Annotated in this window: 59 protein-coding genes and 1 CRISPR repeat array (2 of these 60 cut by a window edge); of the genes, 32 read left to right on the top strand and 27 right to left on the bottom strand. The window is 54.7% G+C overall.

Annotation, left to right across the window (positions count from 1 at the left end; translation table 11 throughout):
* Positions 1-481 carry the 5' portion of a nucleotide-binding protein gene (locus tag CL1_RS09250; protein WP_014789617.1) on the bottom strand. It extends 389 nt beyond the left edge of the window, so only the first 481 of its 870 coding nucleotides appear in the window; the start codon lies at positions 479-481; its stop codon lies off the left edge, out of view.
* Between the two features lie 72 nt (positions 482-553).
* Between CL1_RS09250 and CL1_RS09245 the strand changes: the two genes are divergently transcribed.
* From CL1_RS09245 to CL1_RS09235, 3 genes are read left to right on the top strand one after another with little or no spacing between them, the layout of a single operon-like run.
* Positions 554-964 carry a NifB/NifX family molybdenum-iron cluster-binding protein gene (locus tag CL1_RS09245; RefSeq protein WP_014789616.1) on the top strand — a complete coding sequence of 137 codons (411 nt, stop codon included), beginning with the start codon at positions 554-556 and terminating at the stop codon, positions 962-964.
* A gap of 3 nt (positions 965-967) precedes the next feature.
* Complete coding sequence (locus CL1_RS09240; RefSeq protein ID WP_014789615.1) at positions 968-1,399, top strand: methyltransferase family protein; 432 nt, start codon at positions 968-970, stop codon at positions 1,397-1,399.
* Positions 1,400-1,403: 4 nt separating this feature from the next.
* Entirely contained in the window at positions 1,404-1,880 is a 477-nt protein-coding gene (locus CL1_RS09235) for a DUF2250 domain-containing protein (RefSeq protein ID WP_014789614.1), read from the top strand.
* 757 nt (positions 1,881-2,637) lie between these two features.
* A CRISPR array of direct repeats spans positions 2,638-3,184; the repeat unit is 28 nt; unit sequence GTTTCAGAACCACATAATGTTTGGAAAC.
* Positions 3,185-3,283: 99 nt separating this feature from the next.
* Here the strand turns inward: CL1_RS09235 and CL1_RS09230 are convergent.
* A complete protein-coding gene (locus CL1_RS09230; protein ID WP_014789613.1) occupies positions 3,284-4,030 on the bottom strand; it encodes a Rossmann-like domain-containing protein in 747 nt (248 codons plus the stop codon).
* A gap of 105 nt (positions 4,031-4,135) precedes the next feature.
* Here CL1_RS09230 and CL1_RS09225 point away from each other — a divergent pair, with 105 nt between their 5' ends.
* The 3 genes from CL1_RS09225 to CL1_RS09215 are packed head-to-tail and all read left to right on the top strand — an operon-like array spanning position 4,136 to position 5,538.
* On the top strand, positions 4,136-4,750 hold the full coding sequence (locus CL1_RS09225) for a NifB/NifX family molybdenum-iron cluster-binding protein (RefSeq protein ID WP_014789612.1): 615 nt from the start codon (positions 4,136-4,138) through the stop codon (positions 4,748-4,750).
* Between the two features lie 31 nt (positions 4,751-4,781).
* Positions 4,782-5,015 (top strand): hypothetical protein, encoded by a 234-nt coding sequence (locus CL1_RS09220; protein ID WP_014789611.1) that lies wholly within the window; start codon positions 4,782-4,784, stop codon positions 5,013-5,015.
* Positions 5,016-5,070: 55 nt separating this feature from the next.
* A complete protein-coding gene (locus CL1_RS09215; RefSeq protein ID WP_014789610.1) occupies positions 5,071-5,538 on the top strand; it encodes a NifB/NifX family molybdenum-iron cluster-binding protein in 468 nt (155 codons plus the stop codon).
* A 211-nt stretch (positions 5,539-5,749) separates the two neighbouring features.
* On the opposite strand, the gene CL1_RS09210 is transcribed toward CL1_RS09215, so the two are convergent.
* A complete protein-coding gene (locus CL1_RS09210) occupies positions 5,750-6,172 on the bottom strand; it encodes a PPC domain-containing DNA-binding protein (protein ID WP_014789609.1) in 423 nt (140 codons plus the stop codon).
* A gap of 55 nt (positions 6,173-6,227) precedes the next feature.
* Here CL1_RS09210 and CL1_RS09205 point away from each other — a divergent pair, with 55 nt between their 5' ends.
* The gene (locus CL1_RS09205) at positions 6,228-6,800 is read left to right on the top strand and encodes a hypothetical protein (protein WP_014789608.1); all 573 of its coding nucleotides are present in this window, start codon (positions 6,228-6,230) and stop codon (positions 6,798-6,800) included.
* A gap of 19 nt (positions 6,801-6,819) precedes the next feature.
* Here the strand turns inward: CL1_RS09205 and CL1_RS09200 are convergent, their stop codons facing one another.
* A complete protein-coding gene (locus CL1_RS09200; RefSeq protein ID WP_014789607.1) occupies positions 6,820-7,278 on the bottom strand; it encodes a 6-pyruvoyl trahydropterin synthase family protein in 459 nt (152 codons plus the stop codon).
* A gap of 101 nt (positions 7,279-7,379) precedes the next feature.
* Between CL1_RS09200 and CL1_RS09195 the strand changes: the two genes are divergently transcribed.
* On the top strand, positions 7,380-7,736 hold the full coding sequence (locus CL1_RS09195) for a DUF134 domain-containing protein (RefSeq protein ID WP_014789606.1): 357 nt from the start codon (positions 7,380-7,382) through the stop codon (positions 7,734-7,736).
* Between the two features lie 1,321 nt (positions 7,737-9,057).
* Here the strand turns inward: CL1_RS09195 and purB are convergent.
* Positions 9,058-10,413 carry an adenylosuccinate lyase gene (gene purB / locus CL1_RS09190; protein WP_014789604.1) on the bottom strand — a complete coding sequence of 452 codons (1,356 nt, stop codon included), beginning with the start codon at positions 10,411-10,413 and terminating at the stop codon, positions 9,058-9,060.
* Between the two features lie 192 nt (positions 10,414-10,605).
* On the opposite strand from purB, the gene albA reads away from it, so the two are divergent.
* The 3 genes from albA (at position 10,606) to CL1_RS09175 (ending at position 12,213) form a co-directional block, all read left to right on the top strand.
* Positions 10,606-10,881 carry a DNA-binding protein Alba gene (gene albA, locus CL1_RS09185; protein WP_014789603.1) on the top strand — a complete coding sequence of 92 codons (276 nt, stop codon included), beginning with the start codon at positions 10,606-10,608 and terminating at the stop codon, positions 10,879-10,881.
* Positions 10,882-10,990: 109 nt separating this feature from the next.
* The gene (locus CL1_RS09180; protein ID WP_014789602.1) at positions 10,991-11,629 is read left to right on the top strand and encodes an ArsR/SmtB family transcription factor; all 639 of its coding nucleotides are present in this window, start codon (positions 10,991-10,993) and stop codon (positions 11,627-11,629) included.
* 50 nt (positions 11,630-11,679) lie between these two features.
* Complete coding sequence (locus tag CL1_RS09175) at positions 11,680-12,213, top strand: CBS domain-containing protein (protein WP_014789601.1); 534 nt, start codon at positions 11,680-11,682, stop codon at positions 12,211-12,213.
* Here CL1_RS09175 and CL1_RS09170 read toward each other — a convergent pair.
* Positions 12,203-12,745, bottom strand: coding sequence for an NTPase (locus tag CL1_RS09170; RefSeq protein ID WP_014789600.1), 543 nt, complete (start codon positions 12,743-12,745; stop codon positions 12,203-12,205). The two genes, CL1_RS09175 and CL1_RS09170, sit on opposite strands and share 11 nt — an antisense overlap.
* 55 nt (positions 12,746-12,800) lie before the next feature.
* Here CL1_RS09170 and mtnA point away from each other — a divergent pair, with 55 nt between their 5' ends.
* On the top strand, positions 12,801-13,871 hold the full coding sequence (gene mtnA / locus CL1_RS09165) for an S-methyl-5-thioribose-1-phosphate isomerase (protein WP_014789599.1): 1,071 nt from the start codon (positions 12,801-12,803) through the stop codon (positions 13,869-13,871).
* Here mtnA and CL1_RS09160 read toward each other — a convergent pair.
* A complete protein-coding gene (locus tag CL1_RS09160; RefSeq protein WP_048152225.1) occupies positions 13,823-14,116 on the bottom strand; it encodes a hypothetical protein in 294 nt (97 codons plus the stop codon). The two genes, mtnA and CL1_RS09160, sit on opposite strands and share 49 nt — an antisense overlap.
* 115 nt (positions 14,117-14,231) lie before the next feature.
* Here CL1_RS09160 and CL1_RS09155 point away from each other — a divergent pair, with 115 nt between their 5' ends.
* Positions 14,232-15,368: an iron-containing alcohol dehydrogenase gene (locus tag CL1_RS09155; protein WP_048152222.1), complete on the top strand. Its 1,137-nt coding sequence runs from the start codon at positions 14,232-14,234 to the stop codon at positions 15,366-15,368.
* Between the two features lie 977 nt (positions 15,369-16,345).
* Here CL1_RS09155 and CL1_RS09150 read toward each other — a convergent pair.
* Positions 16,346-17,815, bottom strand: coding sequence for an MFS transporter (locus CL1_RS09150; RefSeq protein WP_014789596.1), 1,470 nt, complete (start codon positions 17,813-17,815; stop codon positions 16,346-16,348).
* 92 nt (positions 17,816-17,907) lie between these two features.
* On the opposite strand from CL1_RS09150, the gene CL1_RS09145 reads away from it, so the two are divergent.
* Genes CL1_RS09145 through CL1_RS09135 form a run of 3 tightly spaced genes read left to right on the top strand, consistent with a single transcriptional unit; the run spans position 17,908 to position 21,325 of the window.
* Positions 17,908-18,111, top strand: coding sequence for an antitoxin family protein (locus CL1_RS09145; RefSeq protein WP_014789595.1), 204 nt, complete (start codon positions 17,908-17,910; stop codon positions 18,109-18,111).
* On the top strand, positions 18,095-18,544 hold the full coding sequence (locus CL1_RS09140) for a PIN domain-containing protein (RefSeq protein ID WP_014789594.1): 450 nt from the start codon (positions 18,095-18,097) through the stop codon (positions 18,542-18,544). Before CL1_RS09145 ends, CL1_RS09140 begins: the two co-directional genes overlap by 17 nt.
* Before the next feature lie 3 nt (positions 18,545-18,547).
* Complete coding sequence (locus CL1_RS09135; RefSeq protein WP_014789593.1) at positions 18,548-21,325, top strand: DEAD/DEAH box helicase; 2,778 nt, start codon at positions 18,548-18,550, stop codon at positions 21,323-21,325.
* 33 nt (positions 21,326-21,358) lie between these two features.
* Here the strand turns inward: CL1_RS09135 and CL1_RS10780 are convergent, their stop codons facing one another.
* From CL1_RS10780 to CL1_RS09115, 5 genes are all read right to left on the bottom strand, one after another.
* Positions 21,359-21,505, bottom strand: a complete 147-nt coding sequence (locus CL1_RS10780) for a hypothetical protein (protein ID WP_187287165.1) — start codon at positions 21,503-21,505, stop codon at positions 21,359-21,361.
* Between the two features lie 74 nt (positions 21,506-21,579).
* The gene (locus CL1_RS09130) at positions 21,580-22,059 is read right to left on the bottom strand and encodes a hypothetical protein (protein ID WP_148267305.1); all 480 of its coding nucleotides are present in this window, start codon (positions 22,057-22,059) and stop codon (positions 21,580-21,582) included.
* Entirely contained in the window at positions 21,996-22,388 is a 393-nt protein-coding gene (locus CL1_RS09125) for a hypothetical protein (RefSeq protein ID WP_048152220.1), read from the bottom strand. The genes CL1_RS09130 and CL1_RS09125 overlap by 64 nt, the downstream gene beginning before the upstream one ends.
* Before the next feature lie 150 nt (positions 22,389-22,538).
* Positions 22,539-23,603, bottom strand: a complete 1,065-nt coding sequence (locus tag CL1_RS09120; protein WP_014789590.1) for an AAA family ATPase — start codon at positions 23,601-23,603, stop codon at positions 22,539-22,541.
* Positions 23,604-23,661: 58 nt separating this feature from the next.
* Complete coding sequence (locus CL1_RS09115) at positions 23,662-24,717, bottom strand: M20/M25/M40 family metallo-hydrolase (protein WP_014789589.1); 1,056 nt, start codon at positions 24,715-24,717, stop codon at positions 23,662-23,664.
* A 132-nt stretch (positions 24,718-24,849) separates the two neighbouring features.
* On the opposite strand from CL1_RS09115, the gene CL1_RS09110 reads away from it, so the two are divergent.
* Both CL1_RS09110 and CL1_RS09105 read left to right on the top strand, forming a co-directional pair.
* Positions 24,850-25,569 (top strand): MBL fold metallo-hydrolase, encoded by a 720-nt coding sequence (locus CL1_RS09110; RefSeq protein WP_014789588.1) that lies wholly within the window; start codon positions 24,850-24,852, stop codon positions 25,567-25,569.
* On the top strand, positions 25,569-25,814 hold the full coding sequence (locus CL1_RS09105) for a DUF504 domain-containing protein (protein ID WP_014789587.1): 246 nt from the start codon (positions 25,569-25,571) through the stop codon (positions 25,812-25,814). The genes CL1_RS09110 and CL1_RS09105 overlap by 1 nt, the downstream gene beginning before the upstream one ends.
* 6 nt (positions 25,815-25,820) lie before the next feature.
* Here CL1_RS09105 and CL1_RS09100 read toward each other — a convergent pair whose 3' ends face one another.
* Positions 25,821-26,792: a DUF835 domain-containing protein gene (locus CL1_RS09100; RefSeq protein ID WP_014789586.1), complete on the bottom strand. Its 972-nt coding sequence runs from the start codon at positions 26,790-26,792 to the stop codon at positions 25,821-25,823.
* A 74-nt stretch (positions 26,793-26,866) separates the two neighbouring features.
* Between CL1_RS09100 and CL1_RS09095 the strand changes: the two genes are divergently transcribed.
* Both CL1_RS09095 and CL1_RS09090 read left to right on the top strand, forming a co-directional pair.
* Complete coding sequence (locus tag CL1_RS09095; protein WP_014789585.1) at positions 26,867-27,631, top strand: YchF/TatD family DNA exonuclease; 765 nt, start codon at positions 26,867-26,869, stop codon at positions 27,629-27,631.
* Positions 27,628-27,918: a DUF3216 domain-containing protein gene (locus tag CL1_RS09090; RefSeq protein ID WP_014789584.1), complete on the top strand. Its 291-nt coding sequence runs from the start codon at positions 27,628-27,630 to the stop codon at positions 27,916-27,918. The genes CL1_RS09095 and CL1_RS09090 overlap by 4 nt, the downstream gene beginning before the upstream one ends.
* Here CL1_RS09090 and CL1_RS09085 read toward each other — a convergent pair.
* Positions 27,912-29,432 carry a dihydropteroate synthase-like protein gene (locus tag CL1_RS09085; RefSeq protein ID WP_014789583.1) on the bottom strand — a complete coding sequence of 507 codons (1,521 nt, stop codon included), beginning with the start codon at positions 29,430-29,432 and terminating at the stop codon, positions 27,912-27,914. The two genes, CL1_RS09090 and CL1_RS09085, sit on opposite strands and share 7 nt — an antisense overlap.
* Positions 29,433-29,527: 95 nt before the next feature.
* Here CL1_RS09085 and CL1_RS09080 point away from each other — a divergent pair, with 95 nt between their 5' ends.
* The 6 genes from CL1_RS09080 (at position 29,528) to CL1_RS09055 (ending at position 37,483) form a co-directional block, all read left to right on the top strand.
* A complete protein-coding gene (locus CL1_RS09080; RefSeq protein WP_014789582.1) occupies positions 29,528-31,195 on the top strand; it encodes an ATP-binding protein in 1,668 nt (555 codons plus the stop codon).
* A gap of 9 nt (positions 31,196-31,204) precedes the next feature.
* The gene (locus CL1_RS09075) at positions 31,205-32,602 is read left to right on the top strand and encodes a metallophosphoesterase family protein (protein ID WP_014789581.1); all 1,398 of its coding nucleotides are present in this window, start codon (positions 31,205-31,207) and stop codon (positions 32,600-32,602) included.
* Positions 32,599-35,259 (top strand): DNA double-strand break repair ATPase Rad50, encoded by a 2,661-nt coding sequence (rad50, locus tag CL1_RS09070; protein WP_014789580.1) that lies wholly within the window; start codon positions 32,599-32,601, stop codon positions 35,257-35,259. The genes CL1_RS09075 and rad50 overlap by 4 nt, the downstream gene beginning before the upstream one ends.
* A complete protein-coding gene (locus CL1_RS09065) occupies positions 35,246-36,487 on the top strand; it encodes a DNA double-strand break repair nuclease NurA (protein WP_014789579.1) in 1,242 nt (413 codons plus the stop codon). The genes rad50 and CL1_RS09065 overlap by 14 nt, the downstream gene beginning before the upstream one ends.
* Before the next feature lie 326 nt (positions 36,488-36,813).
* Positions 36,814-37,083, top strand: coding sequence for a type II toxin-antitoxin system VapB family antitoxin (gene vapB, locus CL1_RS09060; RefSeq protein ID WP_014789578.1), 270 nt, complete (start codon positions 36,814-36,816; stop codon positions 37,081-37,083).
* Positions 37,070-37,483, top strand: coding sequence for a type II toxin-antitoxin system VapC family toxin (locus CL1_RS09055; RefSeq protein WP_014789577.1), 414 nt, complete (start codon positions 37,070-37,072; stop codon positions 37,481-37,483). The genes vapB and CL1_RS09055 overlap by 14 nt, the downstream gene beginning before the upstream one ends.
* Here the strand turns inward: CL1_RS09055 and gyaR are convergent.
* Positions 37,480-38,484 carry a glyoxylate reductase gene (gyaR, locus tag CL1_RS09050; RefSeq protein WP_014789576.1) on the bottom strand — a complete coding sequence of 335 codons (1,005 nt, stop codon included), beginning with the start codon at positions 38,482-38,484 and terminating at the stop codon, positions 37,480-37,482. The two genes, CL1_RS09055 and gyaR, sit on opposite strands and share 4 nt — an antisense overlap.
* 60 nt (positions 38,485-38,544) lie before the next feature.
* Between gyaR and rlmD the strand changes: the two genes are divergently transcribed.
* Together rlmD and CL1_RS09040 are read left to right on the top strand one after the other, a co-directional pair.
* Positions 38,545-39,807: a 23S rRNA (uracil(1939)-C(5))-methyltransferase RlmD gene (gene rlmD / locus CL1_RS09045; protein ID WP_014789575.1), complete on the top strand. Its 1,263-nt coding sequence runs from the start codon at positions 38,545-38,547 to the stop codon at positions 39,805-39,807.
* A 59-nt stretch (positions 39,808-39,866) separates the two neighbouring features.
* Positions 39,867-41,261: an ATP-binding protein gene (locus CL1_RS09040; protein ID WP_014789574.1), complete on the top strand. Its 1,395-nt coding sequence runs from the start codon at positions 39,867-39,869 to the stop codon at positions 41,259-41,261.
* A gap of 12 nt (positions 41,262-41,273) precedes the next feature.
* Here CL1_RS09040 and infB read toward each other — a convergent pair whose 3' ends face one another.
* The gene (infB, locus tag CL1_RS09035) at positions 41,274-43,067 is read right to left on the bottom strand and encodes a translation initiation factor IF-2 (RefSeq protein ID WP_014789573.1); all 1,794 of its coding nucleotides are present in this window, start codon (positions 43,065-43,067) and stop codon (positions 41,274-41,276) included.
* A gap of 94 nt (positions 43,068-43,161) precedes the next feature.
* Between infB and CL1_RS09030 the strand changes: the two genes are divergently transcribed.
* The gene (locus CL1_RS09030; RefSeq protein WP_014789572.1) at positions 43,162-43,977 is read left to right on the top strand and encodes a hypothetical protein; all 816 of its coding nucleotides are present in this window, start codon (positions 43,162-43,164) and stop codon (positions 43,975-43,977) included.
* Here CL1_RS09030 and ndk read toward each other — a convergent pair.
* From ndk to CL1_RS08980, 10 genes are all read right to left on the bottom strand, one after another.
* Positions 43,974-44,498 carry a nucleoside-diphosphate kinase gene (gene ndk, locus CL1_RS09025; RefSeq protein WP_014789571.1) on the bottom strand — a complete coding sequence of 175 codons (525 nt, stop codon included), beginning with the start codon at positions 44,496-44,498 and terminating at the stop codon, positions 43,974-43,976. The two genes, CL1_RS09030 and ndk, sit on opposite strands and share 4 nt — an antisense overlap.
* Before the next feature lie 89 nt (positions 44,499-44,587).
* Positions 44,588-44,791: a 50S ribosomal protein L24e gene (locus CL1_RS09020; protein WP_014789570.1), complete on the bottom strand. Its 204-nt coding sequence runs from the start codon at positions 44,789-44,791 to the stop codon at positions 44,588-44,590.
* Between the two features lie 2 nt (positions 44,792-44,793).
* Positions 44,794-45,006 carry a 30S ribosomal protein S28e gene (locus CL1_RS09015; RefSeq protein ID WP_014789569.1) on the bottom strand — a complete coding sequence of 71 codons (213 nt, stop codon included), beginning with the start codon at positions 45,004-45,006 and terminating at the stop codon, positions 44,794-44,796.
* Between the two features lie 77 nt (positions 45,007-45,083).
* Entirely contained in the window at positions 45,084-45,455 is a 372-nt protein-coding gene (gene rpl7ae, locus CL1_RS09010) for a 50S ribosomal protein L7Ae (protein WP_014789568.1), read from the bottom strand.
* A gap of 151 nt (positions 45,456-45,606) precedes the next feature.
* A complete protein-coding gene (locus CL1_RS09005; RefSeq protein ID WP_014789567.1) occupies positions 45,607-46,221 on the bottom strand; it encodes an HVO_0476 family zinc finger protein in 615 nt (204 codons plus the stop codon).
* Between the two features lie 89 nt (positions 46,222-46,310).
* On the bottom strand, positions 46,311-48,128 hold the full coding sequence (locus tag CL1_RS09000) for a prenyltransferase/squalene oxidase repeat-containing protein (RefSeq protein ID WP_014789566.1): 1,818 nt from the start codon (positions 48,126-48,128) through the stop codon (positions 46,311-46,313).
* Positions 48,125-48,895 carry a hypothetical protein gene (locus tag CL1_RS08995; protein WP_014789565.1) on the bottom strand — a complete coding sequence of 257 codons (771 nt, stop codon included), beginning with the start codon at positions 48,893-48,895 and terminating at the stop codon, positions 48,125-48,127. Before CL1_RS08995 ends, CL1_RS09000 begins: the two co-directional genes overlap by 4 nt.
* Before the next feature lie 594 nt (positions 48,896-49,489).
* Positions 49,490-50,443 (bottom strand): helix-turn-helix transcriptional regulator, encoded by a 954-nt coding sequence (locus CL1_RS08990; RefSeq protein WP_014789564.1) that lies wholly within the window; start codon positions 50,441-50,443, stop codon positions 49,490-49,492.
* Positions 50,395-52,290: a phosphoadenosine phosphosulfate reductase domain-containing protein gene (locus CL1_RS08985; protein WP_014789563.1), complete on the bottom strand. Its 1,896-nt coding sequence runs from the start codon at positions 52,288-52,290 to the stop codon at positions 50,395-50,397. Before CL1_RS08985 ends, CL1_RS08990 begins: the two co-directional genes overlap by 49 nt.
* Before the next feature lie 85 nt (positions 52,291-52,375).
* On the bottom strand, positions 52,376-53,584 hold the full coding sequence (locus tag CL1_RS08980; protein WP_014789562.1) for an ATP-binding protein: 1,209 nt from the start codon (positions 53,582-53,584) through the stop codon (positions 52,376-52,378).
* Positions 53,585-53,850: 266 nt separating this feature from the next.
* On the opposite strand from CL1_RS08980, the gene CL1_RS08975 reads away from it, so the two are divergent.
* The 3 genes from CL1_RS08975 to CL1_RS10855 all read left to right on the top strand — a co-directional run.
* Positions 53,851-54,336 (top strand): hypothetical protein, encoded by a 486-nt coding sequence (locus CL1_RS08975; RefSeq protein WP_052304120.1) that lies wholly within the window; start codon positions 53,851-53,853, stop codon positions 54,334-54,336.
* The gene (locus CL1_RS08970) at positions 54,320-54,634 is read left to right on the top strand and encodes a hypothetical protein (protein WP_048152213.1); all 315 of its coding nucleotides are present in this window, start codon (positions 54,320-54,322) and stop codon (positions 54,632-54,634) included. The genes CL1_RS08975 and CL1_RS08970 overlap by 17 nt, the downstream gene beginning before the upstream one ends.
* Positions 54,635-54,925: 291 nt before the next feature.
* Positions 54,926-55,157, top strand: partial view of a hypothetical protein gene (locus tag CL1_RS10855; protein WP_048152211.1) — the 5' end (the start) only. The gene runs 368 nt beyond the window's last position; 232 of the gene's 600 nt are visible here — the first part of the coding sequence; it begins with the start codon at positions 54,926-54,928; the stop codon falls past the right edge of the window.

The following is a 55,157-nucleotide window of genomic DNA, read 5'->3' as shown; positions in this document are numbered from 1 at the left end:
CCTGGGCGCGCTTCTTCGCCCTCGAAACTATCGGCATGGCCCTCTCCTCTCCTTCGAGGAGCTTGCCCGTGACGAGCGGAAAGCCGTAGGGCGTCTCGGTAAGGTAAGTGTGCCCCATCAGCTTTTTACCCGGCAGAATCGCTCCTGGAACCGGGCAGACTATCTCACAGGCAGCGCAGCCGGAGCAGAGGTTCGGCATCAGGAAAGGTGTCCCGTCGCGCATGGTGATTATCGCGTGCTCCTCACAGACCTCAGCGCACTTCCTGCACCGGGTGCACTTCGAGTAGTCAAACCTGGGCATGAACAGCTCCACCGGCTCCTCGTTGGACAGCTCCACGCCCAGGAGAAGGTGGTCGTTGGGGGCCTCAACGTCGAGATCGGCCAGGGCCAGATCGTAGTGCTCTCCAAGTGCTATCGCGAGGTTTATCGCGACCGTTGACTTTCCGGTTCCTCCCTTCCCACCGCTCACCGCTATCTGCAAGCTCTCACCTCCAGAATTAGGCCAGCCTAAAAGCTTTTAAGCTTTGTGCATACGCTCAAAACGGTGATGCTCATGAGGTGCCTGAAGGTTGCCTTTGGAATGGAGAACGACGAGAAGCTCATAGACGCCCACTACGGCGACTCCGAGTTCTTCGCGATCTACGAGGTCTGCGAGGACGGAAGTGTTAAGTTGCTTGAAAAGAGGCGCAACAGGGCCAAGGACCTTGAAGAGGAGCACGACGAGGGGCACGGGGACCCGAGGAAGTTCAAGGCAGTTGTCAGCCAGCTCCTGGACGTTGACGTTCTGGCAGCGTTCAGGATGGGCCCGAACTTCTTGCGCATCAGAGACAAGACCAACAAGGTGGCCTTCTTCACGAGGACGAGGGATTTAAAGGTGGCCCTTCAGAGGCTCATCGAGAACTTCGACGAACTGTGGGAGCAGGTTCAGGCGAAGAAGGCCGAGAAACCGCCGATAGAGGAGTGAGCAATGCGCTTTTGGGGGATCGAGCCGAGGGTCTTCCTAATTACAGCCCCTTACGCCCTCTTCGCTTTTTGCCTCGACTCAAGGCTCCCCCAGTCCTTTCTCCAGCTCCCAGGTGTGGGAGTTGTCCTTTTGAGCGTTGGGATAGTCCTCTGGCTCCTCTGCTACCTCCAGGTCTCAAGGGCCTACTCCGAGGGGCGGCTCCTCACGGGAGGCTGCTACTCCAGGGTCAGGCACCCGATATACTCCATATGGGGCTTCCTTATCCTCCCGGGCTTCTCGCTCGTCATCGGCGGCTTCATGCTTGGCCTGCCCGTACTCTACTGGCTCGCGGTGGTGGGGCTTATAGGCGAGGAGGAGAAAGTCCTGGAGGAGAGGTTCGGAGATGAGTGGAGACAGTACGCCGAGAGAACGCCCAGGTTCATACCGAGGCTTTGAGCTCTTGCCAGTTCACCTCTACGTCCTGACCCACCTGAAGAGGGCGGGCGTTGACTACGCGAAGATGATGGCCAAGGTTAGCGGCCTCCCCCTGGAGCTAATCAACGACGCCGTCGGCGACCTCCTCGAAATCGGCCTGATAGAGCGCGACCCCGGAAGCGCGATAAAGCGGAGCAAGGCGCGCTTCAAGAAGGCCTTCGAGGTTCACAAGCACCACACCTACTACCGGCTTTCGAGGGAGGGAGAACTCTTCGTCCGCTCGATTGACGGGAGGTGGCTGAAGGAGTACTTCAACTCCCTCCTCCCCGACGGCTGGAGGATTGTTAGAGCGCTCGCGGAGTCCAAGAACATACGGGAGGCCAACCGGAGGGCTGGGATAGACGACGAAACCGCCGAGGAGCTGAAGGTTCTCCACTTCATCACGGAAAAGGGGAGGAAGACCGAGTTCTTCAAGAGACTGTGGGAGTTCCTGAGGGTATAACCCCGCACCCCCCCACTTGGTTGAACATTTTTGTCCATCGTTACACGGGGTCTTTTGAGTTTTTCCCCTCTTTTTTGAATTCAGGACTTTACTTTTTTGTTTCAAGCGAATGAACGCCGAGAAAACTTTAAAAACCCAAATGAAACCATCAAATAGCTTCCCTAACTTTGAAAACACTGACAAAGCAAGCATACTCTCAGCTTATTCAGGCGTTTTGAGAATTCTCCTCGGAGATGGGTGGAGTGATTTCTTCCCTGAACGCTTTTCTCGGCCAGAAAAACGCTAAAGCAGATTTTCCCATTTTTACATTACATAGAAGTAAAACCGTGCACACGTTTGAAAACGGGGCGTTATGACTTCTATATAACCATAGAAAGGCCTTGGGAATTCCCCTTTAGCCGAGGGGAGCATTTTCTACCGTTTTCCAGACTGACCTCAAACGGGGCTCTCTGCCGTCTCAGTTGGGCTTTCGGAGGCTTTTCGCGGGAGTCTGGTGGAGTGATTTCCGCTGGTTGGTCTTTGTTCTCCCTGTGAACCGTTTAATCCGCCTCGATGGCCCTCTCCATGGTGCTGTCTTTCTCGTTAACTTTTTGGGGCTTTTTCTTTCTTTTTCGGTTTTCTTACTATTTTGGATGGTTTGTGTTTGGAGTGTTTAGGGTTTTTGTTCTGGTGCTGTTTTCTGAACTTCTGGTAACCGCAAAATTTATATGGGGGTTCGGCGTTACTCTATTTGCTCAATAGGGCAAAAAAGTTAACCGTTTCAGAACCACATAATGTTTGGAAACGAGCAGTTATCAACTCTAACTTGGTTGGTGACATTTCGCTTGGAATGATGTTTCAGAACCACATAATGTTTGGAAACCCGAGGCGCTCTCCGTTGAAGAATCCTACATTACCATCAACTTTCACGAGTTTCAGAACCACATAATGTTTGGAAACCCACCAATACTGAACCCCTTAATTTTACCCTCTTTAATAGCCTTCCAAACTTCATCCGCGTTTCAGAACCACATAATGTTTGGAAACCTCCTTAGCAAAACTGAGGAAGCTTATCGCACTCCCCGGTTTCAGAACCACATAATGTTTGGAAACAGTTTGAGCGTTACCGAACGCTTCATTTTAAGTTATGGTGTTTCAGAACCACATAATGTTTGGAAACATGTCGGGGAGCTCGTCGAAATCGTCTATTGTATTCCTGATTTCTTCGAGTTTCAGAACCACATAATGTTTGGAAACCTACGTCACTTTTCGTGTGTGCTTTGTTGCTTACAAGGATGTTTCAGAACCACATAATGTTTGGAAGTTCCTATTTGTTTTTCTTGCCCAATCTCTGGGCTCTTCCTCTGCCCTGAAGGAAGGGGCTTTCAAAAAATGTGGTTCCCACTATTATAAAAACGGAGAGCTCACCCCACTTCCACGACGTACTTCCTGTTCCCCTCCTCAAAGCCCCTGAATGAGCCGAGTTTGAGCCCCAGGAGAGCCTTCTCGACCTCAACGACCTTCATCGAGGCCAGGTGTGTAACGCCGCTCCCCCTTAAGAACTCCGGGAGGAGCTGGCCGGTGGGGCCCGTCAGGACGAAGAGCCTGGCCTTCTTCGCCCTGTCCAGGAGCATGTCTATTGTTCCGTTCACGAGACAGCTCGCGCTCGCTATCACCGCGTCCATCTCGGGGAGGAGGTGGTATTCAAGGGCGTCGCTGTAGGTGTCCCTGTCCCAGAGCTTGGCGTTCCTCTCGAAGACGTACACCCTGTGCCCCTTTTCGCGGAGCTCCCTTACCAGGGGAGGCATGTTCCCAATCATCGCTATCTTTATCTTACCCGCCTTCTCGGGGAGGAGGTCGAGCACGTCGACCCACTCCGCACCGCTGAGGTCTATGTAATACTGCGAAACCGCGTTTATCGCGGCTAAACCGAGGGTCCGCTCGACCACGTTAAGGCTGTCGGCCCTTTCTATGAAAGCCTCAAGCGACGGCTCGCTTATTGAGCTGGTGTAGCGCTGGACCTCCTCGGGCAGGGTCATCGCAACCCCCAATGCTTTTCCCTCCGACCCCCGGGCGAGAACCCACGTGTAGGGTAGGGCGAAGCCAAAATCGACCAGCTCAAGGTCCCCGGCGAGCTTGAGCGCCTCCCTTTTTACCCTCCTCAGGAGCATATCACCACCACCCTCCCCTGCACTCAACCCCTTATTAACGGCACCGTTAGGGAAACCGAAAACTTTAAATGCTGTGCATATGCACAAAATACCGGAGGTGGTGATATGAGGATCGCGATACCCACCAACGGTGGAGGGCTTGAAGACACCGTTGCCCCGGTATTTGCTAGGGCGCCGGCTTTCCTCATAGCGGACGTTGACGAAAACGGCAACGTCACCAACAGCAAGGTCATTCAGAACGGCGCCGCCATGGCAGGTGGTGGGGCTGGCCCAATGGCCGTTCAGACCCTGATCAACGAGGGCGTTGAAGCGATAATAGCACCGCAGGTCGGCCCGAACGCACTCGGAGCGCTTCAGGCTGCAGGCATAAAGCTCTACCAGGTCGCCCCGGGAACACCAGTTGAGGAGGCCATAAAGGCTGTCACCAGCGGAAGCACCCCGACAACGACGGTACCTGTCCAGAACGCGCCGGGAACTGTGCCTACTCTGACTTACGGGCCCTACCCGGCGGCTACCGCAACCCCCCCTTATCCGGCCTACGGATACGGCTTCGGCCCAGGCTGGGGAAGGGGCTGGGGCCGCGGTGGCGGCTGGGGTAGAGGCAGAGGAAAAGGCTGGGGCAGAGGTGGAAGAGGCTGGGGAGCGAGGTTAGGCTACTGCCCCTGGACCGGCCAGCCAAGCAGGAGAGCATGGCTTTCCAGGTTCTTTGGCTGGTGGTGAACCTTTAACTTTTCTTTTCGGAGGGTAGAGAATGCCACGCGGAATGGGAAGGGGCTACGGCAGATTTGGAGGAGGCATCCGATACCGGTTCTCTCCATTTGGCGGGGCCTACGGTCTAATCGACCTGCTCTCCCTCATCGGAATTCTGTACTTTCTGGTCAAGCTCTTCATAGTTGCCGCCCCGTACGCTCTCGGCCTCGTGGCCCTTTTAATCCTGCGGTCGCTCCTGAGGCCCCGTTTCCCGGGCTGGGGAAGGCCATTTTGAGCTTATGCAAACTTTTTTAAGTTCGGGTTACCTAAAGCCATCGGAGGTGATGTGAATGAGGATTATAGTTTCGACCATAAACGGCGGTCTCAACGACAGGGTTAACCAGGCCTTCGGAAGAACCCCCACTTTCACAATAGTTGACGTCGAGAACGGCGAGATAACCAGCATTCAGGTCGTTCCGAACCCCGGTTACAGCCAGCCGAGGGGAGCGGGCGTTACCGCGGCCCAGTTCGCCATAGATCAGGGGGCCGAGGCGGTTATAGCAGGCCAGTTCGGCCCCAACTCCTACGGGGTTCTTCAGGCGGCGGGGATAAGAATGTACTCTGCCCCAGCGACCATGACGGTCAGGGAGGCCATTGCGGCTCTCCTCAGAGGCGAACTCCAGCCTGGGATTCAAGGCGGAACCGGAGGAATGGACGGTTACGGCGGTGGAATGGGCAGAGGTATGAGACGCGGAAGAGGCATGGGTCGTGGAATGGGAAGAGGTAGAGGCGGAGGATACGGTCGCGGCGGCTGGTGAGCTTTTCCTCCTTTTCAGCCTTCTACGCACTTTCAAAATTTGAGCCTTCAAATGGCTAATTCTGACTCACGGGGCGGAACCCTCTCCGGGTTTGCCACCCAGGTTCCAATGTCGCACTTGATATCCTGAGTTCATCGGGATTTTTGCGATACTGACCTGCCACTACCTGCTGATGTGAACGAAGTTTTTTAGGGATAAATAAGGACAAAAATCAAAGTTCCACCGCGTCCCATAGGCTCAGGCCGTTTTCCCGGGGCTTTCTCTCAAGGAGCTCACCCAGGAGTTCCTGCATGAACACCTCGGCCACGAAGACCTCAGCCTCAATGAGATGCCCTCCGTACAGCATACCGTCGGAGTCTCCCAGGGCAACGTGGATATGGGCGAAAGGCTCGCCGTCCTTTACGCTTATGTTGCCTGTGAGGGACACCAGTTCGTATGTGCCGGTCAGCTCGATGACCTTGTACCCGCCAGCGTCCTCGTCAAAGTAACCGATTTTCGGGTTCTTCAAACTTCCAATGGCACTGACAGTTCCGATCAGAACGTTGTTTTTTCTCGCGAACTCGTTTATGAATCCCAGAAGCTCCTTCCCTTCGGGGACCCTGAGCAGAAAATTCCTGCCCCTCGAAAACCTCATTCCATTCACCTCAAAGCTAATAAGCCTCTTCCGATTTAACGGTTTGGGTGAGAAAATGAACACAAAAAGAGCAATAATGCGTATCTTCCCGGAGATTCCGGAATTCAAAGAGGTTGACTTCTCCCAGTACTCAACCCCCTACGGGGCTCTGCTGATAGCCTTCCTCGATAGTGGAAAAACCGGCCTGAGAGAGTTTGAGGAGTTCGTTGAGGAAAACGGCGGGACGAAGGCGGACGTTGGAAGGTTCCTGATCTCAATATTCCAGTACCTCCTCATCAGATACCGTCGCTATGGAGACGAAAGCGTAGAGGTACCCGCGTTCAAGATTTTCCTGACCCTTAAGGGCTGGCTCAACGAGCATGGCTTTGAGAACGACTACAGAAGGCTCCTTCACTCGTTCGTCGGCTATCTCGTGGGCATAGCGGGGAGGATTGCAGAAAGGTTCGACTGCGAGATAGGTCCAGCATACATGAAAACCGCCTACCTGCTAACGATTGAATCGGAGGAAACCTTTGGAGGGGAGTATTTCAGCGAGCTTAAGGAGAAGGCCAGAGAAATGCTTGAGGAGGTTTACAGAAAATGCAAAATCGATAGAACGCTTTTCGAAAAACGAAAGAAGGACTGCTAAGCTGCCTCCATAGCTCGAATCATCTCTCAAGGGTTACCTCCGCGTAGCTCCGGGGGTCTTCCCAGATTCTAACCTTTATGCGCTTCACGTTGTCTCCCGCCTTCTCCGCTATCCTTTCGGCGAACCACTCCGCTATGTACTCAGCGGTGACGTTGGGCTTGTCGAGGATTACCGCCTCGTCCACGGGCAGTTCCAGCCGCTTACCGTTCTTCTCAATGATAACAACGTCCCCCCCTCTCTTGACGACCCAGCTCTCGCTTACCAAGATTCGATGATCAAGGAGCTTTATAAGCTTGCTCAGATGGTTGAAGTCAAATATCATTCCGTTCTCGTTGAGTTCGCCCCATATTTCGACGTCGACATTGTACGTGTGCCCGTGTATCCGGAGACATTTGCTCTCGTAGGGAAGAACCAAGAAGTGCGAGCTGTCGAAATCCTTGTGCCAGCCAATCTTTCTCTCAACCATGCGGAACGTCATTTCTCTCACCAGGCTACGTTTGGGGAACACAGGTTATAACAGTTACTGGGTCGGAAGGGAGAAAGTCTATAAAGCAAACCACCGTACCGGTTTTGATAGCCATGCCGATGGGAATGGGACCTGGATGGGGCCGGGGCAGGGGCAGAAAAAGGAAGATGCGCATGATCGGGTTTATCCCCCAAGTTAGGCATTTCTATCCTGCCCTACCCCCTGTAGGACAGCCAAAACCGCCGATTTTCATGACGTATGAGGAATTTGAGGCCCTTCGGTTGGTGGACTATGAGGGGCTAACCCAGGAAGAGGCAGGGAAGAAGATGGGTGTCTCAAGGGGGACAGTCTGGAGGGCTTTGAGCTCGGCCAGAAAGAAGGTTGCACAAATGCTGGTTGAAGGAAGGGAACTGATAATCCTGCCTCAGGGAAACGAGATCCCAAAAAATGCTGGCGAAGAAGAGCTGTAAGGGTTAAATTTTTGGAAAAATCTGTTATCTGTTGATTATTGGGTCATTTGACTGGTCTCTTGGTCGTTTTGTTTTTTAGGTAAGCCTAATTCTCGTTGGGAGGTTCTCTCAAAATTTTCAGTTGGATTTTACGTGATAAAAGAGACATATTCTTAAAATATTTTGAAATGTAACTTAAACTTGTTAAAATTTTAAAATTTTGATTTAATGTACAAGTTCAGTATATACACTAAAAATTATTGCCAAATAAATACGATTTAGAAATGTAAAAATCCCAAAAAATTTACTATTGTGGAAAAGAATTATTGGCCAAAAGTGCACATTAAGACATGTCAGCCAGATGCCACAAGCCCGACACTAGCTACTCAAGAACCTAGAATAATGGTCAAAAGATCGGTATTTTAACACCAATATCCGATTACAATTAAAGATGGTGCAATTTGAGATAAGTGTGTTCAGCCCATAAAGGATAGAAACGGAAGGCGTGGTAGGGGTAGCCTTTTGATAGAGGTACTCACTCAGAGCGCAGAGATGGCACATTCGGCACCCAAACACCCACTCACGTGATGAATGCTCTGATGCGGAGCGACTCAACCAGAAAACTGCAACGCCCTGCGCGCCATTATCTTACCTATTCTAATATACAGTTATGTACACAAGTTTTGGATATAATGTACCTTATATCCAAAATTCATGGACACTTATGAACATTTAAACTCCCACAGGAGGCAACCTAAATGTTCCACTTGGGCACACGGGGACGCCACGAGACTCAGCTCCCGTACTCATCGCAGGGCCTAACAGGACTCTGCACCACCGTCCCTCAAGTCAATGTCTCTGATGCGGCTACCCGGAGGAATCCGGAGCCCGGTTAGTTCCACACTACCTTCAATTGTAACCAATTTTTGGTTCCTGAAAGCCCGATCTCACAGAAAACTTTTGGGGGTCAGGAGTACTTTTGAACAACAAACTTCACGCAGGTTGTTCTCAGGGGTTGTGAGGGGAACAAATGCATGTAGCTAGAAATGACGGCTGTTCTCACCACGCACTCATGCACAGTGATGAACATTTTGTTGAGAATTACTTTATATCGATGGTAATAAATAAGCAGAATTTAACATTATTATTAGTAGTTTTTAGATCCATTATATTAAACAAACTTAATAAAAAAGGCAATGTTAAATTTAACTTCTAAATTTTTGGACACATATATTCCTGTTTATCAAAGTAAATCTTCACCCAAAAATCTGAGGATCAACTTGCACCACAAGACGGGGAGTATGAAAAAAGAATACGGGCCCCGGATAAGGAAAAAGAGGGCTCAAAGGCCCTCTTTTTTCTCTTTCTCCTCTATCCACGCGATTACGTTGTCGACTATCTGTGGGGCCATTCCCACGTAGTTCTCCGGCTTCAGGCTTTCGAAATCATTCTCACTTAGGAACTTTTTGACGTCTTTACTCTCCTTAGCCACCTCTATCAGGTCCCTGTTCTCTTCAAACGCTTTCATGGCAAGCCTTCTAACGAGTTCATGTGCCTCCTGCCTCCCCATGCCCCTCTCAGTCAGCTTCAACATCAGCGGCTCGGCCATGATAAGGTTGTTGGTCAGGTGCAGGTTCCTCCTTATGTTCTCCGGAAAGAACTCAAGGCCTGCAAGGACTTTCTTCATGCTCTTCAGCATCTCATCGAGCAGAACAAAGCTCTCCGGAAGGATAACACGCTCAACAGAGGAGTTGGTGAGGTCTCTCTCATGCCAGAGGGGGTTGTTGAGCAGGGCAGGGAAAACGTTTGAGTAGAGAACCCTTGCGAGCCCGCTCACCTTCTCGCTCCTTATCGGGTTCCTCTTGTGGGGCATGGTCGAAGAGCCAACCTGCTTTTTTCCAAAGGGCTCGCTGATTTCGAGTATCTCGGTCCTCTGGAGGTTCCTTATTTCGAGAGCCATCTTGTCGAGTGTTGAGGCAATGAGCGCCAGAACCATCATAAGTTCGGCGTAGACGTCGCGCTGGATTATCTGATTGCTTATCCTGGCGGGCTTTAGGCCGAGGTCTTCCATAACGAGGCGCTGTATTTCGGGGCCTTTCTCTCCAAAACTCGCCATCGTTCCAACGGCACCGCTCATCTGGCCGACTAAAACCCTTTCCTTCAGCTCCCCTAGCCTGTCTATGTGCCTCTGTATCTCATCGAGCCATATGGCAAACTTCATGCCGTAGGTGGTTGGAACCGCGTGCTGGCCGTGCGTCCTGCCGATGCAGACGGTATACCTGTGCTCCCGGGCTAGGCGTTTGAGTATGGAGCGAAGCTCCTTCAAGTCCTTCTCCACTATCTCAAGGCTCTCCTTTATGAGGAGCGCGTTGGCCGTGTCGATTATATCGTTGGAAGTGGCACCCAGGTGGACGTACTTTCCGTGTTCACCGCAGACCTCGCTTAGGGCCTTGACGACGGCCATTATGTCGTGGTGTATTTCGGCCTCTATCTCCTTGACACGCCCCACTTTGACCCACTTCGTGTTAGCCCTTTCTGAGATAACCCGTGCACTTTCTTCCGGAATATTGCCCACCTTCGCGTGGGCCCTCGCGAGTGCGGCCTCAACGTCCAGAAGTTTTTGCAGCTTGTTCTCCTCGTCCCAGATGCGCCTCATTTCCTCGCTCCCATAGCGGTAATCGATCGGGTGAACGGCCATCTTATCACCAAGTCTATGGCAATTTTTGAATCTTAAAATCTTTCGCTTGACATTAATTTGAAGGAGCAAGATTGGCTATTCGATTCGAGCATCGGAGGCACAGGAGTGTCCAATAACGCTATCTAACGACCGAAAAGTATTTAACTGAAACGCCACGATAGCCTAACGACAAAACTTCCGGAGGTGCCAGAAATGGCTGAGGAGCACGTCGTCTACATTGGAAAGAAGCCGGTTATGAACTACGTCCTCGCCGTGATAACCCAGTTCAACGAGGGCGCCAAGGAGGTCAGCGTTAAGGCTCGCGGTAGGGCCATCAGCAGGGCCGTCGACGTCGCTGAGATCGTCAGGAACAGGTTCCTCCCAGAGGTCAGGGTCAAGGAGATCAGGATCGGCACCGAGGAGCTCCCGACCGCCGACGGCAGGACCGCCAACACCTCAACCATCGAGATCGTTCTCGAGAAGCCGTGAATTTGAGTTCCCTTTCCTTTTCCTTCGGGTTCTTCTGCACGCTTCAAATGCGGTTGAAGTTGTGAAAACCTTTAATACGGCCCCACCGTATTTCTTCCAGGTGGCGCCCTTGGACTACGAGACGATAGACATTCACGACGAAAGAGCCAAGGAGCTGGCCCAGATTCTGATGAACGATAAGGCCATAGCCATTCTCCACCTCGTTGAAGACCGGGCGCTGTCGATAAGCGAGATAGCGCGCGAGCTTAACCTTCCAATTTCTACCGTGTCGTACCACGTAGATAAGATGCTCAAGGTTGGCCTGATTGAGGTGGCTGGAAAAAAGTACGGGAAGAGACTCCAGGAGGTCAAGCTTTACCGAGCCTCCAACAGGCCGATTCTCCTCGTTCCGCGGAAGAGCGTCGCAAAGGTTAAGAAAAAGCCGGTCATGGGATTTGAAAGGCTCCACGTCATCAGCCTTGGAATAGCAGGACTGGTTTCTGTGGGGGTTTACGCGGCTTCAACCAGGTTGCTGGCTCCCATGGGAGCATCTGGAAAGGATTCGGCGTACGAGATTGGAAACATCAGCATGATGTCCGCACCCGGAAAATCGCTCGTATCGGTGGTGTCAAACACCAGCACCACCCAGGCCACAGCGCTTCCTTCAGCACCCACAGCCCACACATCTGCGATTTCGGCCCTTCTGGCCATTGTAACCTTCATCTTAACGTTCCTTCTAGTTTCGTACATTTTGAAGCGTCGGGCATGAAGAAAGCTTTTTAAGTTTCTCTCCCAACCCCCGGTTGGCGAGGTGGTAAAATGGCACCTAGGATAGCCGTGGGACAAGTGGTTAAGAGAAAGGCAGTCATCGTCAAGCCGGACGACACCGTCCACAGGGTCGCCAGGATTCTCTCAAAGAACAAGGTGGGAAGCGCGGTTGTTGTTAAAGACGACGAAATCGTTGGAATAATAACCGACCGCGACATACTCGACAAGGTCGTTGCGAAGGGGAGAGATCCCAAGACCGTCAAGGTCGAGGAGGTTATGACGAAGAACCCGATAACCATCGAGGACGACTATGAGGTTCAGGACGCGATCGACAAGATGATGGACAAGGGTATAAGAAGACTCCTCGTTACCAGGCTCGGAAGGCCGATAGGCTTCGTCACCGCCGCGGACCTTCTCGCTGCTCTCAACGCGTACAATAGTGAGAGTGAGGAGGAAGCCAGCGAGGAGACGGAGGTCTACGGCATCTGCGAGCTCTGCGGCCAGTACGGTCCCCTCTACAAGGTCTACATCGAGGGCGGCGAGAAGTGGATCTGTGAGAGCTGCAAGGACAGCCTCAACCTCTGACTCCCTTCAGTTCTTTCATAACTTCATCGAGCACCTCAGCGAAGGCCCTGTTCCTGTTCTCAACGCTCAGCGTGTAGAGCTTTCCAAGGGGACGGAATTTATCGACCATCTTCCTGTGGACGACCGCCAGCAGCGGTTTCTCGGACTTCAGAACCTCGCCGATGACCCTGACGAACTCGTCGCTCTTGTACTCCATCGGGCCTATCTCGTCTATGACTATCAGATCCGCTTCAACAAGGGCGCGCCTTATCGCCGAAACGCCGACCCGCTCAAGCTCGTCAACGTGGACGACGTACTTCCCGAAGGGAACGCCCGGGAGGTGCGAGGTCCCTCTAACGCTGGCCAGGGTTCCCTCCTCTCCGGTGTCGAGGGCAGTGATCCTGAAGCCCACACGCCTTCCACCCCTCCGCACCTCTCTTGTGATCATTCCACCGACGAGGTAGCCCCAGCGGTCGGCTTCCCTCGCGACCCTTTCCACCAGCGTCGTTTTCCCGACTCCCGCCGGGCCGGTAACGAATATCCTTAGCACCATTTCAACCACCGAAGGAGATTTAAGCTCCTCCCTTAAACCCTTTGGGGTGGTGGCTGTGGAGATGAGGTACAAGCCCGAGGAACTCACGAGGCTCCCGAGGAGTGTGCGCTATGAGCGCGGGAAGGTCATCATGATAGACCAGGCCCTTCTGCCAAGGGAGTTTCGCATGATTGAGCTGACAACCGTCGATGAAGTTGCCGATGCAATAATCACCATGAAGGTCCGCGGTGCGCCCGCAATAGGTGCAGCAGCAGCCTTCGGTCTGGCCCTCTACGCCGACACTTCAAAAGCCAAAACCAAGGATGAGTTCATGGATGGATTTTACCGGGCGTACGACAGGCTGAAGAACACGAGGCCAACCGCTGTGAACCTCTTCTGGGCACTCAACAGGGTGAAGAAGCTCGTCGAGGAGCACCTTGAGAGCCCGCTCGACGAGATTAAGAGCATGATTGTCGCCGAGGCGCAGAGGATAGCGGACGAGGACGTCGAGGCCAACCTCAGGATGGGCCACTACGGTGCCGAGGCCCTTCCGGAAGGGAACGTTCTAACGCACTGCAACGCGGGAAGTTTGGCAACGGTCCAGCTCGGAACGGTTGGAGCGGTTCTCAGGGTGATACACCGCGATGGGACGCTCAAGCTCCTCTGGGTGGACGAGACGAGGCCCGTCCTCCAGGGCGCGAGGCTTTCCGCGTGGGAGTACCACTACGATGGCATACCGCTTAAGCTCATAGCCGACAACATGGCCGGCTTCGTCATGCAGCAGGGGAAGGTCGATGCCATCATCGTCGGCGCCGACAGGATAGTGGCCAACGGCGACTTCGCCAACAAGATTGGGACGTACACCCTGGCAGTCCTCGCGAAGGAGCACGGGATACCGTTCTTCACGGTAGCGCCGCTCTCGACAATAGACATGAGCCTCAAGAGCGGGAAGGAGATACCCATCGAGGAACGGAAGCCCGAGGAAGTCCTCACCTGCGGCGGCTGCAGAATTGCGCCCGACGTTGACGTCTACAACCCTGCCTTTGATGTCACGCCGCACAGGTACCTGACGGCGATAATAACCGACAGAGGCATCGTTTACCCGCCCTTTGAGAGGAACCTGCGCAGGCTCTTCAGGAAGGAGTGAACTCCTTTCTTTTCTCCTTCAACGACCTCCTCAACAAAAACGCCCTTTATCTCGCCAATCTCTTCCTCCAAAGCGGGGAGGAGCAGGCCCAAGAGCTCCAAAGGCTCAAGGCAATTGCAGTCGGTGGAATACTCAAAAGGTTCTCCGGAAAGCTCGACCCGGAGCGATACTCCCCCATCAGTTTTCAGTACTTCAAATGGAAACGTGCCGTTTTCTGCAACCACCTTGCCTTTAACGAGCATCATCTGCTAAATTGAGTCCCCAGATTAAAGGATTTCTTAATCAGAAGGTTTTAAACCGGTGGTTAAACCCTCCGAGAACGTTAAAAGCCTTCGGGCACAGGTTTCCTTGGTGGTGCTCATGTTCTGGCTGAAAACCAAAATCATCGAGGGTGGGGGAAGCCTGCGAAGGCTCTCAAAGGAGGCCAGAGGGTACGAGCGCGTTCTCATACTCTCTTCACGCTCGATGAAGAGGCACGGCTTCCTGAAGGAGGCCGAGGACTACGTAAGAGAGGCCGGGGCGGAGGTCTTTTCGATAGCTGGACTTCCAGCGGAGCCGAGCGTCGAGGTCATAGAGGAGTTCCTTCCGAAGGTGAAGGATTTCGAGCCCGATCTGCTGGTGGCGCTCGGCGGCGGGAGCGTGATAGACACCACCAAAGCCCTGAAGGTCTTCTACGACGCTCCCGGGCTGAACTTCGAGGAGATAGCCTTCATAGACCGCTTTTCAAAGCCCAAGCCCGTTCCCAAGCTCAGAACAAAGCTCATAGCGATTCCCTCGACGAGTGGAGCTGGAAGCGAGGTATCCGCTGCCAGCGTCCTCAAGAAGGGCGACGTTAAGTACAACATAGTGACCCCGGAGATAGCGCCCGACGTGGCAATACTCGACCCCCGTTTGCCAAAAACGATGCCGAGGGAAGTTGCGAGGAACTCAGGCCTCGACGTCCTCGTCCACGGGATAGAGGCCTACACGACAAAGGTCGCCAGCGACTTCAGCGACGCGATGGCGATGAGAGCGATAAAAACGGTCTTTGGGTTCCTTGAGAAGAGCCTGGAGGGCGACGGGGAGGCGAGGGAGAGGATGCACTACGCCTCAACGATGGCGGGCATAGCCTTTCTCAACGCACGCCTCGGCCTCTGCCATGCCATGAGCCACAAGGCGGCGTGGATTGGTCCGCACGGCCTCCTCAACGCGATACTCCTACCCTACGTCATGGAGTTCAATGCCACGAAAAGCGACTACGCGAGGAGGCGCTACGACGAGATAGCGAGGGAGCTCAGCTTAAGGGACTGGAGGGAACTCATTGACGCCGTCAGGGGGCTGAACGAGAGAACGGGCGTTCCAAGGCTGAGCGAGCTCGTTGACGAGGAGACTTTCATGGCAAAGCTGGACGAGATGGCGGAGAAGGCCTACCGCGACGGGCTCGTTGCCTTCAATCCCGTCGAGCCGAAGCCGGATGAGATAAGGGAGCTCTACCTGAGGGCATACAGAGGAGAATAAGCCACCCTCTTTTTATCAATCTCTTATGGCGGGGCTACCCCGGCCACGGAGTTCCAAACATTATGTGGTTCTGAAACTGGGGAGATTGTGAAGGAGGTCGAGGTGGACGGCCCGATACAGAGCGTCGAGCACCTGTTTCCAAACATTATGTGGTTCTGAAACCGCCTCGTGGGCGCAAAGGGAGAGCTTCACTACAGCCGTGTAGTGTTCAGGTTTCCAAACATTATGTGGTTCTGAAACGGTTAACTTTTTTGCCCTATTGAGCAAATAGAGTAACGCCAAACCCCCATATAAATTTTGCGGTTACCAGAAGTTCAGAAAACAGCACCAGAACAAAAACCCCAAACACTCCAAACACAAACCATCCAAAATAGTAAGAAAACCGAAAAAGAAAGAAAAAGCCCCAACAAACCAGGGGAGGAGATAACGCCAGGGAGAGGACCAGCGGGGCAGGCTAAACCTCTCCCGGGGAAAACAAAGGCTAACCAGCGGAAACCACTCCACCAGACTCCCTCGCGAAGCCTCCGAAAGCTCAACTGAGACGGCAGAGAGCCCCGTTTGGGGCCCGTCTGGAAAACGGTAGAAAACGCTCCTCCGAGCTGAGGGAGAATTTTCAGGGCCTTTCTCGGTTTATAAAAGAGTTATAACGCTCTGTTTTCAAACGCGTGCACGGTTTTACTTCTATGTAACGTAAAAAAGCGAAAAGCCGTTTTAGGGCTCTTCTGGCTGAGAAAAGCATTCAGGGAAGAAATCACTCCACCCATCTCCGAGGAGAATTTTCAAAACGCCTGGATAAGCTTGAAGCGCGCTTGTTTTATCCGCGCTTTCAAAGTTAGGGGGGAGGTTTTAAGTCTTCTTCTGGGTTTTTTAAGTTTTCTCGGCGTTCATTCGCTTGAAACAAAAAAGTAAAGCCTTAGATTCAAAAAAGAAGGAAAAAACTCAAAAGACCCCGTGTAACGATGGACAAAAATGTGGTCTCAATCGGTCATATCCCCGGTTATCTTCCCGCCCTTCATCACCTCGACGATGGCAAGGCTGAGCAACGCGAGGAAGAGGTATATTCCCGCCGACGTCCCGAAGAGCACCTCGTAGGCCTTCGTCGTCGGGATCTTTATCTGCACCCACGAGGGCGCCCCTGGCGGGTGGAAGAGGACGTAGTAGGTGCTCATCACGGTTCCAGCGATAGCTGGCCCCCACGTCGAGCCGAAGTTCCTGAAAAGGCTGTTGGCACCTGTCGCTATTCCCATGACCCTCTGCGAAACCGAGAAGACGAGCACGTTGATGAAGGAGATGTTCATCAGCGTTATTCCCGCGCCAACGTAGGTTATCACCGCCACGAAGGCCCAGAGGTGGTTCGGGGGGAACTGCTGGGCGTACTTGGCGAGAACCGCGAGCCCGGAGCTCGCCACCAGCGCGCCGGTCACCGCGAGAGGCTTCGCACCTATCCTGGGCATCAGTTTGCCTGCGAGTGGCGCTATGACCAGCATGACGCCGGCCATCGGGGTCATGAGCAGGCCGCTCTCAAGGATACTCTTGCCGAAGCCGTAGGGCGGCTTCATCTGGAAGATGTAGGTGTTCGCCTGGCTCATCATCGAGATGCCGAAGGCCGCGAACATTATGCCGAGGTTTACTATCGCTGGGTTGCGGGAGGTCACAATGTCGAGCGGGATGAGCGGGTTCTCGGCCCTTCTCTCCCAGAGGGCGAGGAAAACCGCACCGACTATCGAGAGCGCGAAGAGGACGAGCGTCTCCCTCGCGGTCCAGCCGATGTTGGGAGCGCGCGTGACGGCAACCAGGGCAGGAACGACGGCCCAGACCAGGAAGAGCGCTCCCGGCCAGTCGAGCTTTCCGGGGTTTACGTAGCGGCTCTCGCGGAGGATTTTCCACGCAAGGATGAACATGATGACAGCAAACGGTGCCGCCGAGTGGTAAGTCCAGCGCCATCCCCAGTGCTGGGTGACGTAGGCACCGAGCGGAAGGGCTATGACCATACCGACACCGAACATCGCGCTTATCATCCCCTGAACCTGGGGCACCATCTCGGGCGGGAACTCCTCGCGGACGAGGCTGAAGGCGAGCGGGAATATTGCCATGCCGAGACCCTGGATTGCCCTGCTGAAGAGGAGCCACTCGAAGCTCGGTGCAAAGCCGTTGAGTATAACCCCGAGCGTGTAGAAGCCCAGAGCGACGAGGAACATCTTCTTCTTGCCGTACATGTCCCCGAGCTTGCCGAATATGGCGGCACTTACCGTTCCGACGAGGAGGTATATCGTCAGAATCCAGCTGACGTCGTTGGGGTTGATGGCGAACTCCTTCTGTATCGTCGGTAGTGCTGGGGTCAGCATTGCCTCAGTGTACATGACGAGGAGGGGCAGGAGGACGACCACGAGGGTCGCCTTCTTCGCGTAGCTAAGGTCGTAGGTTTCTCCGTTTCTGACCACTTCCATCCCTACCACCGATGTATCGAACGATATATCGCTTTATAAAGATAGCGGTAGGGGTTATAAACTCCGGGGAAGAACTGCAAAGGGGTGTGGATATGTCCGAGGTAGTCTCGGGGGTGTACCGAAAGGGGGAGCTCATCATAATCGACGGAAAGGAGCTCCACGAGGGGGACACGATAACGGTCAGGATACTCACGAGAAAGGAGCTGGTTGAGAGGCTGGCAGGAATACTCGGCGAGGGAAAGGCCGGCGAGGTGGAAAAGTACGTGGGGGAGCTCCACGATGAGGGTTCTCCTTGATACCAACGTCCTGTACAACTACCTCTACAAGACCGAGCTAACCCCAAGGGCGAAGGATATCCTGTCGGAGGATTACGAGTTTTACATCAGCGCCACGGTTCTGAACGAGCTGAGCTACGCGGTGATTCGAAAAACGGCCGAGGTAACGTTTGGAGCACGTTCGTATCACAGGGTCAAGGAGATACTGAGAGAACAGGGATACAGACCCTTTGAGGAACCCCTAAGCAGAATGGAACTCGTCCTGCAGGCCCTGGGGATAGAAATTCTCCCCGACTCAAGCGATTGGGAGGCCATACGGGGATTCATACGGAGGTACTCACTCCTTCCAAACGACGCCACGATACTTGCCACCGCCGTGGAGAAGGGAGTGGATGCCATTGCAACCTTCGATAAAGACTACAGTAAAGTTCAAGAGGTAAAGATTGTCCCTTAAACCATGCACCCCCTCCTCAGGAAGGCCATCAGGGAGCGCTTCGGAAGGCTCAACAGGCTCCAGCAGGACGCCTTCAGGGAGGTTAGCTCAGGAAAGGGCGTCCTGATAATAGCACCCACAGGTTCAGGAAAGACTGAAGCGGCAGTTCTACCGGTATTCAACGAAATCCTTGAAGGGGGACTTAAACCAATTTCTGCACTCTACATCGCACCGCTCAAGGCCCTCAACAGGGACCTGCTCGAGAGGCTGGAATGGTGGGGAAGGAAACTTGGAATAACCGTAGAGGTGAGGCACGGCGACACTTCAGCCTACAGGAAGGCAAAGCAGACGAAGAATCCCCCGCAGATGCTCATAATCACTCCCGAAACGATGGGGGTTATCCTGACGGTCAAATCCCTCAGGAAGCACCTCGAGAACGTGAAGTTCGTCATCGTCGATGAGATAGCGGAGCTGGTGGACAACAAAAGGGGAGCACAGCTCCTCCTGAACCTTGAAAGGCTCGCCGAAATTGCCGACTTCAGGAGAATAGGCATGACTGCAACGGTAGGCAACGAGGAGGAAGTGATGGAGTGGCTTGGAGCAGATACAATAGTCAAGCCGAACTGGAAAAAGCGCTATCGCTTCCACGTTCTCTACCCGAGACCAGAGGGGAGGGACCTCGACCTCGCCCGGGAGCTGAGCGTCTCGCCCGAGATAGCCTCTAGACTGAGGGCCCTGTGGGGGGTCGTCGAGGAGCACGGGAAAGCTCTGATATTCACCAACACGCGGCAGTTCGCGGAGATTCTGGCGCACCGCCTCAAGGCCTGGGGGAAGCCCGTTGAGGTTCACCACGGCTCGCTTTCGAGGGAAGCCAGAATCAAGGCCGAAAAGGCCCTCAAGGAGGGCAGGATTAAAGCGCTGATATGCACGTCCTCAATGGAGCTCGGCATAGACATAGGCGACGTTGACGTCGTAATCCAGTACATGAGCCCGCGCCAGGTGAACAGGCTCGTCCAGCGCGTCGGGAGGGCAAAACATAGAATCGGAGAGGTCAGCGAGGGCTACGTCATAGCGACGAACGTCGAGGACTACCTCCAGAGCCTCGTCATAGCGAAGCACGCCCTTGAGGGCAGATTCGAGGCGGTCGAGCCGATGGGTGGGCTGGACGTTTTAGCTCACTTCATCGTCGGCCTGCTCATCGAGTACAAACGCCTTCCTCGCGAGAGGCCCTACGAGATAGCGAGGCGGGCCTACGTTTACAGGGATTTGAGCTGGAGCGACTACCTCGACGTTCTGAAGGTTCTCGAGGACGCGAGACTCATAGGCTACGACGGGGAGAACGGTCTCCTTTATCTCCGCCGCGGCGCGTTCCAGTACTACTACGAGAACCTCTCAACGATTCCTGACGAAGTCTCGTGGAGGGTTTTCGATTCCAAGAGCGGACACGTCATTGGAAGGCTCGATGAGAGCTTCGTGATGGACCTGGAGGAGGGCATGGAGTTCGTCATGAACGGCCGGAGCTGGATCGTGCTCAAGATCGACGACGAGGCGAGGCTTTTGAAGGTCCGCGAGAGCAAGAGCCTGGAGAGCGCGATACCGAGCTGGGAGGGCGAGATGATCCCCGTTCCCTTTGGAGTGGCCCTCGACGTCGGCAGGCTGAAGAGGGAGCTGGCTTTCGACTTCGAGAAGGCGAAGGGGCTTTTGGAGGGGGTGGAGTTCAGCGAGGAGGAGCTGAGAAGGGCGTTTGACGAGATCAGGGACGAGCCCTTCTCGACCGACCGCGACATCGTCGTCGAGAGCACGCCGAAAGCGCTGGTAATCCACGCGGACTTTGGAAACCGGGCCAACGAGGCCCTCGGGCGGCTCGTTCACTCGCTCCTCATACTGCGCTACGGCAGGGTCTTCTCCGTGAGGAGCCAGGGGCATGCGGTGGTCTTCAAGACGCCCTTCCAGCTGAACCCTGAGGAGGTGAAGCGCTACCTCTACCAGGAGCCGGGGAGTTTGGAGTTTATAGTCTCCCGCGCGCTGAGGGATTCCCACGCCTACCGGTGGAGAATGACGAACGTGGCGAAGCGCTTCGGGGCCCTGAGGAAGGACGCAAAGATAAGGAAGGTCGAGAGGCTCTTCGAGGGGACGGTGATTGAGCGCGAGACCTTGAACGAGCTCTACCACGACAAGGTTGACGTAAGAAAGGGAGAGCTCGTCCTTGAGATGCTCAAGAGGGGCACGATGAGGGTGAAAACGGTTCTCAGGAAGGAGCCTTCAACGCTTGCCCGGCTGAACATGGCCGTCGGCGGCGAGTTCCTGCTGAGCGGGACGCTGGAGAGGGACGAGGTACTTGAGCTGTTCAGGAAGAGACTGCTCGACCACGAGGTCGTTTTAGTGTGCACCAACTGCGGGTGGCACTCGAGGACGAGGGTGGCGAGGCTTCAAAACATAGAGCTAAGACAGTGCCCGCGCTGCGGCTCGAAGATGCTCGCGGTTGCCCACCCGATAGATGCGGAGGAGTTTCTCCCCGTCCTAGAGAAGGTTCGCCATGGGAAGCCGCTGGAGAGGAGGGCGGAGAGGACATACAGGAAGCTGCTGAAAGCTGCGGACCTCGTGGATTCCTACGGCTTCGAGGCAGTTTTAGCACTGGCCAGCTACGGAACCGGGCCGGACACTGCGGCGAGGCTTCTGGCGCAGTACCGGGGCGAGGCACTCCTCGTTGCCCTCATGGAGCGGGAGAGGCAGTTCATAAGGACGAGGCGCTTCTGGGTGGACAGGAAGGAGAAGGAAGAGGGTGGGGAAGAGGGTTCATGAGGGCCGCGCCAATGCTCGGGCGCCGCCGGGTAGTTAACCTCCCAGCTTCTTGATGCTCTTGACGTCGCCCTTCTGCACGAGTCTCAGCAGTTTGACCGCGTGGAAGAGCTGGGGGGCGTTGGCCTCGTCCTCCAGGAGCCCGTCCACGAGCCTGATGAGTTCCTTCTCCGCCTTTTCCATCGCCCTCTCCGAGAAGTCCGAGAACTCGAGGGCCTTGACGATGGCGAGGAGCTCGGGGGGAAGGCCGGCAGAGGTTACGGGGCGTTTCGACTTGGCCCTCTCCTCGACCCCCTGGAGGTGCTCCCCCTCGCCTTGGGCTTCTTTCCTGTAATCTCTGCGATGGCATTCCTGAGCTCCTCGACCTCTTTTGTAACGTCTATTCCTGCGGCTTTTAGAGTTCTTAGCGGATTTTTAGTCTGCGATGAAAATGCCTCTTCCATTGCTCGCAGGTGCTTGACATCATGATCCTTTGGCCACATTTTATTGATGAGTTTTATCGTGGGGGGAATCGCTTCTTTTATTGCGCGCTCGGTGGACTTGGCAACCGATGGTCCAAGTATTTCTCTTTCCTGTAATTTTTCCACAACAAGTTTTGCGAACTCTGAAGGCCTCTTTTCAATGTCCTCTATGCTTTTGTTTTTCATGACGAGATAGTCGTATATTGCGTCACCTATTGCCCACCCGATATCTTCGTGTTCCTTGCCCAGATGGTTTGCAACAAGAACAGCGAGCACTCCGTGGAGTATATGGTATCCCCGTGACTTTGGGTCTCTCTCCCAATGTAAGAATGGTACTCATGGTTAAGGATTGCTCTGGCACGTTTTGAGTCGCCAATTTCATCAACTGCAAGGGTTTTTTTTACCCTTTCATAGTTTTTTTCCGGGTCTATTTGCCTTATGAACTCTACATATCCGTCGAATGATATGTATGCGCCTATTATACCGTCTATAACTTCTTCGGGCAGCCCATACTTCTTCGCCAGTTCTTTACGTACTTCTTCCAAGGTCTTCCTTTTTTTCTTCCCCCCAAATATGAACATCCCGGTCAAGGCCAGAAGTGACAAAGCCACCACCCCTCAAACTTCATCGCTATTGGAGATAAGGTTTTCGAAGTCCCGACGGGCCCCCAAAACCCCCGGTTCCATGCAGGAAAGGGTTCCACTTTCCGGGGTTTTTGGTACCCTTAACCCCCCCACCAGTAACTGGTGGCCCCCCTATCTGAAAGCCAGTTCCACGAGTGGGTCGGGGATCACGTAGCCATCAACGGTCTTTTCAAGGTAGCCGTAACGGACGAGGTTGCTGAGGACGTTGGAGAAGTTCTTGTCGTCTATCCTCTTCCCCTCAAGAATCTCCACGGTCTCCTTTATCTCCTTCCAGCGGTGCTTCCCGTTGGCCACCGCCCGCATCGCCAGCTCGTAGCGGTGGGATAGCTCCCTCAGCCGGGAGAACTCCGCCAGAATCAGCCTCCTGGCGTCCTCCTTGAGCCTCTGGAGCGCCCGGGAGTGGCCCAGCCCGAGGTAGCGGTTGTAGCCGTAGAGGGTGAGCCAGCCGACTATGCCGTCCAGCTCATCGACCGCCTCATCGATCTCCTCCCGTGAAACCCTAAGGCCGAGCTCGTCAAAACCCCTCTCAAGAAAATCCACGCTCTGGTGCCTCTCAAAACGCTTCAGCCTGATCTCCAGGTGGGGCCTCCCAAAGAGCGCCGAGCCCGGGTCATGAAGCCTCAGAAAGTCCTCCAGCAGGCCAACCTCCGAGCCCGTCAGGACAAAGCTCACGTTCTCAAGCTCGTCGATGGCCCACGCGATGAGCTCCGGGTAGCGGGAATTCGAAAATCGCAGGTACTGGGCCTCGTCTATCGCGATGACAAAGCGCTCTCCGAGGGAGTTTATGCGCTCAAGGAGGTCGTAGAGGTTTACTCCCCTCTCGACCTCAACCTCAACTCCGAATCCAAGGAGGCGCACGCCCCTGATGCTTCTCGCTAGCTCCCTGGCCCGCTCCTTTCCCGACCTCTTCAGGAACCCCTCGAGGATGAGCTTTGCCAGGGCCTCCCTCGGCACATTGCCGAACTCGGAATAGACCTTTCTCGCGTCGATCTTGACGCTCCCGTAGGGGAGTTCATTCAGGGCAACGTTCAGGAGTGAGCTCTTTCCAAGGCGCCTGATTCCGAGGATCGTAACGAGGCCAAGGCCCTTCCTCAGGCCGTCCTCGACACGCTCAAGCTCATCTCTTCTGTCGTACAGTTCCTCCCTTCTGGTCTTCGGCCTCGGGTTGAAGAGCATACCCCCCACCAGTAACTGGTGGGGGGCCTTCCTTAAAAAGGTGATGGGAAGAGAAGGTTCACCCGCTCTTTCCATAAATCTCGTTGAGGGCCTTCAGGAACTCGCTGGCGGTAACCACGTCCCTCACGTCGATGTGCTCGTTCTTGGTGTGGGAGATGTCGAGGTTGCCGGGGCCGAACACTATGGTTCTGGTTCCGTTGTACATGAAGTTTATGGCATCGGTCCAGCTCCTCATCCCGCCGAACTCGTCTATCTCCGTGACTTCCATCGCCTTCTTCGCCAGCTGGACTATCTCCTCGTCCGGTTCGAGCTTGTAGCCGTCCCATATCTCGGTGTACTCGTACTTCAGCGTGTACTCGTCGAATATCGGGTCGAGCAGGTCGAGTATGTCCTCTACCTCCTGCTCTGGTAAAAGTCTCGCCTCAAGCCTTCCCCTGCAGAGGGCTGGGATCAGGTAGACCGGGTTCTCACAGACCAGCTCCTGGATTCCGATGTGAGGGTCGAAGAACTCGCCCCTGGCCTTGAAGGGCTCGAGCCTCTTCATCTCCTCCAGCATCTTGTAGGTCTCCTCTATCGCGTTCACCCCGCTCTCGGGGCACGCTCCGTGGGCCTCTTTACCGTCCACCTCGAAGTAGGCCTCGATGTTGCCCGCGTGGGCTATGTGAACCTCCAGGTCGGTCGGCTCAAGCACTACCGCCATCTTTGGTTTATACCTCTCCATGAAGAGCGCACTCCCGCGGCCGCCCAGCTCCTCGTCGCTGACGAAGACTATGCCGACGTTGAGTTCCTTCCCTTCCCTGCGGAGGTTCTCCAGCATGAGGAGTATAGCCGCGGCTCCCCCCTTTATGTCGCTCGAGCCGGTGCCGTAGATTATGTTGCCCCTCACGAAGGGCTCGGCGCGGATCGGTATTGTGTCCACGTGCACCTCGTAGAAGAGGTCAGCGTCCGGGTTCACGACCAAGTCTATTATCTCGCCGTCGCTCTCTATCCTCACGTCGTAGTCGAGCCTGTGAAGGAACTCCATGATGTGGAGCATTATCCTGTCCTCCTGGCCGGAGGGGGAGGGTATCTTTAAAAGCTGGAGGAGTATCTCCTTCGCTCTCTCGGTTTTCATTTGGGTCACCTAATAGGTTTTGGAGGGTGAGTTTATAAACCCCACCTCGAACTAACGTGGGCGATGAAGAGATTCATCCCTCCTGATGGGTGATGACGCGGTCCTCCCTCGAGCCCATTTGGGGGTGAAAGCATGAGAATAAGCCCCATCGAGGAGTTCCCCCGCGATATAGTGCCCGTTGAGATTCCTCCCCACACCACGATGCTGAGGGGCATAGGCTGGGACTCCAACGTTTACCTTGTGAGGGACGGGAGGGAGGCCCTCGTAGTGGACACCGGCACCGGCGTTAACTGGCACGTCTACGCTGAAATCTGGGAGAGGGAAGGCCTCCTCAACGGCGTTGAGAGGGTCACGATATTCAACACCCACGAGCACTTCGACCACGTGGGCGGGAACATGGCCCTGGCGGACTGGCTGAAGGGGAAGGGCATTGAGGTTCTCTTCGCCGCCCACGAGGTTACCGCAAAAACGCTGGAGAAGGGAGACGACTACGTGATTCTGGCCTATTCCTACGGGAGGAGGTTCGAGGCGCAGAAGGTTGATCTCCACATGAGGGAGGGCGATGCGCTCAAGGTCGGCTCACTGGAGCTTGAGCTGATTCACACGCCCGGCCACACGGCGGGAAGTTCGTGCCTCTACCTCGACGATGGTGAGACGAGGGTTATGTTCACCGGCGACACGGTCTTCAAGGGAACCGTAGGCAGGGTGGATCTGCCGACAGGGAACGGCTGGAAACTTCAGGAGAGCCTCGAAAGGCTCAGGGATTACGACGTTGATTTCGGCCTTCCTGGACACGGCTGGGTCATAAAGGACTGGAGAGAGAACATCGATGAAATCCTGGGGTGGCTCTGATGCGAAAGGGGACTGTGAAGGAGGTTCTGGCCAAGATAAAGTACGACCCGAGGGAGGACGAAGGGGACTACTACATCGTAATCGAACATCGCGGGGCCTACGGGAATATAAAGAAGATTCCCGTGGGAATGATAGAACTGGGGCACGGTTACTTCTTCGTCGGCGATGCCCAGATTCCATACCACCGCATACTCCAGGTGGTTAGGCGGGACGGGACGGTAATATGGGAGACGAGGAAGCTCTAGCCGGACTCAGGACACCACCGTGAGTTCAGACGTCAGGAGTGCCCACTCCCTCGGCTCGAAGGCTTCCTTTACCGCGGATACGATCAGGTAGCCGCCGTGGAGAAGGGCGCAGTCCTTTAGGTAGATGAGTATGTCCACAGCGCTTTTGAAGCCCAGCTCGAGGGCGATGTAGCCGAGGTTCTGAATGAAAACGGCCCCGTATCTCCCGTCCTTCGCACTCTCTCGCAGGAACTGACATAACCGTTTCTTGAGGGCAGGAAAGGCCTCCGGGCGAATCGAGTGGTCCGAATCAGTTTTGGTGACCCAGATGACCTCAATCTTTCTGTCCATGAACATTTCCAAGAAAACCTCCGGCTTTTCCCTGATCACGGCGATGAGAGGAGTCCACGATGGAAGGTCGAGGAGGAAGTACCTGGCCTTGAGATCATCGGTGAAGAGGTACCCTCCCGGTTTCAGTGATGCAGGGGACAGGTTCTTCTCCTCAAGGGATACTATGAGTTCGTACATCTTTCTTATAGCCTGATAGTGCTCCTCCTCCATTGCCGCGAGGCTGAGGGCAAGGGTTCTTGTGTCTTCATCGTCGGCGACACTGGCCAGCAGCTCGTACGTCTTCTTGGCAAAGAGCTCGCTCTTCATGCAGTACTCCAAGGCCGAGACGTAATCCCCAACTTTCTCGAACTCGGGATAGAACGGTGCAACCTCAACGGAAGGGGCATCGACCTTGGTGGGTTCTTCGTTGGGATATAACTTCTTGAAGAGGCGGTAGAGCCAGTCGCGGTGTTTCCGGCTTTCCTCACTCATCTTGAGAAAAAGGGCCTTCACACTAACTCTACCCGCCTTCTCGGCAAGTCTGGCGTAGTACTTTGCCTCTTCCTCCTCATTGAATATGGCGTAGCTCAAAAGCTCTTTTGGGGACTTGGATCTCAAGGCCTCGACGACTCCCACCATGAGATCCGTGTTACTAATGTTGGGTTCCATGTTATCAGAACCTCCCGTTGGTTAATTATTCGAACAACGGAAAAGCTTTTCTATCCCCCGGGAAACCGGTGACCATGATAGACGCCCACGCCCACTTCGAGTTCTACAAGAAGGACGCGCCACGCATAATCGAGGAGTGCAGGGGAGAGCTGAGGGCGGTCGTGGATTCCATCACAGAATACAGAAAAGCCCACGTCTGGAAGAGCTGGGGGCTGTTAAAGCCCTACTTCGGCTTCGTCTTTCCAACCCTCGGCTACCACCCGAACGAGGCCAGGAGGGGCAACTGGGAGAAGGTGAAGAGGGTGGGGGAGTTCATTCTTGAGCACGGGGACGAGATAGTGGCGGTGGGAGAGATAGGCCTCGACTACCACTACGCGGAAAACGAAAGGCAGAGGGAGAACCAGAGGGGGATTTTCAGGCACTTCCTCGAACTTGCGATCGAGCTTAAATTGCCGGTTGTGATACACGCTAGAGAAGCCGAAAGGGAGGCCTTCGAGCTCGTCCAGAGGGCCGGGGTTAGGGCGTACTTCCACTCCTTCGCAGGGAGCGTCGAGCTCGCGAGGGAAATCATCGAGAACGGCCACGTCGTAGGGATTAACACCGGAGTAGTTTTCATACCCGAGGTGCAGGCCGTTGCGAGGGCCATAGAGGTCGATCACCTCCTCGTCGAGACGGACAGCCCCTACATGAGCCCCGTAAGGGGGCAGAGGAACGTTCCGTGCAACGTGAAGGTCGCGGTTGAGTGGATAGCGAGGCTTCAGGGAATTGAGTTCGATGAAGCCGAGGAGGTAACGGAGAAAAACGCCGTTGAGTTCTTTGGTCTGGAGGTGGGAAGATGAAAGTCGAGGAGGTTGAGAGGGTAAGGGCGCTTTTGGAGGAGCTCGGGGAAGATGCCCTCATCGCAAGGCTTGACTCCTTCGTGAAGCTCAACGAGGGTCTGGAGAGCAAGAAGGGAGAGGACTACGTCCGGCTCTCGGTCCTGAGCTTCCTTGAGGGCCTGCTCATGAGCCTAAAGCTGAAGTACCCCGAGAACGGGGAAATCGGTGAGCTGTACGAGGAGGTTAGGGCAAGGAGGGCCGAGCTGGACGAGCTGTTCAGGAAGCCGGCGATGCAGAACCTTCAGTAGAAGTCCGGGAAAAGCTCGACCTCCTGGACGTAGCTCCTCCTCAGCTTCAGTGCCGTGTAGGCCCTCTCAAGCTCCCTGCCGAGATAGAAGGCGTGCCTCGGGCTTATCTCAAAGTGCCCCAGAATTGTGTCGATTATCGCGTTTGGCTCGTCTCCGACTACCGTCAGAACTGCTTTGGTTCCCCTGTGGGCGTTCACCCATATCCTTCCGTTTTCGACCCAGATGCGGAAGTAGACCGGCTCAAGCCCCACCGGCCTTTCCCTCGCCTCGACGACCTTTTCAGCGGGCTCGAAGCTCCACACCGGGCTTCTCTTCTCCTTCAAAATCAGCAGGTCGAAGCCCAGATCCTTCGGCATCTCAAAGAGGTTCATATCTATTGCCCTCCTAAGCTCCCTTACAGAACCCCTCGCCTTTGCGCTCGTCTCCGTTGTGAGGAGCAGGTTTATTGAAAGCTCCTTCGCGATTCCAGCGAGCAGGGCGTTCATCCCAACGCTGTCGGCGTCGTAGAGTTCAACCACGTTTCCAACCCCCGCCAGAAGAACATCGTCCGGATTCCTCTCGCGGTAGAGCTGGAAGGCCGTTATCGAGCGCGTCAGGTGGGGGACGTGCTCGAGTATTAAATCCGGAATCACCGCCTTGTAGCCGATGTCAAGGGCACTCTCCTTTAACCTCTCAAGGAACTCGACCCTCCCAGCCGGTTTGGCCGGGAAGAATCCCTTCCTCTGGTTGGTCGGGATTAAAACGACGGGCTTTTCAGTTACGAGATCCTCAAGGTTGCCGGCATCAACGCTCAGGAAGAGGTCGGCGTAGCTCAGAGCTTTCTCGATTTCGGCCGTGCTGAGCGAGTCGAAGCTGATTGGAACGTCGAAGCCATTCTCTTTAAGCTCCTCGCGGATTTCGGGGATTAGCTCTACGAAGTCAGGGTTCGTCTCGCCCGCTATCATTCCAATGTCGATTATATCGGCTCCCTCGCGGAGGTAGTGGAGGGCCTTCTCAATCGTCCCCTCAACTCCGAGCCTTGGGGCATCGACGACCTCGCCAAGTATCCTCGCAGGAAAGTCCCTTCCGACCGGAAGGTTTCCGATGAGAACGTTCCAGGGCTTTTTGAGGGCTTTCTCAATGTAGCGCTTATCCTTCGTTCTGTTCCTGATGTCTTCGACCCTCTTGAGCCCGTCGAAGGAGAAGAGCTTGTCCGCGGGAACCTCTTTGCTCAGTTTGAAGCCGTTTTCAATCGCCTTCAGCGTCTGAGGAATGTCCATCGCGTTCCTCGGCCCCTTGAATGCAGGGATTCCGAGTTCGTCTTCGATGGGCTGAGCGGAACCCCTGACCATGCCAGGAATGATAATGAGGTCGTAATCTTCGCTCTTTATGCCTCCCTTTTTCAGGTAACGGACTATCGTCTCGGGCGTCAGGAATGCCGCAACGCTGACCGGCGTGACGAAGACGTCGTAGCCCTGCCCGTACTTTCTAACGAGTGGCTCGGCGAGCCTTCCCGTGACGAGGAGGATTCTCATGGTTCCTGGTTGGAAGGGGACTTATAAAGCTCTTCCGCCAGGGACCATCGAAAGGTTTTTGTTCCCGCAGGAAAAAATCAACTCAAGGTGGTAATATGGAGGCCCGGAACGGCTCTGTTGGAATAGTGTTTGGCGAATCAACGACCGACCACTTCACCTTCATCGTGAACCCGAGGAACGAGCTCCCCCGCTTTGGAGAGTTTCTTGTGGTGAGGAACAGAGAGGGCGACGAGGTTCTCGCGCTCCTTAAATCGATAAGAAACCTTAACTGGCTCATGGAGGCAGGCAGAGGAAGCTATGACTACGTGGAAAAAACAGTCAACGTTTTCTCCCGCGGAATCCTTGACAAGAGCGAGGAAATCCTCGCAACAGCAAAGGTCCTCGGCGTCCTGAGAACGAGGGACGGGGAGTTCCTGACGAAGCCAGCCCCGAACCGCGTCCCCATAAAGCCGGGCGAGAGGGTTTACCTCGCGAGGGACGAGGACCTGGAGAGAATCTTTGCCAATGGACACCTCAGGATTGGAAAGCTCATCGCGAGGAGCAACATAGAGGTTCGCCTCGACGCAAACAGGCTCGTTTCCAGGCACTTCGCAGTCCTGGCCGTTACGGGAGCCGGCAAGTCCAACACGATAGCGGTTCTCACCAAAGAGCTGGTGAGCAACGTGAACGCGACTGTGGTGATACTCGACCCGCACGGCGAGTACCAGAAGCTCAGCTGGCCGGGAGCGAGGGTGAACCCGATAAAGGCCACCATAGACCCCGGAAGGATAAGGCTAAGCGAGTTCGCGACGCTCCTCGGCATAGCAGAAAACGCCAGCCTGCAGAGGCGCTTCCTCGGACTGGTCTACAGAACCGTGAGGGAGGAGATGAGAAGAGAAGGCAAGGTCGTCGGCGGAATGCCCTTCATTCACGCGATGGAGGACAAGATAGAGGAGTGGATAAGAATATACGAGAACACCGACGACAAGATAATCCACTACTACGACGAGAAGGGCATCGAGACGCCCAGAAAAATACAGGCAAGGGATTTGGAAGCCCTGATAAGGCTCAAGGACTACCTCAGCGAGCTTAGGGCCAACTTCGGCGAGTTCATCAGCCCAGTTAATGTGCTCAGCGAGATAAGGCCCGGAATGGTGAACGTCATAGACCTCAGCGGAATGGAGGAGGAGCAGATGATAACCCTCGCGAGCTTCGTCCTCCGCGGAATCCTTAAGAACCGCATCGACTACGTCAAGGGCTCAAGAACCGGCGACAGGAACCTGGTGCGGGAAGTTTCGGAGGCGTATCCTGCTCTCACCAAGCCCGTCCTGGTTATAGTTGAGGAGGCCCACATATTCGCGCCGAGGGGCGAGAAGAACCCCGCAACGCTGTGGCTCGGCAAGATAGCGAGAGAGGGCAGGAAGTTCGGCGTCGGTCTGGGCATAGTGTCCCAGAGGCCGAAGAAGCTCGACGACGACATACTCAGCCAGACAAACACCAAGATAATCCTCAAGCTCGTCGAGCCGAACGACCAGCGCTATGTTCAGCAGGCGAGCGAGCAGATAAGCGAGGACCTGCTGAGCGACATAGCATCGCTGGGCGTCGGAGAGGCGGTTATAGTGGGCTACGCCATAACGATTCCCGCGATGGTCAAGATATACAGCTTCGAGAGGGACTTCAAGGGACACTACGGCGGCGGGGATATAGACATAGTGGAGGAGTGGCTCGAGGGGAAGGAGGAAGATGTCAGCGAGGAGGAGGCCATAGCGGCCCTTCCGCTGTGAGGTGTTAGAATGAGGTTCGCGCACATAGCAGATGTTCACCTCGGAAGGGAGCAGTTCAACCAGCCCTTCCGCTACGAGGATTACGTCAAGGCGTTCCGCGAGGCGGTGGATAGGGCAGTAAAGGAGAGGGTGGACTTCGTACTCATCGCCGGCGACCTCTTCCACGTGAGCAGGCCCTCGCCGAGAACCCTGCGCGACGCCATAGAAATCCTTGAGATCCCTAAGAAGAAGGGAGTCCCAGTCTTCGCCATAGAAGGCAACCACGACAAAACGATAAGAGAGGCTTCGGTCTTCGACCTACTCGAGCACCTCGGCCTCATCAACACCGTCGGGCTGAGGCGTGAACCCGGGAACGGGGAGTTCTTGAGGAGCAGGAGAATCGGGGACCGTTATTTGGTATGGGGCGAGGTTGGGGGCCTCAGAATACACGGTCTGAGACACCACACGCGCTGGCAGCTCATAAGGGGAAGCACCAACGTGCTGAGGGCGCTCTTCAAGGGGAGCGACGGCATATTGATGCTCCACCAGGCGGTGGATTATCTCTCAAAGGACACCCCCTACCAGGACGCCTTCGACCTCAAGCTGAGCGAACTCCCCGACGGCTTCTCCTACTACGCCCTCGGCCACATTCACGTGAGACGGGTCGCTGAGCCGTCCCAGACCGGCCTGAGCGGGCCTCTGGCTTATCCAGGCTCTCTGGAGAGAACCGATGTGAGGGAAGCCAGCCACCTGATAAGCTACGGCGAGAGGGACAAAAAGCCCAGGGTAAGGGAGAACCGCGACGGAGTTAAGGGGTTCTACATAGTCGAGGACTTCCAGCCGGAGTTTGTCGAGGTTGATGCCAGGCCATTCTACTCAATCCGCGTGGCCGGAAGCTCAAAGGCCGAGCTCAGGAGGAAGGTGGAGGAGGTTGCCTCGCTGATTCCGAAGGAAGCAATAGCCGTCATCTACTTAGAGGGCACCGTGAAGGGCGGGATAAGCCTGGCCGAGTTCGGTGACCTGCTGAAGGATTCGGGCGTAAAGTACTACACCTTCAGGAGCAGGGTAACGGGTGAAGCCATAATCTCGAAGGAAACCGTCACCGCCGAGGAACTCTTCACGGACTGGGAACGGGAGCTGTTGATGCACCTCAGGGCCGAGCCCAGGGAATTCTCAAGCTCTCTCGACGAGTTCCTCGACTGGCTGATGGAGAAATACCGGGCGGGGATCCCGGTGCCCCAGAAGAAGCCGAGTCAGGGAAATGAACAGAGGCCGGGGGTGGAGAGAAAGTCCCCCAAAAAGGTGGAGGAAAAAGAATCCCACAAGGGGGGAGAGAGTGACGATGGAAAAAAGATGGGGAGGCCCAAGGTGCACAGGCCGGCCAAACCGTCGAGCCTCGACGCCTGGCTGAGGAGGGGTAAGCCGTGAGGGTCAGGAGGATAGAGATTCAAAACTTCAGGGCCCACAAGAAGAGCATCGTCGAGTTCAGCGATGGGATAAACCTCATAGTCGGCCAGAACGGTGCCGGAAAGAGCTCAATCCTGGAGGCAATCTTCGCCACCCTCTACCTCGGCCACCCGAGCTTTCCGAGGGGCTACCTCAAGGCCAACACGAGGGTCGGCAAGGGCGAGCTCTCCCTGACCCTTGAGTTCGAGCACGGGGGAAAGGTGTACCAGATAACGAGGACCACAAAGAAGAACGAGCTGCTGGAGGACGGCCGGCTCATAGCCGAGAAGAGCTCGGACATAGCCAGGTGGGTGGAGAGAAACGTTTACCCGCTCCAGGTTTACACCAACGCCCTCTACATACGCCAGGGCGAGATAGAGGGCATAATAACCAACCGCGAGGTAATGGAGAAGGTCCTCCGCAAGGTTCTGGGAATCGAGGACTACGAGAACGCCGAGAGGAACGCGGCGGACGTGATGAGGGAGCTCAGGAGGAGAAAGGAGAGCCTCTTGAAGCTCATCGAAAGAAAGAAGGAAACCGAGGAGAGCCTGGCCGGGGCGGAGAGGAGGTTCGGCGAGACGCTTAGGAAGATAAGCGAGCTGAGGAAAGAAGAGAGGAAGCTGTCCTCGGAAGTGGAGAGGCTGGAGAAACTCTACGGTGAGCTGAGGGGGAGAAAGGAACTGATAGGAGAGCTGGAGAAGAGGAAGGCCCTCACCGAGAAGTCCATAGCGAGCGAGATGAGGCTCCTGGAGGAGCACGGCAAGCGAATAGGGGAGCTGGAGAAGGAGCTGGGGGAGCTTGAAAAGGCCCTCAAGAGGCTTGAGGAGCTGAAGCCAGTTGAGAAGGAGTACGAGGAACTCAAGAAGCTCCTCAGCCTGAAGGACGAGCTGTCAAGGATCGACGTCAAGACGTCGGCCCTCAGGGAGAAGCTCAGGGGAATCGACGAGCGCCTGGAGAGGGAAAAGGAGCTAAGGAAAAAGCTTGAGGAGCTGGAGAAGGAGGAAAGCTCAGCGAGGAAGGAGTACGAGAGGCTCAAAGAGCGCCACCGCCTCTACCAGAGGGCACTCCGCCTCGTGGAGGAAGCCGAGAGGTACAGGAAGGAGCTCGAAAGGGCCGGCCACACCATCGAAACGCTCGAGGAGGAGTTAAGAAAACTTGAGAAGGCCAAGGAAGATCTTGAACTAATCAGGGAAGAGGCGACGGGGATAAGGGAGAGGATAGCCTCGCTCAGGGGTAAGAAGGCAGAGCTGAAAGGCAACATAGAGAGGCTCGAGGGGGCGAAGATATGTCCCCTATGCCGCAGGCCCATCGGCGAGCACGAGGGCGACGAGATATTCCGGGAGTACGAGACCGAAATCTCACGCATAGATAGTGAAATCCGGAAGCTCGAGAGGGATCTGGAGAAGCTGTCCGAGAGGGAAAGGGAGCTGAAGAAAATCCTGTCGGGCGAAGCTAAGCTCATACGCCTCAAGAAAACCGCCGAGCTATTGGCAGAGGTCGAAGAGAAGCTGAAGGAGCTGAACATCGAGGAGCTAGAAAGGGACGCTCTGCTCTTTGAGGAGACGAAAGAGAGACTCATAGGCATAAAAAAGGAAATCCGGAGCCTGAAGAGTCAGCTTGAAGAGCTGGAAGGACTCAGAGGAGAAAAGGAAAGGGTGGAGAACCAGCTGAAGGAACTCGAAGAGCGGAGGAGTAACCTGCTCAAACGGCTCAGGAAGGGGGGCTTCGTCTCGTTTGATGAGGTCGAAAACAGGCTCAAGGAGCTGGAACCGGCTCACAGGGAGTTCCTGTCGCTGAGGGGCGTGCCTGAAAGGGCCAGAACCATCGAGAAGCGGCTGGAGATGGAGAGAAGAAAGGCGGAGGAAGCCGAGAAGAGGATAGCCGGGCTGAAAGAAAAGCTGAAGGAGATTGAGAGGGAGCTCGAGAGGGCGAGGGAAGGCTTTTCCGAGGAAGACTTCAGGAGGGCAGAGAAGGATTACGTGGAGGCCTCAAAGGCCCTCGAGAGAACGAGGGCTGAGCTTGAAGGAGCCAAGGAGCTGAGGAACGAGGTGGCGAGGCTCATCGACGAGCTCAGGGCGAAGCTCGGGGAGATACGGGAGGCAGAAAAGGAGCTCGAGCTGGTGGAGAGAGCCCTCGCGGACGTGACGGCGTTCAGGGAAAAGGTGGCAAGGCTCAAGGCGGAGGAGGAACTCAGGGGGCTTGAGGAGGTCCAGAAGCTGGCGGGAGAGCTGTTCTCGGAGATGACCGAGGGCAAGTATCAGGGGGTTAAGCTGAGGCGCGAGAAAAAGTACGGAAAGGAAAGGATTGAGCTAAGGATTCTCTACGCTGGCAACGAGGTTGGAATCGAGTTCCTCAGCGGGGGTGAGAGGATAGCCCTCGGCTTGGCCTTCCGCCTTGCCCTGTCGCTCTACAAGGTGCGCAACCTTGAGCTCCTGATACTCGACGAGCCGACGCCGTTCCTCGACGAGGAGAGGAGGAAGAAGCTGGTGGAAATCATATCCAGCCAGCTCAGGAAGATACCGCAGGTCATCATAGTCTCCCACGACGAGGAGCTGAAGGACGCGGCGGACTACGTGATAAGGGTCACCAACGCAGGCGGGGAGAGCAGGGTGGAGGTGGAGAGCATTGGAGCGTATTGACGACAGGCACCTTGAGGAAATCAAGCGCTTCCTTGAGGAGAGCAGGGGAGAGCTTGGAAAGCTCGTCCCCCTCGTGAGGAAGCACTACGAGTGGGAGAGCCTTCCCGAACCCAAAAAGGCGAGCGTTTACGCCGTCGATGGGAGCAGAATGGCAAAGAGGCTGAGCGGGGCAATAATCTACGCGGTTTCGGCCTCGGCAGTGGGGAATGACCTCTACTACTGGAACGACATCGGGGCGCTGTTCCCCTACAGCAACGCCGACGACAGGATAAGGGTCCACATGGACACCCTCGAGAAGAGAATGGGTGCGATGATAGCCGAGAAGGCCGACCTAGTTCTCATGGACGGCACGATAAGCGGTGCCCTCATAAGACCGCCGAGCTACGCCAACTCGACGACTCAGAAGCTCTACTCCACCCACGGGAGGAACCTGCTTGAGGCCTCGCTGGACTTCCTTGACGCTTTAAACATCAAATGGAAGGAGTGGAGGAGAGAACTCAGGAAGGGCGTCATCTCAGGTCCTTCCCTGCTCGCGCGCGGGAGGGAGGGCAAGAGCATCTTCCAGATACTCATGGAGAAGGGTTCGAAAAGCCTGAAGAGGAACCTCTGGTGGGTCGGTGACACAGAGAACTTAATCGTCCTATTCGAATACCTTGAGTACCTCCACGCCCTCGACAGGCTCCTTGACGGCGAGATAGCCTCGATAGCGAAGACCTTCTACCGCTCCGACGTTATACAGACTGTTGCAGAGAGGGAAAGACTGAAGAAAGTTCCAATAATGGTGGACACGCCGGTGGTCGCTTCCCTCACGGGGAAGAGCGGTTACCTGCGCTTCTCCTACCGGAAGGGACCCAAGGACAGGCTGGCGAAGCTAATCCTTGACCTCATGGAGCACGGCATGTTCCCGAACCTCCGCGAGATTCTTGTGCTTGACGAGAAAAACAACATCGTGGACGCGAGGATAAGGCCAGCGTACATTCGCTTCGCCGACGGCGGGTTAATTTACCTCCTTGAAGTGCCCGAAAAGCAGGACTTCGAGGAGACGCTGGCAAAGCTCCTCTCTGTGGCCGAGGACGAGTATGTGATTCCCCTTGAGTACGCCCATCACTCGGTCGTCATCAAGAAGAGGGAGTTCGACGCCTACGTTGATGCAATCCTCAGCGCCATCGTCGGCGAGGACGAGAGCTATCTGAACTTCCTGCGCTACGGAAGGGAACCACTGGAGTGATGGAGATGATCGGGGCTGGAACGTGACTTCTACGAGGTCCATTCGAGGTACTTCAGGATTTCAACGCCGTAAGTCTAAAACGGTGAGGTATGGGGGAATAACGGTTAGAGTTCCCGCTGGGGAGGACGTCGAAAAACTCCGAAAGATGCACAGATAGTGGCAGCCTGCGTTCTAAATGGAACAGGAAGATAGCGACGTTCGACATAGACTTCGACGATGTTCCCGAGCTCTCCGTTCTCAGATAGGCTCAGGCACGGGTCCAGCTCATCACGGGTCAGGCGAGGGTGTCGTCATCATCGCCCGGAAACGATCCAGTGTAATACACAATGCTTAAATTTGTAGTGCACAATACCCTTTTGGTGAACCACGTGAAGTCCGCCGTCGTGAGCGTTCGGGTTCCACCCGAGCTAAAGCGCGAGATGGAAAAGTACGACATCAACTGGAGCGAGGAGATAAGGGACTTCATACGCAGAAAGATCGAGGAAGAAGAGAAGAAGAGGACGCTCCAGGAGGTAATCAAGCTCGTTGAGTCCCTCCCTGGGGTGCCGGAGGGAACGTCAAGGAGACTCGTGAGGGAGGACCGTGAGGGTCATTGACACCTCGGCCCTCTGCAAGTTCCTCCTCAAGGAGGAGGGCTGGAAGGACGTGATACCCTACCTCCAGCCAGACGAGAACCCCCACGCTGTTGAGATACTGCTCACCGAGACCGCCAACGTGATCTGGAAGAACGTGAAGGTTTATGGAAATCTCAGCCAAGAGGAAGGTGAAAAGCTCCTCCAGGCGCTTGAGCTCCTCGCCGACAAGGAGGTAATCACTATCGAGGAGAACCGGGAATACCTGAGGCGGGCCTTCGAGCTGAGCGTTGAGCACGGAATAGCGATCTACGATGCCCTGTTCATAGCGCAGGCGGAGAAACTCCACGCCACGCTAGTCACCTGCGACAGGAAGCAGGGGACGGTCGCGGAAAAGATAGGGGTGGAAGTTGTCCTCCTTTAATCAAAGCCCGGCTTCCTGACGTTTAGGACTTCCCTATTGACCAGAGTCGGCGGGACTTCACCGTTCTTGAAGGCTATGAGATTCTTAGCGACGAGCTCCGCCATTCCCTCCCTGGCCCCAAAGGTCGCACTGCCTATGTGCGGGGTCAGAACCACGTTGTTCAGGCTGAAGAGCTCCTTGTTGTAGTACGGCTCTTCCTCGTAGACGTCCAGACCAGCTCCGGCAATCCAGCCCTCCTTGAGGGCCTTAACGAGCGCGCTGGTATCAATGACCTTACCGCGCGCGATGTTTACCAGTATCGCCGTGCTCTTCATTAGCTTAAGCTCCCGCTCGCCTATCAGGTGGTAGGTTTCCTTCGTGAGGGGAACGGCCAGGACCACGAAGTCGCTCTCCTTAAGGAGTTCCTCCAGCGGTTTAAACTCCGCGTTGAGCTCCCTTTCTACCTCTGGCTTCCTGCTCCTTGAGTTGTAGAGGATTTTCATGCCGAAGCCCCTGGCGCGCCTCGCCACCGCCTGACCGATTCTGCCGAAGCCGATTATCCCTATGGTCTTGCCGTAGACGTCGTAACCCAAAAACCAGCGCGGGTGCCAGGCGACGCCTTTCTTCTTCCACTCGCCGGAGCGGGTGAATCGATCGGCTTCAACGAGCCTCCTGGCAGTGGCGAGCAGAAGAGCCCAGGCGAAGTCAGCGGTGGCGTCAGTGAGGACGTCGGGCGTGTTGGTGACGTATATTCCCCTTCTAGTGGCCTCCTCGACGTCTATGTTGTCGTAGCCGACGGCGTAGTTCGCCACGATCCTCAGCCTCGGCGCCGCATCGAAGACCTCGGCGTCAATCCGCTCGCTGAGCATTGTAACGAGGGCGTCCACATTTTTAACCTTCCGAAGCAGGACCTCCCTCGGAATCTCGTGCTCGTCCTCCCAGACCTCGACCTCAAAGTGCTTCCTCAGCATCTCGATGCCGTTCTCGGGAATGGAGCGCGTGATGAGAACCCTCGGCTCCACGTTCCCACCCCCATCGATGGTATGCGAGGGATATAAAAACCCTGACGGTGAGCAGTGGACATGCTGAAAGGAAGAACAGAGACCCTGAGCGACGACGGCCTCGGCCTTCTTCACGCAGGGAACAAAACCGTTCACGTTCCCTTCGCCTACCCCGGCGACAGCGTTCGGGTTAAATCAACGAAAAGGCGGTTTGGAAGGTTAATCGCCCGGGACGTTGAGCTTTTAGAACCCTCCCCGCTCAGGGCAACCCCTAAATGCGGGCACTTCGGTAAATGCGGCGGCTGCCTCTGGCAGGGAATGAAGTATAAGGAACAGCTGAAACTCAAAGCGGAGCTCTTCGAGCGGATAACCGGGATAAGCGCCGAGACCAGGGGCTCGCCGAGGATATGGGGCTTCAGGAACGTGAGCAACTTCATAGTTACAACCGCTGGAATCGGCCTCAAGGAGTACGGAAATCCGCTCGGCGTCGTTGGGCTTTCAGAGTGCCCGGTTTTCTCGAAGAGGACGCGCGGGTATCTTCGCGCTTTGAGAGAGTTTTTAGCTGAAACAGGCCTCAAGCCATGGGATTTGAGGGAAAAACGCGGCGAGGTTCATTACCTCCAGGTCAGGGAGGGCAAGTTCACGGGCGAGGTCATGGTGAACCTCATCGCCCACGTCAGGCCTTCAGAGGAAGTTCTGGAGGCCTTCGTAGATTATTTCTCCTTCGCCGATTCCATCTACTGGAGCGTCAAGGCCGATGAAAGGGACGACCCGAGGGGCGAGCCGCTTCACGTCTCCGGGGAGGAGCTGATACGCGAGCGCATCGGGAACGTTACCTACCTCATTCACCCCAACAGCTTCTTCCAGACCAACAGCTATGCGCTTGAGCTGCTCCTCAGGGCGGTTGAGGGCTTCGCCGAGGGTGAAAAGGTCCTCGACCTCTACTCCGGCGTCGGAACGTTCGGCGTTTACCTAGCGAAGAGGGGCTTTTCGGTTGAGGGAATCGAGGCGAACCCCTTCGCGGTGGAGATGGCCAACAGGAACGCCGAACTGAACGGCGTTAGCGCCACTTTCCGTGTCGGCAGGGCGGAGGAGGCCCGGATTGGAGACTACGGCACGGTCATAGTCGACCCGCCGAGGAGGGGGCTGAAGGAAGCGGGTGAGCTCTTGGTGAAGAGCGGCGTTGAGAGAATCATCTACGTCTCCTGCAATCCGCGGGCGTTTAAACTCGACTACGAGAACCACCTGGCGAAGGCCTATCGCGTTGAAGGGGCGATCTTGGTGGACATGTTTCCGCACACGCCGCACGTTGAGGCCGTGGTGGAGCTCGTGAGGGAAGGGTAACTATCTAACGGACATTGCTCCCGCAACTTTTAAATAGTTGAAACGCGAGTATTATACTCATGAGTAGACAAAAGTTCATAGACAGGGAACGCGAACTGGAGTTCCTTGAGAGGGCATACTCCAGCGATAGGGCCGAGTTCCTTGTGATCTATGGCAGGAGGAGAATCGGCAAGACCGAACTGCTGCTGCACTTCGCAAGGGATAAGCCACACGTCTACTTCCTGGCAACGGAGAGGCCTTACCGTGACAACCTGAGGGAGCTCCAGAGACTCCTGTCGGAATTCCTCGGGGACAGGCTCTTCGGGAAGGTGACCTTTGAGGACGTAGACGAGCTCCTCATGGCGTTCGCCGAAAGGATTGGGGACGAGAAGGTAATCTTGATAATCGACGAGTTTCCCCTGTTAATCGAGCACCATCGCCCGGTCCTCTCGCTCCTTCAGAAGGCGTGGGACCTGAAGCTGTCTGAGACAAGGATAATGCTTATCCTCTGCGGTTCAAGCGTTTCGGCGATGGAAAGCGAGGTTTTGGCCTACAAAAGCCCCCTTTACGGAAGGAGAACCGGGCAGTGGCGCTTAACCGAGATTCCCTTTTTCCACATCGGGGAGTTTCTGCCCGGCTACACCGTTGAGAACATTGTGAAAGTGTACGGCATCACTGGGGGAATTCCGGCGTACCTGCTCCAGTTCGACCCGAAAAAGGGCTTCGACGAGAACGTGGTTGAAAACGTACTCTCGAAGGGCGCCTTCCTCTACGAGGAGGCGGAGTTTCTGCTCCGCGAGGAGCTCCGCGAACCGGCCAACTACTTCGCGATACTCCAGGCCATAGCGAGCGGAAGGAGCAGGTTCGGGGAGATAGTGAACTCCACCGGACTCGACAAGAGCCTCGTGTCGAAGTACCTAGCCGTTCTCCAGAGGCTCGGAATTGTGGAGAGGGAGGTTCCCGTTACCGCGACGCTTAAGGAAGCAAGCAAGAGAGGGCTGTACTCGATAGCCGACAACTACTTCGCCTTCTGGTTCCGCTACGTGCTGCCGAACAAGGGCTATCTTGAGGCAGGACTGGCGGAGGAAGTCTGGGAGCGCTCGAAGAGCGACTTTAACGCCTACATGGGTTCCGTCTTCGGGAAACTCATCAGGATTCCGGAAGTTTTCTTAAGGCTCACGGGGTTCCGCTTCACGAAGCTCGGCCGCTGGTGGAGAAAAGGCGAGGAGATTGATTTGCTGGCCCTGAACGAGATGGGGAGGAGGGCTTTGCTCATTGAAGTCAAGTGGAAGGAGCTGAGCGAGAGGGAGGCTAGGGGGATTTTGAAGGATTTGGAGAGAAAGGCAGGACTTGTTGGCTTGGAGGACTGGGGGAAGAACTATGGGCTGGTGGCCAAGAGTTTAGAGGGGAAAAAAGAGCTGAGAGCTGAAGGCTGGCTCGTCTGGGACTTGGAGGATTTCAAGGAGAAAGGATAGAAATCCGAGAACTCAAACCGCCTTCCAGAACGGGTCCCCCTGGGCCTTTACCTTCGCCGTCATCTTCAGCGCCTTTATGTCCGTCTCGTCCAGCTCGTTCTTGAGCTGCTTGGCAAGGATTATGACGTCGTTCTTGCTCAGATCGACGTAGAGGGTCTCTCCCGGGTGTATGTGCCTGCCGACGATGGCACCTTCAATCGCTATCGCAACGGCATCGCCCTTCTTGGCCTCCTGGACGAAGTCGTTCTTGTTCTTGATGGACTTGATGACGCCGACCTTCTGGCCGTTCTGCTTGATGAGCGTCACTCCGGGCCTAATCCTGCCCTCAATCACCTCGATGCCGACTATGGCCGGGTGGCTGCGCCTGAAGACGTAGCGTTCGTCCGGGTAGAGCCGTATGACGCCGGGGAATGTGACGTTCTTGAGTAGCTCGCGCTTCCTCTTCTCCTCCTCCGCCTTGACCCAGGCCTCGTAGTCCTCGATGAGCTTGTAGATGATGTTGCCGGTGAATATTGGAACGCCTTTGGCCTTGGCAACCTCTGCAGCGTCCTCGTTCACCTTGACGTTGAAGCCGAGGACGACGCCGTACTTCTCGTCCTCCTCGCGGACGCTCAAAGCTTCCATCACGTCCGTCTTGCTGATGTTGCCAACGTCGGCCTTCCTTATCGGTATGTTCTTCTCGCTCAGCTCCTTGCTGAGGGCCTCGAGCGAGCCGAGGGTGTCGGCCTTGACTATGACGCCGACCTTACCGGTGCTTATGACGACGCTCTGTATCTGACTCAGGATCTCCTGCTTGGCCCTTTCGATCTCCTCCTCGCTCCTTGCGGCGATGACCGGCGAGCCAGCGAGGGCCTCCTCAAGGCCCGGGGCGGCTATCTTTATTCCCGAGGCGGCGGTGACCTCTTCAACCTGGTCGAAGCGGAAGCGCGGGTCCCTAATCTCGTCCAGCGGTTTCGGCTTTAGCAGGGCGCGTATCTTGGTGACTATCGCCTTGTCCTTGCCGCCAACGACTATCGTGTCGTCCTTCCTGAGCGTCCCGTCGTAGATTATGACGTCTATGGTGGTTCCGAGGCCGAGCTCCTCGCGGACTTCGAGGATCGTGCCGCGGGCCGGTCCTTCAACCTCGATCTTGAGCTTCTCCTCCAGGTACTTCTGGCTGAGACCCGCGATAAGGACGAGGAGCTCTGGAACGCCGATGCCGTACTTGGCTGAAATGGGAACTATCGCCAGTTCGCGCGTGAAGTCCTGGACGCGGTCGAAGCGGTTGGCCTGGAAGCCCATCTCGTAGAACTTGCCTATCAGCTCCCAGAGCTTTGTCTCAAGCTCCTGAACGGCGCGTTGGTCCTGCTTCTTGATGTTCACCAGGAACGGCTCGTCCTCCTCGACCTTCCAGCCCTTTATCCTGTCTATCTTGTTGGCTGCAACGATGAAAGGCGTCCTGTTCTTCCTGAGGATCTCGATGCTCTCTATGGTCTGCGGCTGGAAGCCCTCGTTGATGTCCACGATGAGAACCGCAAGGTCCGCCAGGCTTCCACCCCTCGCGCGCAGGCTCGTGAAGGCCTCGTGACCGGGGGTGTCTATGAAGAGCAATCCGGGGAGCTTTATCTCGCCCTTCCAGAGCTTGATGAGCGGGCCTGCGAGCTGCTTGACCGTCTCGATGGGAACTTCAGTGGCACCTATGTGCTGGGTTATTCCGCCGGCTTCTTTTCCAGCGACGTTGGTTCTCCTTATCCTGTCAAGGAGAGTGGTCTTTCCGTGGTCAACGTGACCGAGAACCGCTATTATGGGCTGCCTAATCCTCTTCATCTTCCTCACCTCTAAGCCTAACTCAGGCGTGGGCTTTTAAAGGGTTCGGACGCAAGGATTAAAAGCCACCATAGTAATCCTCTCCGGTGGTGGAATGATAGCGCTCGCAATGGGAGTGATTGTAGGAATCCCCGTGGCCTTCATTCTGGGGAAGCTCCTCGGAAAGGCCAGCGAGGCCCTAATCGCCATCACGGGGGTTCCGCTCATAACCTACGCCCTCGCTCTCCAGGAGCTCGGGCCCTTCGCCGGCCCCAATGTCTCAATAGAGGGTTCTCCGGAATTCACTGCGGGAACCGAAACGTTCCTGGGACTGATCATAGCCCTGACGTATGTGGAGCTCAGGACAAGAAAAGGACTGAGAATCGACGACTTCATTCAGATCAGCTTTATCTCGCTGCCCTACATCTCCCTCGGGGTCGCCCTGGCGTCCCAGTTCTGGCGGGGATTTCTTGCAGTCGGGATTGCCCTGATAGGCATCGTGGTCGCGCTATCCATGAAAAACCCCCTGAGAGGACTAAACGTGAAGCCGTGTCCGCAGGAGATTGGGGATTGCCTGACCGATGAGGACAGCCTGATGGGTGCCGTAATTGGGGGCGCAGTCATTGTAGGCGGCAGGACGCTGAGGGAGTTCCCAAGGGCCAGGGAGCTCGTGGAGTGCATGAAGCGCGCCGGAAAGCCCTCAAGCTTAAGAAAAGCCACGGGGCTTCTCGTTTCCCTGTTGCCACTTCTTGCCGTGTTACTGCCTCCCGGAGACATCACCGTTATAGCAGGCCTGGCGACGGCTTACATATCCACGCTCATCGGCGCCGCGTTGGTTACAAAGGGGCAACCCGCCCCGTGCCCGGGAGTCGCAAGGGAGTACAGGGAGTTTCTCAGGAAAAGAAAGAGGAAGATTGACGTGGCAGTTTAACGCTCAAGGCAGTCCATGCTGTCGAGATACTCTCTCTTACCCTTTGCGTGGGTGTGGTAGAACCAGTCAGCGGCCTTGCAGTACTCGAAGAGCTCCTCAGGTTTGAAGTAGAGGTTTATCTCCCTCTCGGCGCTCTCGGGGCTGTCGGAGGCGTGGATTATGTTGTAGATTGCATCTCCAACGTCAAGACCGTAGTCGCCCCTTATACTTCCGGGCTCGGCGTCCTTTGGATCGGTCGCCCCCGCCATCTTCCTGACGACGCTTATGGCGTACCTGCCCTCGACCACCATGACGACGCTCGGGGCCTTGGTGATGTAGTCGATGAGCGGCTCGAAGAAGGGCTTGCCCCTGTGCTCCTCGTAGTGCTTCTCCGCCAGCTCGCGGGTGATCCATATCATCTTCATTCCAACGATTTTGAGACCCTTCTTTTCAAACCTGCTTATGATTTCGCCCATCAGTCCGCGGACGACGGCGTCGGGCTTCAGTATGACGAGAGTCCGTTCTATCCTCCTGTCCGCCATTGGCAACACCAGAGGTAGTTGGCCGGGTGGTTAATAGGTTTTTTGGAGGGTCTAGAAAAGCACCAAAACAGGTAAGGAAAAGAAAGGGCTCACTTCCTCTTGGCCCTCTGGAGCCTTGCCTCCTGGAAGGCCTTGGTCCACTTGAGCTTTCTGGGGTTCCTGCCCATGAAGTAGTACTTCTCGCACTTGCTGGAGCAGAAGAAGAGCACTCTGCCGTCGTTCCTGACGTACATCTTGCCGGTTCCCGGCTCGAACTCCCTTCCGCAGTAGGAGCAGACGTTCCAGCGAGCCATCTTTACCTCCTCCTCTTGATCTCTCTAGCCTCACGCTCGGTCTCCCTGAGTATGACTATGTCGCCGACGCGGACCGGGCCCTTGATGTTCCTCCTTATGACGCGGCCCTTGTCGCGGCCCTCAAGAACCCTAACCTTAACCTGAGTAACGCCACCGGTGACTCCTGCCCTGGCGACTATCTCGATAACCTCAGCCGGGTATCCTTCGTCGCTCATTTCTCACACCCCTTAACCTAGAAATCCCCTCGCAGAGATGAACTTAAACCTTTCTATGGAATGAAGGGGAAAGGAGCTCACTTCATGAGCTCCCTGACCTTCATAGCGATGTCCTCAACGAGCTCGCGGGCCTTGCCGGGCTCAATTATGGCAACGCTCGCGGCGGGAACCTCGAGCCCGGCGGCGGCACCGAGCTCCTTCTTGCTCGGAACGTAGATGTACGGGATCTCCTTCTCCTCGCACAGCGGCGGGAGGTGGGCAACTATCTCCTCTGGGTCAACGTCCTCGGCGATGACAACGAGCTTGGCCTGGCCCCTCTCGACGGCCTTGGTGGTCTCGTTGGTGCCCTTCCTTATCCTTCCGGTGTCGCGAGCGATCTCAACGGCCTCGAGGGCCTTCTCGGCAAGCTCCTGGGGAACCTCAAACTTCACGTAGCTCGGCTTCGCCATCTTTCATCCCTCCGGAATCCTCATCGTTCATCTGGTTTTGCATGCTCGAATCCGGGGGAGGCTTTAAAAGGATTTCGATATCAGCAGCGGCCAAGCTCTTCATTCCCTAAGGGGTCAGAAAGGAAAAGAAGACTCATCACCGCCGGCCACATCAGCCGGACTCCCTAGAGTAGCCCCGGTATATCTCCAGACTCCTCCTCGCCCTCGCGCGCGGGATCTGGTGGCCCATTATGGCCACTATTTCGTCCGCCCTGGCCTTCCCGTGGTGGAGCATCTTCCGCTCGGTCTTTATCTTTTCGACCTTGAAGGTGTAGCCCCCGACTTCCAGAACTTCACCGACGACGAACTCTTCATCGCGCGGCACCTTGACTTTGAAGGCCTGGGTTACTCCCTTCGGCAGGTATATGGACACCTTGATGACCTTGGGGTAGGTGAGGCTCTCGCCCCAGAGTGCCTTTATCTCCCCTATCCTGCCCTTGTTCACCCTTTTGTCTCCTTCAAGCTCTATTCCAGTAATCCTGACCTCATCGTCTTCGGTCTCGACGATGTCGCCGACCTTTATCTCCTCGCCCTCCGGTAGCTCGACCTCGCTCTTAAAGCTCCTCTCGTGCTTGCTGACGATGAGCGGGACCTTCACGAGCTTGGGAAGCGTTATGATCCAGACGTTGCCGCACTCATTGCAGCGGAGGGTGAGCTCTCTCCCCCTCTCCTTGATGACTTCAACGTCATCGCTACCGCACTCTGGACAGATGAAATACTCTTCCATGTCTCTCACCAGAGGGAAGAGGAGGGGAGCGGTTTATAAAGTTGGTGTATATCCAAAAAGTTGGACCTGGGCAAAGAAAAATAAACAAGTCACGTTGCACCCAGCAACTCTAAAATTCTAAGGGCAAGGTATGTTTCTTGGAGACCACCGTACGAAGTGCTTCCCTGATAAAAGTTAAATCCACCGTATTTATACTTCAAGGAACGAAGGAAAGCTATTATGTCACTAATGTCTTTTGGACAGTAATTCATGTAAATTAGTGCCTGTACAGCTCCAAAAGTGTTGTACAGATCAGGCCCTCCCCAGCCTCCATCGTGCATCAGGCTGTTGAGATACTGGATGGTTTTGTCATCTCTGTAATCGTATCCGAGCTCATGAAGCAGTACAACCGCGTTTACAGTCTGGAAAAGAGTCATTGGGGTGTCGTTTTTATAGGTTCCAAATGTCCCATCAGGATTCCGCTTTGAGAGTATAACATTAACCAGATCCGCTTTGGTTTTTGAACTAAATGTTACTCCAAGCGCATTCCCAAGTCTAATAAGTGATATCCAACTTGGATCATAAAGGATTGAATCAACTCGACCACTGGAATAAAGTTTCATTAGCCTGACTGTCTCGTTTTTTAGGTACTCTCTGTCATTTTGCCCCATAGTCAAGTTGAGTCTCTCATAGGTTAGATAAACATAATACAGAGGATTAGGATCATCTTGGGAGTATGGCCTCCGATTATGGAGAGCGTTTTCCAGGTACTTCCTGATCGTAGCCCTATTAAGATCCATCCCTAGTTTCTCAGCCACGTAAACACCCATATATGTAAGTACAGGATCTCCAAACTTCTGGAAGGTGAAGGCGAACCCACCAAGGGGACTTTCCCAACTGTGAACAAAGCTTATTGTTCTATTGTCGGGCTTTTTCCCCGCTAGTACAATGGCCTTCACAGCATAATACGTACCCTGAAACTCACCATAGTCCTTCCCAAATAAATTAAATCCTCCATCGGGAAGTTCATGTGATTTGACATACGTGTAAATGGCTTCTGAAATGTTAGCCTCCATAAGACCATTCTCCCTCAATGCCTGGGCCAAATCTGCCACCAAAAAGAGTGGGGGATTTATCGTTAAAATGGTACTGATATTCTGGGACATATTTCGTATGAATGACACATCTTCCTTATACTCCCGTGTTGTAGTATAGTTGATCCCGAGCAAATCCATTGTTCTTGTGTATCTGTTAAACTCTGAAACAAACTTTAATGCCCTGAGATTATCGCCCTCAGGGGGCAGGCTTAAGTTCTTGAATTTTGTGAACTCATACCCCGCAGTATCGTCCAAGTTGCTGACGTTGTAGCCGAGAATGTGAAGTATCTCAATCGCCTGTTCTGTCACGTCAAGGCCATCATACACAAAGGCACCATTTTCCCTTTTGGCACTCAGAACAAAATCTATAATTTTATCCGAGTCTCTAGGAGTTGAGTTCAGCATTTTTAGGGCCATGACTCCATGGTATAAATTTCTAAACCCATACCTTGCCTTCGAGGCATTTTTAAATAAGTTCTCTTCCTGAGTATGGAGCCAAACTATCGTTTGGACTCGGTTGGAAGGTGTTTCATTGATTATCCAAAGGGTGGCCACGAAATAATAAGTTGAGTGCAGGTCAGGAGTGATTGTATCCACGATCTCGGTGAACCCGCCATCGGGACATTTAGCGAGGTTCAGCCGCTTAATCGTGTAGTCTATCCACTCTCCCCCCAGAAACGCCGAGAGGTTTAAAGTTTGGTCAGTGCAGTGTATCCCTGAGGGAGTTTCTGGTGTATTGATTTCCGAGGCAGGATTTTTATAATAATAGATACCAGTAGATACTCCCCCAACTAGAACGAAAATTAAAAAAAGAGAAAGTGCTCGTTTCAACTTCCACTCCCCCTGACTTTATATAAATTGGCACCTTGATCGTAAAATTCCGTTCCTCCAAAGTAGAACGAGCTGAGGGTATGGTCTTCTATCCTCCATATTCCCCAAGTTGAAGCCGCTTCTATGTCAGAGTAATTCCTCCCTATGTAATCAGTATCGTGGAGTACTCCTGAATATGTTGCCGTATCAGAGTTCCCGGTGAAACCTGCTCCCAATGGGACTGAGACGCTTACACTTATGCCTACAAACTTTAGTTCGATACTCAGTGAGGCCGTCTCTGCAGGATAACTTTGAGACCACCAGTAGTCATAAGGCTCCAACCAGCTAGCTCCTGAGGAGTATCCTCCAACACTAACTACTGAAAACTGATCTTTCTCGATATTAAGATATGCATATGCAGAAATATAAACGTCACCTTCGCCCGGAATGCTGAATGTTTTGTTCTCCCTATAGTCAAAGTCCGGGCCGTACCATTCAGTAATACTTTCAGGAGAACTAGATCCAGAAATAGCATTCTTTGCAGAAGCACGTCTATGAAGTTCTGCAAAGTAGTTGTTAACAGCCATAAAAACCCTCTTCCTGTCTATCCCTGGTGTATCTGGGATGGAAACCATCCCATTTTTTACTGTTATGTGAATCATCTGGCCATTCACTGATACCTGGTAGGTGTGAATCTCTGGCTGGCTAGTATAGTTGGTTGCACTTGCCCCTTGAAGCGTTGCTCCAATCACCAAAAGTACAACAAACCACACTACATAGCTCTGCATTCGCTCCCCCCAAGGAATAGTTAAAGTTACCTTGTAACTAAGATATTTAAACTTTTTGCTTTATAGTTACCAGCGTACAAATTTGAGGCATCGTTATATATGCACAAAATTAAGTAGTAAAAAATGGTTTCCCGAGAAGCCAGCGCCAGAGGGGAACGAACCTAACGGTCTTTCCCTCAATCTGGCGAACGTCTTCGTAATCCATGTCACAACGGTCAGTTTTTTACACTTCAAAGACTCTGAGGCACGTATGAGGGCATTAATTTCGCGGTTCCCTGTCAAGGATCATCAACGTCGTAACTGACCTGTAAATAACATTGAACCCCTTCGAAACCCCGAAATCAACCCCGTCCTTTCTACCGTCCCAGTATTGAACCTCCGTCGAGAGTTATGTAGTACTCCCTCCTCATAAGTTCCACCGCCACTATGTTTTCGACTCTGTAGCAGATATCCTCAACGCCCAAGACGCTTGCAAATCCAGTATGGGCCAGCTGACCTTCACCCGCCCTAAAGGACAAGGCTTTCAAAAGGAAAATGTAAACTCGACTGTACTATATTCTAACCATTGGTAAAATGAACTTGACCGGTTCTGCCTCACTCCCTCAGGAAGACCCTGTAGGTCCTTCCCTCCTTCACGCGCGTGATGAGGCCCTTCTCCTCCATCTCGCGGAGGATTATGCTGACCTTTGCCTTTGAAACGCCGAGCTTATCGGCGAGTTCACTCTGGAGAACCGGGCCCTCCTTCAGCAGGGCGAGTATCTTCTCCTCGTCGCTCCGCAGGTGGGTCTTCTCCTCCTCGCGCTTCTTCTCGCGGTAAAGGATATAGCCGTAAACGGAGCCGCCGCCCACCAGCAGGCCGGCCAGGAAGACTCCAGCGTAAAGAAGCGGCGATGGACTTGAAGGAACAGCCATCTCACCGGAGAATCCAACTATGAAGTAGAACTCGTCGCCCGGGCGAATATCGCGCCTGGTCCACTCCAGGAGAAGCCTCTCGGTGGAGCTCTCCACCTTGTCGGGGGAGGGTATGATTGGGGACAGCACGGCGTAGCCCCTCGGAACGACGAGCTGCACGTGGAACAGCCCAACAGGCTGGCTGAAGCGAACGTAGTAGGTGAACTGCTCCTTGCCGTCGCTCTCGGTTATCATTCCTCTTGTGGTGAAAGTCAGCCGTATCCTCGCGCTCTCGCCTGGGCCGAGGGTTGGGAAGGACATGTAAATCGCGTTCGTCCCGCCGAGGACCTCCCGAACGGTGACGTTTATGGCCTGCACCCCGGTTTCAAGCTCGATGACCGCGTGGGGGTTCTCGACGGGGTAGTCGGTGTATATGACGTACCCGCTGAGGTTAGTGTGGGCAGTTAGGTCTATCTCCACCGTCTCCTGGACGTTATCTGGGGAGACGACATCAAAATAGACGGCGTAGGCGTTTATCTCGTAGCTGTAGTCCTGCGCCCCCGCCGTCGGAAGGACAAGGAGGACGAGAAGAGAAAGGACTAGCCCGATTAGAGCTGGCTTCCTTCCTCCGGGTTTTTGATTTTCAGGAGCGGGCATACGTCCATACACTCCCTGCAGTGGGTGCAGAGCTCGGGGTTCACGAGGATTTTCTTGCTCCTCGGGTCAATGCTGAGGGCATTCTCGGGGCACTTGCCGACGCAGACGCCGCAGCCAACGCACTCGTAGGCCCTCTTGACGAGGTAATAGGCCTGCACTCCCTCGTTGAAGTCGTCCGTGTAAGCCCCGTCCGGTCTGAATGTAACCTTTCCAGCCCTTATGTAGTTTTCGCCTTCCTCAACCTCGCCGAGGATCGGGGCGACTTCCCTGATTCTCTCCAGGTTCACGATGGTGTTGAAGCGGACGGTGAAAGTGCCGTCATCGTTCTCCACCATTGAATACTTTACTGGCTCCCACGAGCGCTCCTCCAGTATCTCGACGCCCAGCTCCCTCGCTATCGCCTTCTCGCCCTTGCTCAGCTTCTTCCACCGCCAGAAGCCGTAGGTTATCCACTCGTCGGGCATTCCAAAGCGTTTCTGCCAGCGCTTGAGTTCGCCCTCCCACTTGGCCCACAGCTCGGGTTTCTCCTCCTTGAGGGTGTATATCTCAGCCAGGGAGGCGCTCGGGCAGAGGAAACAGCCTATTCTGTCAAGCCTGTCCTCGTAGAGCGGATTGTACTTAAGGTTCCTGCTGAAGATGTAGAGCCAGACCTCCAGCGCGCGCCAGTGGAATATCGGCGATGCCCCTGTCTCGTTCGGCACCCAGGGGTTCTTCCAGACCCTCGGCTGCTTGAACCTCTTTATGCTCTCGTACTTCCTCTGGCCGACGAACATGAGGACGCCCTTCGGGTAGTTCTCCTTGATGGATAGAGTTATCGGGCCGAGCTTGGTGACCTTACAGCACCAGCGGTAGTCCCTGCCCGGCGGGGAAAAGACGTGAAGGGCGCGCCAGAAAGCGTCGCCGGCATCGGCAACTATGAACTTAATCCCCTTTGGCTCAAGCTCCCTCCTCAGCTCCTCGACGTATTCAAGCGTTTCCGGGAACTCTATGCCCGTGTTGTTGAAGAAGACGGTGAAACCCTCGTCGCCGAACTCCTCCAGCGCCAGACCAAGAACGGCCAAGCTGTCCTTCCCGCCCGAGAAGGCAACGGCTATCGGGAGGTCGGAGTAGCGGGTGGAGACCTTCCTCATGAAGCGCCTCGCTTCCATCACCTTCCTCTCAAGCTCGATGGAGTTGGCCCTCAGCACGTCCTCCATGGTGGCCTTCCTTCCCTCGCGGTAGTTGATGCTTCTCTGCCTCCTCACCTTGACGCCGGTTCCGCGCTCCCTGCTGGTGAGTCCAGAGTAATCCTTCTTCGCTATGCCCGTTGCGATGACCTCACCGCTCTCGGAGACCAGTATTACGTCGTCGTTTCTCCTTATGCTCTGCTCGGCCTCGATTATACCAACGGGCAGGAGGTTGGAGCCGTTAAGGATCGGCTCTATGGCACCATCATCGACGACTATCCACTTCTTCATCGCCTTCCCGAAGCGCTTCCAGAGGGCAGTTGCTCCCTCGACCTTCAGGCCGGGTTTCCACTTCAGCTCCAGCGGGTCGAAGCGTATCCAGCCGAAGACGTAGCCGTCGAGGATTATCTCGTAGGAGTCATCTTCTCCGGGCGTCTTGTTGAGGAGGACGATCTTGCCATCGAAAATCTCGCCCACGTCGACGCCGTAGTGCTCCTGGAATATCGAGCGGATCAGCTCAATGTCCCTCTTGAAGGCGAAGCGCAGGTCGCCGGGAGGGGTGATGTTGAGCCTGAAAACGCTCTCCTTCCCGTGGAGGGCGCAGCTGTCACCGATGAGCGGGACGTTGCACTTCTCGCACCAGTTTATGTAAGCCCTGCCGAGGTAGACCGGCCTTCCCATCTCTCTCACCTGGGGCAAGAAGGGAGCGGGGGTTTATAAAGGCGATTGGTCGGGGATTGAGTTAGGCAAAGAGAAAACTCTGTGACTAGACCTCACCGTACTCAATGACGTGGCTGTACTCTATTCCATAGAGGAACTGTGGGACTTCATTTCCACCGAGCACGATGACATCTCTTGGATACCTGCCTCCTGCTTTCCCGGACTTCACCTCAACTCTCATGCCCGGCACAACGGCATCTATCTCGTAGTTGTCGCTCCGGAAGTAATACACCTTCCTGAACCTCCGGTAGAGGTGCTCTTGGACGGTCCACTCGTAGAGAACCGATTCATCAATCTTAACGCGGCTCCACTCTGCAAACGCCCTTGCCATCAACGGGTCCCTGATTGCAAACTTCCGGTTCTTCTTTGGGACGACTTCCTTCCCCCACTGGGAGAAGGGTATTTCCAGAAGTACCTTAAGCTCGGAGAGAACCGATATGTAGCTCCTCACGGTGTCCCTGTTGACGCCGGCATCTTCACCGAGCTCGCGGTACGAGAGGGGACTTGGCGCCTTGGATATGATCGCCCCCAAGATCTCCCTCGCGATTTCTGGATCCTTTTCTCTCTCCAGGCTCCTGAGGTCGGCCTTCAGTGCGCCCACTATGTCGCTCTTCCGGATCCTTTTGTTCAGGTAAGCCGCGTAGCCGCCGGTTTTAAGGTAGCTTTCGAAGGCGTCCTGGCCCTTTCCTTCGAAGTAGTCATCAACGCCCGTCAGAAGGCGGTAGTAGTCCCTGAAGCCGAGGGGCATTATTTCAAGAACTTTACCGTTACCTCTCCTCCCGGAGAAGTATCCAACTGCCCTGTCGAGGTTGACCGAGACGGAGCCCATCACCGTGACCACGTCATTCTTAAGCTTCTTCCGGTTTATGAGGTCGATGATGGCCTTCCACCAGTTCCGGACTGAGGTAACCTCGTCGAGGAAGATGAGGGAGCTTTTTATCCCTTTGGCCTCTCTGAGCTTCAGGTAAGTCTTGAGAACAGCAGAGAGGTCGTTCTGGTCGTCGAGCATCGTGCAGTCGTAGTAGAAGATTTCGTAGGGGTTTTCTCTTCCCCTGAGGAGTTTGTTTATGAGGAGCTTCACCCCGAGGGTTTTGCCGACCCTTCTCGGTCCAACGAGGAAGTTCACCGAGAAGGGTTCGAGCGAGAGTTCACCTATCCACGAGGGGACGTAGCGGTACTCTAAGTCCCTCCACTCCTCGACGTCCGGGTCTTCCTCGTGAACCCACCAGGGGTTGTACTCCTCAAGGTCGAACATGGTATTTGATGGGCGTCTTTGCTTATATACCTTGCGGAACGCAGTTCGGCAAGGGTTTATAAAGTCTTGCCTAATGGCAATCGCCACATATTTATAAAGACCGGCCGGTTACCGATCGACAATTCGGGATTTTCAATTTATGTTTGACGGGTATAATACTTACGGAGTATAAAACTCCAAGGGCACCGCAAGTTATGGCCACCCGCTCCAAACAGCAGAGCCGAAACCCTCTTATTCTCCGACGCCATAGTAAGACGGGTGGTGCTATGAAGAGGGCATCGGTGTTCCTAATCGCGCTCCTGATTCTCGCAATGATTTTACCCCTGGCCAAAGCGGAGGAAAGCCCCGGGCCGTTGTGGGTTAAGAGTTACGGCGGGAGCGGTGATGATGTGGCTTACGCGGTTGTTGTTGCAGATAATGGTGATATTATAGTCGCAGGCATCACTAAAAGCTTCAGCGCTGGCAAAAAGGACGTTTGGGTTTTCAGGTTGGATAAGAATGGGAACGTGAAATGGCAGAAAACTTACAGCGGCTCTGACTATGATATAGCTACCTCAGTTGCTATTGCTTTGAATGGAGATATTATAGTGGCAGGCTACTATGGAGCTAGAGATTTATTTGGTTCTGAAGCTAATGTCTGGGTCCTTCGTTTGGATGAGAATGGTAATGTGAATTGGCAGAAAACATATGGCGGAAGCAAAAATGATTATGCTAACTCGATTGCCATTGCTCCAAATGGCGATGTTTTCTGAGGCCAAGGGACTCGCAAGTAGAGGATGGTACCTAAAAGCCATTGACGAGCTCGACAGACTTCTTCCACTGGCCGAGACTTTGGGCAATGATACTGAGATCAGAAAACTTGGAGATGGAATTAAAGTTGACTCCTTACTCGATGAGGCCGAGAACGCTTTGAAGAGGAGGAATTATTTGAATGCACTGGCCAAATATAGGGAGGCCTATAATTTAGCCCTAAAAGTAGATCATCCAAAAAAGCTGCCCTCGCTGAGGAAAAATCATAGAGATTGGGAAATACTTTACAGAAGAGGTTAAGCGGATTGAAAACCTCGTTAGCAGGCTTGAACTAGACAAAGCATCAAGTGCCCTCGTCAAGCTTAATGAACTGGCTCTGGCTCTGAATCGTCTTCCAGAGGTTAGGGCACTCAATAAAAAATCTTTGATATCAAGAGAGCACTGAGATTATTAAGACAGTCCGAAAACGCCCCTCGTGAGAAAGCCGCTGAAAATGCAAGGAAAGCACTTGAGCTCGCCGGGGATATCAAAGGAATCGGAGAGAAAGCTCAAAAAATCCTGGAGGAAGCCGAGGGTGAGCTTGCCGCCATCATGTCCAAAGGCGATGAACTACTCTCCGAGAAGAAGTTCGATGAGGCCATCAAAACTTACGAATCCGCATTACTGTTGGCCGAGGTTCTTGGGAAATCTAAAATTGTAAAAGAGAAAATCGAGCGTGCTAAAGCTTTGGAGAACAGAGAGACGCAGGCTTCAAGGCTTAATGAGCTTCTTGCAAAAGCCGACGAGTTGATGGAGAGGAGAGAATACAGCGAGGCAGTAAGAG

The sequence above is a fragment of the Thermococcus cleftensis genome (genome assembly GCF_000265525.1).
Classification (GTDB): domain Archaea; phylum Methanobacteriota_B; class Thermococci; order Thermococcales; family Thermococcaceae; genus Thermococcus; species Thermococcus cleftensis.
Note: the sequence above shows the minus strand (reverse complement) of the source record. Positions and strands in the feature narration are given on the sequence as shown.

Coding starts and splice junctions, on each gene's coding strand:
- CL1_RS09245 (WP_014789616.1), top strand. CDS start 554: ATGAGGTGCCTGAAGGTTGCCTTTGGAATGGAGAACGACGAGAAGCTC.
- CL1_RS09240 (WP_014789615.1), top strand. CDS start 968: ATGCGCTTTTGGGGGATCGAGCCGAGGGTCTTCCTAATTACAGCCCCT.
- CL1_RS09230 (WP_014789613.1), bottom strand. CDS start 4,030: ATGCTCCTGAGGAGGGTAAAAAGGGAGGCGCTCAAGCTCGCCGGGGAC.
- CL1_RS09225 (WP_014789612.1), top strand. CDS start 4,136: ATGAGGATCGCGATACCCACCAACGGTGGAGGGCTTGAAGACACCGTT.
- CL1_RS09220 (WP_014789611.1), top strand. CDS start 4,782: ATGCCACGCGGAATGGGAAGGGGCTACGGCAGATTTGGAGGAGGCATC.
- CL1_RS09215 (WP_014789610.1), top strand. CDS start 5,071: ATGAGGATTATAGTTTCGACCATAAACGGCGGTCTCAACGACAGGGTT.
- CL1_RS09210 (WP_014789609.1), bottom strand. CDS start 6,172: ATGAGGTTTTCGAGGGGCAGGAATTTTCTGCTCAGGGTCCCCGAAGGG.
- CL1_RS09205 (WP_014789608.1), top strand. CDS start 6,228: ATGAACACAAAAAGAGCAATAATGCGTATCTTCCCGGAGATTCCGGAA.
- CL1_RS09200 (WP_014789607.1), bottom strand. CDS start 7,278: ATGACGTTCCGCATGGTTGAGAGAAAGATTGGCTGGCACAAGGATTTC.
- CL1_RS09195 (WP_014789606.1), top strand. CDS start 7,380: ATGCCGATGGGAATGGGACCTGGATGGGGCCGGGGCAGGGGCAGAAAA.
- purB (WP_014789604.1), bottom strand. CDS start 10,413: ATGGCCGTTCACCCGATCGATTACCGCTATGGGAGCGAGGAAATGAGG.
- albA (WP_014789603.1), top strand. CDS start 10,606: ATGGCTGAGGAGCACGTCGTCTACATTGGAAAGAAGCCGGTTATGAAC.
- CL1_RS09175 (WP_014789601.1), top strand. CDS start 11,680: ATGGCACCTAGGATAGCCGTGGGACAAGTGGTTAAGAGAAAGGCAGTC.
- CL1_RS09170 (WP_014789600.1), bottom strand. CDS start 12,745: ATGGTGCTAAGGATATTCGTTACCGGCCCGGCGGGAGTCGGGAAAACG.
- CL1_RS09160 (WP_048152225.1), bottom strand. CDS start 14,116: ATGATGCTCGTTAAAGGCAAGGTGGTTGCAGAAAACGGCACGTTTCCA.
- CL1_RS09155 (WP_048152222.1), top strand. CDS start 14,232: ATGTTCTGGCTGAAAACCAAAATCATCGAGGGTGGGGGAAGCCTGCGA.
- CL1_RS09150 (WP_014789596.1), bottom strand. CDS start 17,815: ATGGAAGTGGTCAGAAACGGAGAAACCTACGACCTTAGCTACGCGAAG.
- CL1_RS09145 (WP_014789595.1), top strand. CDS start 17,908: ATGTCCGAGGTAGTCTCGGGGGTGTACCGAAAGGGGGAGCTCATCATA.
- CL1_RS09140 (WP_014789594.1), top strand. CDS start 18,095: ATGAGGGTTCTCCTTGATACCAACGTCCTGTACAACTACCTCTACAAG.
- CL1_RS09135 (WP_014789593.1), top strand. CDS start 18,548: ATGCACCCCCTCCTCAGGAAGGCCATCAGGGAGCGCTTCGGAAGGCTC.
- CL1_RS10780 (WP_187287165.1), bottom strand. CDS start 21,505: ATGGAAAAGGCGGAGAAGGAACTCATCAGGCTCGTGGACGGGCTCCTG.
- CL1_RS09120 (WP_014789590.1), bottom strand. CDS start 23,603: ATGCTCTTCAACCCGAGGCCGAAGACCAGAAGGGAGGAACTGTACGAC.
- CL1_RS09115 (WP_014789589.1), bottom strand. CDS start 24,717: ATGAAAACCGAGAGAGCGAAGGAGATACTCCTCCAGCTTTTAAAGATA.
- CL1_RS09110 (WP_014789588.1), top strand. CDS start 24,850: ATGAGAATAAGCCCCATCGAGGAGTTCCCCCGCGATATAGTGCCCGTT.
- CL1_RS09105 (WP_014789587.1), top strand. CDS start 25,569: ATGCGAAAGGGGACTGTGAAGGAGGTTCTGGCCAAGATAAAGTACGAC.
- CL1_RS09100 (WP_014789586.1), bottom strand. CDS start 26,792: ATGGAACCCAACATTAGTAACACGGATCTCATGGTGGGAGTCGTCGAG.
- CL1_RS09095 (WP_014789585.1), top strand. CDS start 26,867: ATGATAGACGCCCACGCCCACTTCGAGTTCTACAAGAAGGACGCGCCA.
- CL1_RS09090 (WP_014789584.1), top strand. CDS start 27,628: ATGAAAGTCGAGGAGGTTGAGAGGGTAAGGGCGCTTTTGGAGGAGCTC.
- CL1_RS09085 (WP_014789583.1), bottom strand. CDS start 29,432: ATGAGAATCCTCCTCGTCACGGGAAGGCTCGCCGAGCCACTCGTTAGA.
- CL1_RS09080 (WP_014789582.1), top strand. CDS start 29,528: ATGGAGGCCCGGAACGGCTCTGTTGGAATAGTGTTTGGCGAATCAACG.
- CL1_RS09075 (WP_014789581.1), top strand. CDS start 31,205: ATGAGGTTCGCGCACATAGCAGATGTTCACCTCGGAAGGGAGCAGTTC.
- vapB (WP_014789578.1), top strand. CDS start 36,814: ATGCTTAAATTTGTAGTGCACAATACCCTTTTGGTGAACCACGTGAAG.
- rlmD (WP_014789575.1), top strand. CDS start 38,545: ATGCTGAAAGGAAGAACAGAGACCCTGAGCGACGACGGCCTCGGCCTT.
- CL1_RS09040 (WP_014789574.1), top strand. CDS start 39,867: ATGAGTAGACAAAAGTTCATAGACAGGGAACGCGAACTGGAGTTCCTT.
- infB (WP_014789573.1), bottom strand. CDS start 43,067: ATGAAGAGGATTAGGCAGCCCATAATAGCGGTTCTCGGTCACGTTGAC.
- CL1_RS09030 (WP_014789572.1), top strand. CDS start 43,162: ATGATAGCGCTCGCAATGGGAGTGATTGTAGGAATCCCCGTGGCCTTC.
- ndk (WP_014789571.1), bottom strand. CDS start 44,498: ATGGCGGACAGGAGGATAGAACGGACTCTCGTCATACTGAAGCCCGAC.
- CL1_RS09020 (WP_014789570.1), bottom strand. CDS start 44,791: ATGGCTCGCTGGAACGTCTGCTCCTACTGCGGAAGGGAGTTCGAGCCG.
- CL1_RS09015 (WP_014789569.1), bottom strand. CDS start 45,006: ATGAGCGACGAAGGATACCCGGCTGAGGTTATCGAGATAGTCGCCAGG.
- rpl7ae (WP_014789568.1), bottom strand. CDS start 45,455: ATGGCGAAGCCGAGCTACGTGAAGTTTGAGGTTCCCCAGGAGCTTGCC.
- CL1_RS09005 (WP_014789567.1), bottom strand. CDS start 46,221: ATGGAAGAGTATTTCATCTGTCCAGAGTGCGGTAGCGATGACGTTGAA.
- CL1_RS08995 (WP_014789565.1), bottom strand. CDS start 48,895: ATGCAGAGCTATGTAGTGTGGTTTGTTGTACTTTTGGTGATTGGAGCA.
- CL1_RS08990 (WP_014789564.1), bottom strand. CDS start 50,443: ATGCCCGCTCCTGAAAATCAAAAACCCGGAGGAAGGAAGCCAGCTCTA.
- CL1_RS08985 (WP_014789563.1), bottom strand. CDS start 52,290: ATGGGAAGGCCGGTCTACCTCGGCAGGGCTTACATAAACTGGTGCGAG.
- CL1_RS08980 (WP_014789562.1), bottom strand. CDS start 53,584: ATGTTCGACCTTGAGGAGTACAACCCCTGGTGGGTTCACGAGGAAGAC.
- CL1_RS08975 (WP_052304120.1), top strand. CDS start 53,851: ATGAAGAGGGCATCGGTGTTCCTAATCGCGCTCCTGATTCTCGCAATG.
- CL1_RS08970 (WP_048152213.1), top strand. CDS start 54,320: ATGGCGATGTTTTCTGAGGCCAAGGGACTCGCAAGTAGAGGATGGTAC.